Origin of the sequence: Reyranella sp. (assembly GCF_965279625.1) — a bacterium.
GTDB lineage: Bacteria > Pseudomonadota > Alphaproteobacteria > Reyranellales > Reyranellaceae > Reyranella.
The window spans coordinates 957,229-1,013,604 of sequence record NZ_OZ257251.1; the positions used below are offsets into that span (position 1 = coordinate 957,229).

Here is a 56,376-nt window from a genome sequence, read left to right on the forward strand (position 1 = left end):
CGCGTGGTGCTCGCCTGGGCGCTGCGCTGGCCGAAGCTCACCCTGCTGATCGCGCTCGCGAGCTTCCTGGGCAGCTTCGCATTGCCGAAATACATCGGCTTCGAGTTCGTCCCGCAGGCCGATCTCGGCGAGCAGGTCGTCAGCATCGAAACGCCGGTTGGATCGTCGCTGGAATATACCGAGGCCAAGCTGCGCCAGGTCGACGCGGCGATCCGCGAGTTTCCAGAGGTCGACTACACCTACGGCACGGTCAACACCGGCTATGCCAACGGCAAGAACCAGGCGAGCCTGTATCTCAAGCTGAAGCCGCTGAAGCAGCGCACGCGTTCACCCGAACAGCTCGCCCAACCGATCCGCGAGCGGCTGGCCAGCATTCCGGGCATCCTGGTCTCGATCAACATTCCCGGCGGGCCGGGCGGTGGCGTCCAGAAGCAGCTTCAGCTTTCGCTGCAGGGGCCGGACACCAACGTGCTCGATGCGATCTCGCAGGACGTGATGAAGCGCGCCGCCGGAATCCGCGGCCTGGTCGATCTCGACCGCAACCTCAAGGCCGCCAAGCCGATCCTGTCGGTCCGCCTGCGCCGCGACGCCGCTTCCGACCTCGGCCTGGGATCGGCCGCGGTCGCGCAGTCGCTGCGCCCCCTCTTCGCCGGTGATGAAACCAGCCTGTGGCGGGCGCCGGACGGTGAGAACTACATGGTGATGGTGCGCCTGCCGACCGACGACCGCACGGGCATCGCCGACCTGCACCGTGTGTGGTTCACCGCCGGCACCGAACCGAACGGCCTGCCGCGCATGGTCCATATCGCGCAGATCGCCGACGTCGTGACCGATGTCGGCGCCTCGCAGATCAACCGCCGCGACCTCAACCGCGAGGTCCAGATCACGGCCAACGTCTACGGGCGCTCCGCCGGCGAGGTCTCGAGCGACCTGCAGCAGGTCCTGACCCAGATCAAGCTGCCGGCCGGCTATCGCTTCGTGTTCGGCGGCTCGACCAAGGACATGGCGGAGAGTGCCGGCTATGCCGGCCAGGCGCTGCTGATGGCGGTCATCCTGATCTACCTGATCCTGGCGTCGCAGTTCGGCAGCTTCCTGCAGCCGATCGCCATCATGATGTCGTTGCCGATGTCGCTGATCGGCGTGTTCCTCGGCCTGTTGATCGCCGGCACCACGCTCAACATCTTCTCGGCGATCGGCTTCATCATGCTGATGGGTCTCGTCACCAAGAACGCCATCCTGCTGGTCGACTTCTTCAATCAGGCCCGGGAGCGCGGAACGCCGGTCAACGAGGCCCTGCTCGAGGCCGGTACGATCCGGCTGCGGCCCATCCTGATGACCACGCTCGCCATGGTGTTCGGCATGCTCCCGCTGGCGCTGGGGCTGGGCGAAGGCGCCACGCAGCGCGCGCCAATGGCGCACGCCGTGATTGGCGGCCTGATCAGCTCGACCCTGCTGACCCTCGTCGTCGTGCCGGTGATGTTGATCTATATCGACCGTCTGAGCCTCTGGGCAACCCGCCGCTTCAGCCGCTCGGCGGACGAAATGGCCCGCGAACACAAGCCTGCCGAGTAGAAACAGCGACAACGAATGGCCATCGTACTGGCACGATTCACGCTATGCTGTCCTTATGCCGGATGATGCCCCGACAGTTGGTCTGCGCATCGTCGACTCGCTCAGCGCGGTCGACGCCGCCCAGTGGGATGCCTGCGCGCTCGCTCCGGGCTCGGCGGGCAACCCGTTCCTCAGCTACGGCTTCCTGAAGGCGCTGGAAGACTCGAAATCGGTGGGCCGGCGCACCGGCTGGCAGCCCCAATACCTGCTCGCGGAGTCGGACGACGGGACGCTCCAGGGGGCCGCCCCGGTCTACATCAAGAGCCATTCCCAGGGCGAGTACGTGTTCGACCATGGCTGGGCCCAGGCCCTGGAACGAGCCGGCGGCCGCTACTATCCCAAGCTCCAGGTCGCCGTGCCGTTCACGCCTGTCCCCGGGCCGCGCCTGTTCGCCCGCCCCGGCCCGCTGGCCGGTGCCGTCCGCGACGCCTTGATCGACATGCTGGCCAAGGTGGCAGACGACAACAACATCAGCTCGGTCCACGCCACCTTCTGCACCGAAGAGGAGTGGAAGCGCTTCGGCGCGCACGGCTGGCTGTTGCGCCTGGGTCAGCAGTATCACTGGAGCAACGACGGATACCGGACCTTCGACGACTTCCTCGGCGCCCTGGCCTCCCGCAAGCGCAAGGCGATCCGCAAGGAGCGCGAGGCCGTGCGGCGCGAGGGCCTCGTCATCCATACGCTGACCGGCGACGACATCCGGTCTGAACACTGGGACGCCTTCTTCGCCTTCTACATGGATACCGGCGGCCGCAAATGGGGCACGCCCTATCTCACGCGCTCCTTCTTCGACATTCTGGGTGCGACCATGGCCGACAAGGTCGTGCTGGTGCTGGCGGAAGCCGATGGCCGGCCCGTCGGCGGCGCCCTCAATCTCCGGGGCGACGACACGCTCTACGGACGTTACTGGGGCTGCCTCGAGAGCCACGCCTTCCTGCATTTCGAGGCCTGCTACTACCAGGCCATCGACTTTGCGATCGCCCACGGGCTGGCGAGAGTGGAGGCTGGGGCGCAAGGCGACCACAAGATCCAGCGCGGCTATCTTCCGGTCCCGACCTACTCGGCCCACTGGATCGTCGATCCGAGCTTCCGCCGCGCCGTGGACGACTACCTCAAGCGTGAACGCACGGCGGTGCAGCAGGAAATCGAAGGGCTGATGCAGTATTCGCCGTTCCGGAAAGAGAACGAGGGCTGACGGCCTACTTGGCCATCAGCACCCCGAAGAAGAAAACGACGAAGAAGACAAGCTGCTCGGTCAGTCCGAGCGGCGCCTGCCATCCGATCTTGTCGACGATGAACAGGACCACCCAGAACACCGCGGTGGCGAGCACCGCGGCGCGAAAGGCGATCCAGAGAGGCTTGAACGCACTCACTATTCGGCGAGCACCGGTTCCTGGCTCGCGGGCGGCAAGGCCCCCCGCTCAGGCGGCAGGAAAGTGAAGACGAGCTTACCAGCGTCGCCCGGCGCATCGACGTCGACCCGCACCGTGCCGCCGTCGGAGAGCTTGCCGAACAGCACCTCCTCGGCCAGCGGCTTCTTCACGTATTCCTGGATCACCCGGCCGAGTGGGCGGGCACCGAACAGCCTGTCGTAGCCCTTCTCCGCCAACCAGCGGCGGGCGCCGTCGGTCAGCTCGATGAAGACCTTGCGGTCGGCGAGCTGAACCTCGAGTTCCGCGACGAACTTGTCCACCACCTTGCCCATCGACTCCGGGCCGAGGCTGGCGAACTTGATGATCGCATCGAGGCGGTTGCGGAACTCCGGGGCGAACATGCGATTGATCGCCTCGTTGTCCTCGTCGTGCCGCTGCTCCCGGCCGAAGCCCAGCGCGGGCTTGGCGATATCGGCTGCACCCGCATTGGTGGTCATGCACAGGATGACATTGCGGAAATCCACCGTCCGGCCGTTATGGTCGGTGAGCTTGCCGTAATCCATGACCTGCAGCAGGACGTTGAAGACGTCCGGATGGGCCTTCTCGATTTCGTCGAACAGCACGACGCAATGCGGATGCTGGTTCACCTTGTCGGTGAGCAGGCCGCCCTGGTCGAAGCCGACATAGCCCGGCGGGGCGCCGATCAGGCGCGAGACGCTGTGCCGCTCCATGTATTCCGACATGTCGAAGCGGATGACCTCGAGGCCGAGCAGTCGCGCAAGCTGGCGCGTCACCTCGGTCTTGCCGACGCCGGTCGGGCCGGCCAGCAGGTAGCTGCCGATGGGCTTCTCCGGCGACCGCAGGCCCGCGCGCGCGAGTTTGATCGACGCGGCGAGCTGGTCGATCGCATGGTCCTGGCCGAACACGACCGTCTTCAGGTCGCGGTCAATGGTGCGCAGCATCTCGGTGTCGTCCTTGGAGACCGACTTCGGCGGGATGCGGGCGATCTTGGCGACGACGTCCTCTATGTCGGCCACCTCGATGACGGTCTTGCGGTCCGCCGGCGCACGCAGCATCTGGGCCGCGCCAACTTCGTCGATCACGTCGATCGCCTTGTCGGGCAGCTTGCGGTCGTGAATGTAGCGCGCCGACAGCTCCACCGCCGCCTTGATGGCGTCGTCGGTGAAGCTCACGTGATGGTGCTTCTCGTAGACGGGCTTGAGGCCGCGCATGATCTCGACGGCATCGCTGATCGTCGGCTCCGGCACGTCGATCTTCTGGAAGCGACGAACCAGCGCGCGGTCCTTCTCGAAGTAGTTGCGATACTCCTTGTAGGTCGTCGAGCCGATGCAGCGCAGCTCTCCCGACTGGAGGGAAGGCTTCAGCAGGTTCGACGCATCCATCGAGCCGCCCGACGTCGCGCCGGCGCCGATGATCGTGTGGATCTCGTCGATGAAGAGGACGGAGTGCGGCTTCTTCTTGAGTTCGGTCAGCACAGCCTTCAGCCGCTCCTCGAAGTCGCCGCGATAACGCGTACCGGCCAGGAGGGCGCCCATGTCGAGCGAGTAGATGACCGCTTCCTTCAGGACCTCCGGCACCTCGCCGTCGACGATCTTGCGGGCGAGGCCTTCGGCGATCGCGGTCTTTCCGACGCCAGGCTCGCCGACGTAGAGCGGGTTGTTCTTGGTACGACGGCACAGGACCTGAATGGTCCGCTCGACCTCGTGCTCGCGGCCGATCAGCGGATCGACCCGTCCTTCCCTGGCCTTCTGGTTGAGATCGACGCAATAGGTGGCGAGCGCCTCGTTGCCCTGCTTGGCCGCGGCCTCGCCGCCGGCCTCCTCCTCCGAGCCGCTGACGCGACGCGTGCGCGCGCGGCCCGGCACCTTGGCCTTTCCATGACTGATGTAGTCGACGGCATCCAGCCGGGTCATGCCCTGGTTCTCGAGGAACGAGACGGCATGGCTGTCGCGCTCGGAGAACAAGGCGACCAGCACATTGGCGCCCGTCACCTCATTTCGCCCCGAAGACTGCACGTGGACGGCCGCGCGCTGGACGACGCGCTGGAAACCGGCGGTCGGCAGAGGCTCGCTGGCACTCTGGGTGATGATGCCCTTGAGCCGATTGTCGACGAAGGTTTCGAGGTCGTGCCTCAACCGGTCGATGTCGACCCCGCAGGCTTTGAGAACGGGCATCGCATCCTCGTCCTCCGTCATGGACAAGAGCAGATGCTCGAGCGTCGCATATTCATGACGGCGCTCGCCTGCGAGCCCGAAGGCGCGATGCAGGGACTTCTCGAGGTTCTTGGACAGCATGGACATCGAACCACCTCGACTGGAAAAACGAACTACTCTTGGTCGTCGTTACTCTTTCTCCAATGTGCACTGGAGAGGGTGCTGATTCTTACGCGCATAGTCGACCGTTTGGGTCACTTTGGTTTCAGCGATCTCATAGGTGTAGACCCCGCAGACCCCAACGCCCTTCTGATGGACGTGCAACATGACCTCGGTCGCCTCTTCGCGGTTCTTCTGGAAGATGTTCTGCAGAACGTCGACCACGAACTCCATCGGCGTGTAGTCGTCGTTCAGCATCAGAACCTTGTACATCGACGGCTTCTTGGTCCGCGTCCGCGTGAGCGTCAGCGCGCCGGTGCGGCCGTCGTCACCGCCTTCGCCGTCGTCCCGGCGCGGCGGCTGCTCAGGCGGCCCACCGGGCGGTCCTTGGGGGGGCTCGCCCGCACCGCCGAGCCGCCATTCGCCTGCGTTGCGCAGAAAGTCCATCGTTGTCGTCACGCTCCCAAACCAAGACACTCGTGAATTATATAGGTAGCGTTACGGATTCCGCTACCTCGGCCGGAGACCATCCTTTCCCACGACCAGCATCCAGCGATCGGCGCGGGCGCGGTGAAGCGGTGCGTTCCAGTCGCGCCGTAGCTCCGCGGGCTCGAGCTTGCGGGGCGGATTGACAGGGATGGGCACCTTGTCCCATGAGAACAGCTTGGCCGCGAATTTCACGTTCGCGAAGCCGTCCGTCGGATAATGATAGGCTTGGAAGCCCCACACGCCATTCCGGCACGAGGCGACGGTCCACCAGAAGTCGTTGTCGGGCAGCCGCATCCCGTCCCGCGGAGGACCAAAGGCGCGGCTCTCTTCCAGCAGTGCCAGGAGTTCACGGGTTTCGTCCGTGCTCAGGATGCGCTGACCGCCCTTCATGCTCCACGGCGCGAATATGTCCTTCGGGTTTGAAATGAGCATGTTGGTGATGCCGGTCGTGACAGTGCCCTGCCCCTCGAGCACGCCGATGTTCATGCCGGCCACGCCATCGGGCTGCAGGTAGATGTCGTAGGCGCGGACCTGCTCCTCCCAGAGGGCGTTGTAGATGAGCCTGAGACGGCTTCGGCCTCCCGGCACGCAGGCAGCACGGATATCGTCGGCCGCGACGAAGTCGAACCAATGGAAGCTGCGTACGACCGGCAACTCGACATTGCGATCCGGCCTCTGCGCCATGGCGGGCGCCGCCGACAGAGCGGTCAAGGCAGCCAACGCCAGCAAACAAGCCTTCATCACGCCTCCTTTTACGAAGGCTTGCATAATCCGAACCAACTAGGGCAGCAGAGCGGCATGACCAAAGTTGCATACCCCTACAAACTTTAGTAAAGTTCAAGCAACAGCTCATAACCTATTGGATGAGCACAAGAATCTGATTTCGCGTGTGGCGTATTCGCAATGATTTTTCCCCTCAGGCGAATTGCGGTCGGCTTTTCCTGGGTCGCCGTCAGCATTCTTTTTCTAGGTGCCTCGCTCGCGCCGTCCCCGGTTGACGCCCAAACTCAAGCGAAGTCGGTCAAGCGGGCCGCCCCGCCTGCCAAGGCCCGCGCCAAGGCCGCATCGCGCAATGCTTCCTCCTCGTGGGTGGCCAATCCCGGCGTCACAGGCAAGGAATCCTACCTGATCGTCGATGCCACGAGCGGCCGTGAACTCGCCTCCGATCGCGCCGATGAGCTCCGGCATCCCGCGTCCGTCACCAAGTTGATGACGATCTACCTCACCTTTTCGGCTCTGGATTCGGGTCGGCTGTCACTTGGCGACGCGCTCCCGGTCTCCGTGAATGCCCTGAATGCTCCCCCCACGAAGATGGGCATGACGCCGGGGGGCACCGTCAACGTGCGCGACGCCACGATGGCGCTGGTTACGCGCTCGGCCAACGATGCCGCCGTGCTGCTGGCCGAAGGCCTCGCCGGCAGCGAAGAGGCGTTCGCCCGCGTGATGACGCAGAAGGCGCGCCAGCTCGGCATGAGTTCGACGGTGTTCCGGAATGCCTCGGGCCTGCCCAACAGCGAGCAGGTCACGACCGCCCGCGATCTCGCCAAGCTCGCCAACGCGCTGATGCGCGACTATCCGCACTACTACGCGATCTTCTCGGTGCAGAGCTACTCCTACCGCGGCCGCACCCTCGAGAACCACAACCGCATGCTCGGCAACTACGAAGGCGCCGACGGATTGAAGACGGGGTATACCAACGCGTCCGGGTTCAACCTCGTGATGTCGGCAGTGCGCGACAACCGCCGCCTGATCGGTGTCGTCATGGGCGGCACCAGCGCCGCGCAGCGCGACCGGACGATGGCCGCTCTCATGGATCGCGGCTTCGCGCTCGCTGCGGCCATGCAACTCTCGCCCTGGACGTCCGTGCGCAAGCCGCCGTCGGCGCGCTACACCGCCGCCCAGTTCGATCCCGGCGCCGGCTTCGCGGAGGCCTACCGCCCGCCCGCCGCGGCGCAGGCGCAGACGCAGCAGGCACAGCAGCCGCAGGTGAGTCCGAAGTATGCGGGCTTCGTGGCCCCCGCGCCGGCAAAGCCCGCGACCACGGCAGCCTTTGCTGCAGTTCCTCCGCCCGCCTCTCCCGCGGGTTCGGACACGCCTGCTCTCGGAAGCTGGGTGATCCAGGTGGGCTCGTTCAGCGATCCGCAGGCCGCTCAGGCGGCCCTGGAGCGGGCGACCGCGGCCCTGCCCGACTCGCGCTCGGCCTCCGCGATCGTCGACGAAGTGCAGATGGCGAACCGCGTCTTCCATCGCGCACGACTGATCAACCTGTCCCAGGAACAGGCGACCGAAGGCTGCAAGCGGCTCGAAAAGCGTAAGGTCTATTGCTCGGCGCTCCAGGTCACTGCCTGGAATACGCCGGGTGCACGCTGAGCGCTCTCTTCAGCCGGTCCACGAACGATTTCTTGTGGCGGCTCTGCCAGACCGCCAGGTCCCACGTCTCCCGGCTGGGCTTTAGCCGCGACTGGATCGGCTCGAAAACCGACACCACGGTCATCTTCCCCAGCACCTTCACCCGCAGCGGCACGATCCGATAGCCCGGTCCTTCATAGGCCGCGAGGTGCGCGACGTCCCGGGCACTGAGCCCCCCCACGATCGCACCCGACACTTCGCCGGAAGGATCGGCAATGACGATCGGATAGGTCGCGCCTTGAACGCGGCGCCGGGCGTGTCCCGGCAGCCTTGCCGCCGTATACGCCTGCGGCGGCAACCGCCGCCCCAGGACCAGAGCCGTCACGTCACGATCGAGCAACGTGCCGTAGAAGAAGAAGCGCATCAGTGATGGCCGGACGAGGCGTCGTCCGGAAGCTCCACTCCACACGCCGCCAGGGCGGCCTTGAGATCCTTCATCAGCCGCTCGAGACCAGCGTCGTCGGCCGCCTCGCAGCGCGCGACCAGAACAGGCTGCGTGTTCGAGGCCCTCAGGAGCCACCAACCGTCCTTGGTGCTGACCCGAACGCCATCGATGTCGGAGAACGTGGCACCGTCCTTCTCCAGGCGCGCCTTGACCTTCTCGACAACGCCGAACTTCTGGTCGTCGGGGCAGTCGAAGCGCAGCTCGGGTGTATTGACCGGCTGGGGCAGCCCGTCCCGCATTTGCGCCAGGCTCTCCGTCGAATTCGCCACGATGTTGAGCAGACGCAGGCCGCAATAGAGCGCGTCGTCGAAACCGTAGAAAGTGTCAGCGAAGAACACGTGGCCGCTCATCTCGCCGGCGAGCGGTGAGCCGATCTCGGCCATCTTGCTCTTGATGAGCGAATGGCCGGTTTTGTACATCATAGGCTTGCCGCCGGCCTTGGCGATCTCGTCGAACAGGACCTGGCTCGCCTTCACGTCGGCGATGATGGTCGCGCCCGGATTGGTCTTGAGCACGTCGCGCGACCAAAGCACCAGCAGCTGGTCGCCCCAAAGGATGCGGCCCTTGCCGTCGACCGCGCCGATGCGGTCGCCGTCGCCGTCGAAGGCGATGCCGAGGTCGCAGCCATGCTTCTTCACCTCGGCAATCAACTGCTCGAGGTTCTTCGGCACGGTGGGGTCGGGATGGTGCGACGGGAAGGTTCCGTCGACCTTCTCGTTCAGCACGAAATGCTCGCCTTCCAGCTTGTCGACGACGGCGCGGATCGAGACGCCGACCGCGCCGTTGCCGGTATCCCAGGCGACCTTGAGCTTCTTGCCGGGCTTGACGTCCCGCAGGAGACGGGCGGCATAGTCGGCGAGGATGGCCACTTTCTCGACCTTGCCCGCCCCCGTTTCCCAGTCGCCCTTGCCCGCCATTTCGCCAAGCTTCTGGATGTCGGCGCCGAAGAACGACTTCTTGCCCATCATCATCTTGAAGCCGTTGTAGTCCGGCGGATTGTGCGATCCGGTGATCTGGATCCCGCCGTCGGCCTCGAGATGATACACGGCGAAATAGAGCATCGGCGTTGCGGCCAGACCGATGTCGACCACATCGATCCCGGCCGAGGTCAGACCTTCGATGCACGCGGCCGCAAGCTCGGGAGAACTCAGCCTTCCATCGTAGCCCAGCGCGACCCGCTTGCCGCCCTTCCGGCGGACGAGTGTACCCAACGTACGTCCGATCGCCCGCGCATCGGCAGCATGCACCGTTCCGCCCACAATGCCGCGAATGTCGTACTCACGCAGGATGCTCGGATCGAACTTGTGCGCCATTTGGCTCATACATGGACTCCGGAAAAGGATCTTGGGGAAATTCAGCCGTGTGCGACAGGCCGGCCGATACTGTCGTACGCGAAGCCGAGCGACCGCATCTCACCGGGATCGAAGATGTTGCGAAGGTCGACGATCCGGGGCTCGCGCATCGCTTCCTTGATGCGCCGCGGGTCCAGGCCGCGGAACTCGTGCCACTCGGTGATGACCACCAGAACATCGGCCCCCGTGGCTGCCTCGTAGGCGTTCTGGGTGAAGATCACATCCTTCATCAGGCGCGCCGCTTCGATCATACCCTCTGGGTCGAAGGCCACGATCTTGCCGCCGGCGGCCTGCAGAGCGGGCACGATGTCGAGGGACGGCGCGTCGCGCATGTCGTCGGTGTTTGCCTTGAATGTAAGCCCCAACACGCCGATCGTGAGACCCGCTACCGAGCCGCCGCAGAAGTCGATGACCTTCTGCGCCATCTTCTTCTTGCGGCTGTTATTCACCTGAATGACCTGCTCGACGAGCGTCTGAGGTGCATCGACCTCGCGCGCGGTGTAGGCCAGCGCGAGCGTATCCTTGGGGAAGCAGGAGCCGCCGAACCCCGGTCCCGGATGGAGGAACTTGCGGCCAATGCGGCCATCGAGCCCGATTCCGCGCGCCACGTCATGCACGTCGGCGCCGACTTTCTCGCAAAGGTCGGCGATTTCGTTGATGAAAGTGATCTTCGTCGCGAGAAAGGCATTCCCCGCGTACTTCGTGACCTCGGCCGTCTCGATATTGGTGAAGACCATCGGCGTCTGGATCAGGTTGAGCGGACGGTAGACCGTCGACATGACATCGCGCGCCCGCTGGCTCTCGACCCCGATCACGACACGGTCGGGCTTCATGAAGTCTTCGATCGCCGCGCCCTCGCGGAGGAACTCTGGGTTGGAGGCAACGTCGAACTCTGCCGCAGGTTGAGACTCGCGGATGATGCGGGCGACTTCGCGGCCCGTCCCCACCGGCACCGTCGACTTGTTCACGATCACCGTATAGCCGCGTATCGCCTGCGCGATCTCCGCTGCAGCGGCATAAACGTAGGACAGATCGGCATGGCCATCGCCGCGGCGCGTCGGCGTGCCCACGGCGATGAACACGGCATCGGCATCGCCGACCGCGTCACCGAGCTGCGTGCTGAAGCTCAGCCGGCCGGATCGCGCATTGTCTGCGACCAGCTTGTCCAGCCCCGGCTCGAAGATCGGGATTTCGCCTTTGCGCAGCCGCTCGATCTTGCCGGCATCCTTGTCGACACAAATCACGTCATGGCCGAATTGCGCAAAGCACGCTCCGGATACCAACCCGACATAGCCGGAACCGATCATGGCAATTCGCATATGTTCAGCCTTTCACAAGACGATCCAAGAGAGCCCGCGTTTCCACGGCGGTATCGGCGCGGTGCAGGGCCACGGCGACATTGGCCTCGAGGAAACCGAGACGGCTGCCGCAATCGTAACGCTTCCCAGCATATCGCAGCGCGTGGAAAGGTTTGTGACCGATCATTTTGGCCATGGCGTCCGTCAGCTGGATTTCCCCGCCGGCGCCGGTCTCGTGCCGATCGAGGTGGTCGAACACTTCAGGCAGCAGCACGTACCGGCCAATCAAGGCGAGGGTCGAAGGTGCTTCTTCCGGCTTGGGCTTTTCCACCATCCCGGTGATTTCCGACAGGTTGCCCTGCTCGTTCTTCACGGCCGCGATACCGTAACTCTTGGTCTGCTCGCGCGGCACGTCCATCACGGCCACGACGCTGCCGCCCGTCTTCTCGTGCGCCTGCACGAGCTGGCCGATGCAGCTCGGCGTGTCGAGCGTCAGCTCGTCCGGCAGCAGGACGGCAAACGGCTCGTTGCCTATCCAGTGGCGGGCGCACCAGACGGCGTGGCCGAGACCGAGCGGCTTCTGCTGGCGCGTGAAGATGGCATTGCCCGGCTTGATCGTGGCGTCCTGCGTCTGCTTCAGCTCGGGGGCCTTCTTGCGTTGCTCGAGCGTCGCTTCGAGCTCGAACGCGTGATCGAAATGATCCTCCAGGGCGCCCTTGTTGCGCCCGGATACGAAGACGAACTCCTCGATACCCGCGGCGAGGCACTCCTCGACGGCGTACTGGATGAGAGGCCGGTCGACGACGGTCAGCATCTCCTTGGGCATCGCTTTGGTCGCGGGCAGGAATCTCGTTCCAAGGCCGGCGACCGGCAGGACGGCTTTACGAACACGCTGCGCCATGCTGATCGACCTCATTCAACGGCGGGATTGTATATTAAAATCAATGATTTGACAGGATCGTGGCAAGCCCACGCCGCTTGATGCCATGTCGGCGCTCTCACTGGCAAGGTCAACCGCCAAGCAACACATCCTTGGCACGGTTGATCCGCGCGGCGAGGTCGGCCGTCCCGCCGACATCCGGGTGCATCCGCTGGATGAGGCGTCGATGGGCCGCGCGTATGTCTTCCACGGTGGCGCCCTCCGCCAGGCCGAGGACCGCCAGCGCATCGTCGCGCGTCATGTCGGCCCCTGCGCCGCGCGGCGGCGGTGCGTGCTGGGCGCTGCGCCAGTCCGCACCGAGGCGGCGGTCGAGATACGCTTCGAGGACCCTGAGCGAATCGGCGTCGGTTGCACACTCCCTCCGTAGATCGAGAAGCTCGGCATCCGTGAGCACGTCGAGCGTACGTCCAGCGAACCGCCCCGCAAGCACCGAGCCGCCGACGTCGCCGCTCGCATGATCGATCCAAGCCTGCAGGAACGCGGTTTTGACCTCCGTGCGATGGCTTGCGCCCGGTGAACTGAAACCTCCCGACGGGCGTTGCCGCACGGCGCGGGCGATCAAGGCGGTGATGACAACGCCCGCGAGGCCGAGCAGCTCCGGCATGAGTCCAGGCAGGAAGCGCAGGCCGAAAATCAGCAGGCCGCCCGCGCCGATACCCCCCAGAACCACCATCACGACACGCAGGACGCGCGCCATCGAGGAGGGATTTGCCCTCAGGAACCAGGCGATGACCAAGGCGAAGGCGGCAAATGCGAGGAGCGCCAGAAGGAGCGCAGCTGGCATGCTACTGCTGGGTCGTTGGCGCCCGCGGCGCCGGCGTTTGCGGCTGGGTCTGGGACTGGGATTCCGCTCGTTCACGCTGGATCTGGCGCCAGCGCTCGACGTTCCGGTTGTGCTCTGGCAGCGTCAGCGCGAAGGCGTGGCCGCCCTGGCCGTCGGCGACGAAGAACAGCGAGCGATCGCGCGCCGGGTTGGTCGCCGCGACGATCGAGGCCCGTCCCGGGTTGCAGATCGGCCCGCGCGGCAGGCCCACGATCGCGTAGGTATTGAACGGCGTGTTCGACTGCAGGTCCGCCCGCGTCAGGTCTCGGCCGAGCGGCGCCTTGCCTTCCGTCAGGCCGTAGATGGTTGTGGGATCGCTCTCGAGCTTCATGCGGCGGCGCAGCCGGTTGATGAACACCGCGGCCACCTTGGTGCGCTCCGACGGCACCGCCGTCTCCTTCTCGATCATCGACGCCAGGATGAGCGCCTCGCGCTTGTTGGCAAGCGGCAGGCCGGCGGCGCGCTTGCGCCAAGCCTCGTCGAGCGTCTTCTCCATCGCCTCCTTCATGCGCAGAAGCAGCCCGTCCCGGGTATCGTCGCGCGAATAGAAGTAGGTTTCAGGCAGGAGATCACCCTCCTTCACGTCGAGCGTGATGTCTCCGGTGAGCGCTTCAGTCTTGCGCACCAGGTCCAGCACTTCGGGGGTCGTCATGCCCTCGGGAATCGTGAGGCGACGCTGCACGACCTTCCCCGACTGCAGGAGCTCCACGAGCGCCTGCATCGAGGTATGGGCCGGCACCTCGTATTCACCTGCCTTGATGGGCTTGGGCGACGGATCGATCATCAGCGCCACGCGGAACAGGCGCGGGTGGGCGATGACCCCCTCCTCCTGCAACAGCTTGGACATGGTGGTCGGTCCGGCGCCGCGCGGGATCACGATGTTCTTGGTCGTGGCGAGCGGTCCCTCCGCCGTGAGAATGGCGTGGCCCAGATAGACCGAGCCGCCCATCACGGTGGCGAACAGGGCGATGAAGAAGAGAACCCAGCGGAAGTAGCTGAGCATGACTCAGCTCCTCAGGATGAAGTCAGACAGGCCCGACAATCAAGGACGCGTTGGTCCCGCCAAAGCCGAACGAGTTGCTCAGCGCATGGCGAACCTTACGCTGCTTGGCCTGCTTGGGAACCAGATCGATGTCGCAGCCGTCGTCGGGCTCGTCGAGGTTGAGCGTCGGCGGTACGGCCTGATCGATCAGGGACTTGATCGCGTAGATCGCCTCGATCGCGCCGGCAGCGCCCAGCAAATGTCCGGTCGCCGACTTGGTCGACGACATGGAGATACTATAGGCATCCTGGCCGAAGGTACGCTTCACGGCGCCGAGCTCGATCACGTCGGCCATCGTCGATGTGCCGTGTGCATTCACATAGTCGATCTGGTCGGTGCCGAGATTCGCGCGCTTCAGCGCCGCCTTCATGGCACGCACCGCACCGTCGCCGTCCTCGGACGGAGCCGTGATGTGATAGGCGTCCCCGGACAGGCCATAGCCCAAAATCTCGGCGTAGATCTTGGCGCCACGCTTCTTGGCATGCTCGTACTCTTCGAGAACGAGGCAGCCGGCGCCCTCGCCCATCACGAAGCCGTCGCGCCGCTTGTCCCACGGGCGCGAGGCCTGTGTCGGCGTGTCGTTGAAGTCGGTCGACAGCGCCTTGCAGGCATTGAATCCCGCAATGCCGATGCGGCAGATGGCGGCTTCGGCGCCGCCGGCCACCATGACGTCGGCATCCTCGAACTGGATCAGCCGCGCAGCGTCGCCGATGGCATGGGCGCCGGTGGCGCAGGCCGTGACCACGGCGTGGTTCGGCCCGCGGAAACCGTACTTGATCGAGACCTGCCCCGAGACGAGGTTGATCAGCGCCGAGGGAATGAAGAAGGGGCTGACGCGACGCGGGCCCCGCTCTTTCAGGATCAGGGACGTCTCGTAGATCGTCTGAAGACCGCCGATGCCGGAGCCGATCATGACGCCGGTCCGGTTGAGACCTTCCTCGTCCTGCGGCATCCAGCCGGAATCCTCGACCGCCTGCTGGGCGGCCGCGATGCCGAAGATGATGAACTTGTCGAGCTTCCGCTGCTCCTTGGGGGCAAGGTAATCGTCCACGTTGAAGTGGCCGTTTGCCTTGTCGCCCTGGGGCACCTCGCCCGCGATCTTGGTCGCGAGGTCCGAGGTATCGAAAGCCTGGATCGACCGGATGCCGGACTCCGCCGCCATCAGGCGACGCCAGTTCGTGTCGACGCCGTCACCCAACGGCGTCACCATTCCCATGCCGGTTACGACAACACGCCTCATCTTCCGCCCTTCCTCTTTCAGGAACCGGTGAAGATCAGGACTTCGCGGTGCCTTTGATGAAGCCGATGGCGTCGCCGACGGTCTGGATCTTCTCCGCCGCGTCGTCGGGAATTTCGATACCGAATTCTTCCTCGAACGCCATCACGAGCTCGACCGTATCGAGGCTGTCCGCGCCCAGATCGTCGATGAACTTGGCCTCTTCCTTGACCTGCGCGGCCTCGACGCCGAGGTGCTCGACGACGATCTTCTTAACGCGCTCGGCAATATCGCTCATTGTCTTGTCCTTCCCGTGTATCCAACAAATTCCGGTCGCCAGGGGGTTGGCGAATGCCGGGCTCTTAACATAGCTCCCGTGCCATTGGCTAGGTCCGAAAAGCCCACAGAATCAGGCACTTGTAAGCCTGTCCGTCAGATCATCGCCATCCCGCCGTTGATGTGGAGCGTCTGACCGGTGACGTAGGCCGCCTCGTCGCTGGCGAGATAGACCACACCGGCCGCGATCTCGTCGGGCGTGCCCAGGCGGTCGGCGGGGACACGCGCCAGAATGGTCTTCTTCTGATCGTCGGTCAGCACGTCGGTCATCGGTGTGGCAATGAAACCGGGCGCCAGGCAGTTCACCGTGATTCCACGCGACGCCAGCTCCTGCGCCAGCGACTTCGACATGCCGATCAGGCCGGCCTTGGCCGCCGCATAATTCGCCTGCCCCGGATTGCCCGTGACCCCCACGATCGAGGTAATGCTGATGACCCGGCCGAAGCGCCGCTTCATCATCCCGCGCATCACCGCACGGGTCAGGCGAAAAGTCCCGGTGAGGTTCACCTGCAGGACCTTCTCCCATTCCTCGTCCTTCATGCGCATCGAGATATTGTCGCGCGTGATCCCGGCATTGTTCACGAGGATGTCGAGCTTGCCGCCCATCGCGGCTTCAGCCTCCTTGGCGAGCCGGTCGATGTCGGCCGGGTCGTCCATCCTCGCTGCCACGACATGGGCTCGCTCACCGAGCGAGGCCTTGAGCTGCTCCAGCGCCTCGGCGCGCGTGCCCGACAGGGTGACCGTCGCCCCCTGCTTGTGGAGCGCGCGTGCGATGGAGCCGCCGATGCCACCGGACGCGCCGGTGACGAGAGCTGCCTTGCCGGTCAGATCGAACATGGCACTCTCTCCTTAGGCCGTCTTGAGGAAGGTTTCGATGTCGGACGGCGTATTCAGTGCCAGGCCGGTCATGTCCTTGTCGATGCGCTTGACGAGGCCTGACAGGACCTTGCCGGTGCCGCACTCCGCCAGGACATCGACGCCCTTGCTCTTCATATACTGCACGCTCTCGCGCCAACGCACGAGGCCGGTCACCTGTTCCACGAGGCGCTGCTTGATCGCCCCCGGGTCGCTGAGTTCCGAGGCCAGCACGTTGGACACCAGCGGCACGCGCGGCGGCATCAGCACCACTTCTTCCAGCGCGACCTTCATCGCATCAGCGGCCGGCTGCATCAGAGGGCAATGGAAAGGCGCACTCACCGGCAGCATCATGCCGCGCTTGCAGCCGCGCAACTTTGCGGCCTCGATGGCGCGCTCGACCGCTTCCTTGTGACCGCTCACGACGATCTGGCCGCCGCCATTGTCGTTGGCGACCGCGACCACCTCTCCCTGAGCTGCTTCCTTGCAGGCTTCCTGGGCCGCCTCCAGTTCGATCCCGAGCAACGCGGCCATGGCGCCGACGCCCACGGGCACGGCCTTCTGCATCGACTGCCCACGCAGTTTCAGCAGGCGCGCGGCATCCGCGAGCTTCAGGGCGCCGGCCGCCGCAAGCGCCGAATATTCGCCGAGCGAGTGGCCCGCGACATACGTGGCAAGCGAGGAAAGCGGCTTGCCGCCGTCCCGCTCCAGGATCCGGGCGACCGCAACGCTCACCGCCATCAGGGCGGGCTGGGCGTTCTCGGTCAGGACGAGATCGCTCTCCGGGCCTTCCCGCATCAATTTCGAGAGGTTCTGCTTCAGCGCCTCGTCGACCTCGCCGAACACCTCCCTGGCGGTGGCGAAGGCACCGGCAAGATCTGCCCCCATGCCGACAGCCTGCGATCCCTGCCCCGGAAAGACAAAAGCCCGACTCATGCGCGTTTTCCCATGATTTTCATCGCGATTGCGGGCAGTCATACCGGGGCGCGGGACGCAGTCAAGCCGCACGGGGAATACTTGCTTTCGGGCTGCTTGCCTGTATAACCGCGCCTCTTCGGGGCCTGAATCGGCCTCGATCTCCTTGCCGCCCCGGTGCATTCCGCGTGGGGCGGCTAGATCCGGGCGGTTCTTCGGAACTTCGGGTCGCTAACAGCCATAAGGAGCCGAATCTACATGGCACTCTACGAGAATGTCTTCATTGCGCGTCAGGACGTTGCGACGACGCAGGTGGAGGCTCTGACCACCCAGTTCTCCGAACTGGTCACCAGCATGGGCGGCACCGTCTCCAAGAAGGAGTATTGGGGCCTGCGCTCGCTGACATACCGCATCAAGAAGAACCGCAAGGGTCACTACACCCTGCTCAACATCGACGCCCCTGCGGCGGCGGTGAAGGAGCTGGAGCGCACGATGTCGATCAACGAAGACATCATCCGCTACATGACCGTGCGCGTCGACGAGCTCGAGGAAGCGCCGTCGGCCATCATGGTGCGCAGCGCCGAGAAGTCCGACCGTCCGGGTGGCGATCGTGGCGACCGCTGGGGCGATCGCCCGCCGCGTCGCGAGCGTTCGCGCTTCGGCGACGAGGGCGGTGCCGCCCCGGTGGCCTCTGAAACGGGAGAAGAAGCATGAGCGCACAGCGTCGTCCGTTCACCCGCCGCCGCAAGAGCTGCCCGTTCTCCGGCGCCAACGCCCCGAAGATCGACTACAAGGACGTGCGCCTTCTGCAGCGGTTCATTTCCGAACGCGGCAAGATCGTACCGAGCCGTATCTCGGCAGTGTCGTCCAAGAAGCAGCGCGAACTCGCCCAGGCGATCAAGCGCGCCCGCTTCCTGGCCCTCCTGCCCTACCTCATCGCCTAGTCGGGAGACGCAATCATGCCGATGAACGTCATCCTGCTCGAGCGCGTGCCGAAGCTCGGCCAGATGGGCGATGTTGTGAAGGTGAAGCCCGGCTTCGCCCGCAACTACCTTCTGCCGCAGAAGAAGGCGCTGCGCGCGACCAAGGACAACATCACCTACTTCGAATCGCAGCGTAAGGTTCTCGAGGCGCAGAACCTCGAGCGCCGCTCGGAAGCCGAAGCGGTCGGCGCCAAGATGAGCGACCTCAAGGTCATCATCATCCGCCAGGCCTCCGAGGCGCTGCAGCTCTACGGTTCGGTCACCTCGCGCGACATCGCCGACGGCGCTGCCGCACAGGGCGTCAAGATCGAGCGCAGCCAGGTCGAACTGGACAAGCCGATCAAGGCGCTGGGCGAGCACAAGATCAAGATCCACCTCCATCCGGAAGTCGTGGTCGAGATTTCGGTGCTGGTTGCCCGGTCCGCCGACGAGGCCGAGTTCCTCGCCAAGGGCGGCAGGCTGGTCGCGGAGACCGAGCGTGCGGCCATGGAAGCGGCGGAAGCCGCGCAGCGTGCGGCCGATCAGGCCGCCGCGCTGTTCGAGGCCAAGTCGGCCGAGGCCGCCGAGGGCGAAGGCGAGACTGCCGAGGCTGCGGCCGAGGAAACGCCGGCCGACCAGAAGTAATACGCGTGCCGACAGGCACCGCGGTCCTCTTCGAACGCATGTCATCGCCTCGCGATGGCATGCGTTTTCTTTTGGTGCTTCCGTGATCTGGCGGCTGGGCGCCCTCGCCGTGGCAGCCGTCGTTGCCCTGCCCCTGCTCGGCATCGCCTCCAGTCTTGTCAGCGACCAGGGCGAGCTCTGGCGTCACCTTGCCGAGACGCAGCTTCGCGACATCGTCAGCAACACGATCGTCCTGCTGATCGGCGTTGGCCTCGGTACCGTCGTGATCGGCACCGGCACGGCCTGGCTGGTGACGATGTACCGGTTTCCCGGAAGCCGGATGCTGCACTGGGCGCTGCTGTTGCCGCTCGTCATGCCGACCTACATCATCGGCTATGCCTACGCCGACCTGCTGACATTCGCCGGCCCGCTGCAGTCCTCGCTACGCAGCGCGATGGGGTGGAACCGAGGCGACTACTGGTTTCCAGAGTTCGGCTCCCCCCAGGGTGTCGCCCTGCTCTTCACGCTGGTCCTCTACCCGTACGTCTATCTGGCCGCACGCGCGGCGTTCCTCGCCCAGTCGCAGTCGCTGCTTGAGGCAAGCCGCATCCTCGGCAATGGACCCTGGCGCACGTTCCTGCGCATCGGCCTGCCGCTGGCCCGCCCCGCGATCGCCGCGGGCGCGGCCCTCGCGCTGCTGGAGACCCTCGCTGACTTCGGCACCGTCCAGTATTACGGCATCCACACCTTCACCACGGCGATCTACCGGACCTGGTACGGCATGGGAAACCGCGAGGGCGCGGCGCAGCTCTCCATGGTTCTCATCCTGATCGCGGTCGTTCTCGTTGCCCTGGAACGCCGGTCGCGCGGCGGCGCCCACTTCGCCATCGCTTCGAACCTGCGCTACGTCGCCGAGCCGGTGCAACTCCCCCTGCTCGCGGGTCTCGCCGCTTTCATGGCCTGCGCTCTGCCGATCCTGCTCGGCTTCGGGGTGCCAACGGCACATCTCGCGCAACTCGCCCTGTCCTCCGGCGTGCTGCTGACCGATCGCCGCTTCATCGGCGATGCCTTCAACAGCCTGATCCTGGCGACGGTGGCGGCTGCGATCATCGTCGGTCTCGCCGTGTTCCTGAGCTACGCCGGGCGCCTCGTCCGCCGTCGACTGCTCCACCGCACCATCGCTTTCGCATCGCTCGGCTACGCCATTCCCGGCGCCGTGATCGCCGTTGGGGTGCTGCTGCCGCTGGCATTCGCCGATCACGGCCTCGACCTGCTCTCGCGGCACTTGCTTGGTGTCCCGACGGGCCTGCTGCTGAGCGGCACGGCCTTTGCCCTCGTCGTCGCCTATACGGTTCGCTTCCTCGCCGTCGGGCTGGCCAACGTCGCGCCCGGACTTGCCGCGATCGATCCGGCCATGGACGCGAGCGCGCGCATCCTCGGCGCCAGGCCACGCGACGTGCTGTGGCGAATCCATCTACCCATGCTGCGGGCGCCGGTCCTGACGGCCGGGATCGTCGCATTCGTGGAAGTGCTGAAGGAACTGCCGGCGACCCTGCTGATTCGGCCCTTCAACTTCGACACGTTGGCCGTCGGGGTCTACCGCTTCGCATCCGACGAGCGCCTTGCCCAGGCGGCCGTCGGATCCATTCTCATCGTCACCGTGTCGCTTGCACCGGTGATCCTGCTGAGTCGCACGGTGGCGGCGTCGGGGCGTCTTACTTCCAGCCGGCCCGGTCCATGATCTTCAGCGCCTCGGCGTTGTTCTGTGCGAACACGCGGGCGTTGAGCTGATCCTCCTTGAAGGTGCCGAGCGCCTTCAGCTCCGGCGAGAGTTCCACCGAGGCCACGACCGGATACTCTGAATTGCCGTCGGCGAAGTACTTCTGCGCCTGCGGCGAGACCAGATACTCGAGGAACTTGACCGCCGCCTGCTTGTTCGGTGCATGCTTGGCGACGCCGCCGGCGCTCAGGTTCACGTGCGTGCCGCGATTGGCCTGGTTCGGGAAGATGACGCCCAGCTTGGCCGCGAGATCGCGGTCCTCCGGCTTGTTCGAGCGCACCAGGTTCACGAAGTAATAGGTGTTCACGACGGCGACATCGCCCTCGCCCGCGGCGGCGGCCTTGATCTGGTCGGTGTCGCCGCCGCGCGGCGGACGCGCCAGGTTGGCGGCGACGCCCTTGGCCCACGTTTCCGTCTTCTCCGGACCATCCGCTGCCAGCACCGAGCCGGTGAGCGACTGATTGTAGATGTTGCCCGACGAGCGGATCAGGATTTTGCCCTTCCACTTCGGGTCGGCGAGGTCCTCGTAGGTCTGCGGCGCCGCCGCGGCCTGCACCTTCTCCTTGTTGAACACGAAGATGCGGGCGCGCTTGGAGAAGCCGAACCAGGTATTGTCGGGATCGCGCAGATGCGCGGGGATCGCCTTGGCCAGGACGGGCGAGTCGGTCGCCTGCAGCAGCCCCATCTCGCGGGCACGCTCGATACGACCGGCATCGACGGTGATGAACACGTCACACGGGCTCTTGTCACCTTCCGTGCGCAGACGCTGGATCAGCGGATCCGGTTCGGCATCGACGCGGTTGATCTTCACACCCGTGAGGTCGGCGAAATTGCCGTACAGCGCCTCATCGGTCTTGTAGTGACGGGCGGAATAGAGGTTGAGCGTGCCGCCCTGCGCCCAGGCGCGACGGGCAATGAGCACGCCGGAACCAAACGCCAGGCCAGTCGTCACGAGCGCACGTCTCTTCACGTCTTCCTCCGCTGCGAGTGAGTATCAATGGCCCGATATCACCGCCTATGAATATTGGCAATTCAAATGCGATTTATTCACATTTACCTTGCCAAATTTTGCGCGTTCAACCCTTTGCGTCGAAAATGCGGATCGGACTAACATTTGGCCAACGACAACTTGGAGTAATCCGTCGTGCTGCTGGCGCAGGTCCTTGCCCGGGTGGTGAGCGAAGGCCAACTGACGATCGTTGATGAAGCTGGCCGGTCGCATCAGATCATTGGAGCCAAAGCCGGTCCCGCGGTGACCATGCGGGTCCATGACCGGTGGACCGGAATCCGTCTAGCGTTCCGGCCCCGACTCGCCTTGGGCGAGGCCTATATGGAGGGTCGCCTGACCATAGAACAAGGCGACCTCTACGATCTGCTCGACCTCCTGGGTCGCAACATCAACGCCGTCGATTCGACGGCCATGATGCGTTGGTCCTACTCACTCCAGCGAGGGCTGCGGCTGCTGGAGCAGTACAATCCCATCGGCAAGGCGCAGAAGAACGTCGCCCACCACTACGATCTGAAGGGCGAACTCTACGATCTCTTCCTCGATTGCGACCGTCAGTATTCCTGCGCCTACTTCAAGACGGGCAACGAGTCGCTCGAGACGGCCCAAGCAGACAAGAAGTTGCATATTGCGACCAAGCTGCTGCTGAAACCCGGTCAGAAGGTGCTCGACATCGGATCGGGCTGGGGCGGCATGGGCTTGTTCCTCGCCCGCTCCTTCGATGTCGACGTCACGGGCGTCACGCTCTCGCGCGAACAGCATGGCGTGTCCAACCGACGCGCCCAGGAGTCAGGCATCTCCGACCGGGTCCACTTCAAGCTGATCGACTATCGCGAGGAACCCGGCCGCTACGACCGTATCGTCTCGGTCGGAATGTTTGAGCATGTTGGCTCGGCCCATTACCTCGAATACTTCCGGAAGATACGGGACCTCCTGGCCGATGACGGCGTGATGCTGCTGCATTCGATCGGTCGCATGGAGCCCCCCGGAGGCACCAACACCTGGCTTCGCAAATACATCTTCCCCGGTGGCTATTCGCCCGCTTTGTCGGAGGTTCTTGCGGCGATCGAGAGGTCCGGCCTGTGGGTCACCGACATCGAAGTGCTGCGGCTGCATTATGCAGAGACCCTGCGTCACTGGCGGCGCCGCTTCCTCGCCAACCGGGAGAAAATCAAGGAAATCGCCGGCTACGACGATCGCTTCTGCCGCATGTGGGAATTCTATCTCGCGGGCTGCGAGGTCGCGTTCCGCTACATGCAGCAGATGGTGTTTCAGATCCAGATCAGCCGGCGCCAGGATGCGGTGCCGCTCATTCGTGACTATATGCTCACCGAAGAACGTCTGAAGAACGTCACAGGGTCCATGGCGGCTGAATAGGAAGTATCCTCGCTAAACTCTGGATAAGCCTGCGCACCGATTCTTTGCACTGTGATCCCCCTCCCATCTTGGGCAAAGACAATGTCATGGAGCCGCTGAAAGACACCTCGAACGTCACGCGCCTGCCCGGCGCCGAAGATGCACGCCTGCGCGAGCCGCCGCACAATTTCGAGGCCGAGCAGGCCTTGCTCGGTGCGATCCTGATCAACAACGCCGCCTACCAGCGCGTCGCGGAGTTCCTGCGTCCCGAGCATTTTGCCGATCCGCTCCACGGCAAGCTTTTCGATTCGCTGTCGCGCCTGATCGAGCGCGGCCAGGTCGTGAGCGCCGTCACGCTCAAGACCTATGTCGAGCAGGATCCCGCGATGAAGGAGGCCGGCGGCGCCGCCTATCTCGCAAGATTGGCAGCAGCCTCCGTGCACGTGATCGATGCCGCCGCGTTCGGCCGCGCCGTTCACGATCTTTACCTGCGCCGGCAGCTCATCGACCTCGGCGAGAATGTCGTGAACGGGGCCTTCTCGGGCGACGTCGACGAAACCGCGCTGCAGCAGATCGAGGTCGCCGAAAAGAAACTCTACGACCTTGCGACGACGGGCCAGACCGAGGGCGGCTTCAAACCGTTCCGCATGGCCCTGACCGAGGCCATGACGGCGGCAGAAGCCGCCTATGTGCGCGAGGGCAAGCTCACCGGCGTGGCCACCGGCCTGTTCAATCTCGACCAGTTGCTGGGCGGCCTGCACAGATCCGACCTTCTGATCCTTGCCGGCCGCCCCTCGATGGGAAAGACCGCACTGGCAACCAACATCGCGTTCAACGCCGCGAAGGCTTACCGGGAGGAGATCGTCGACGGTCACCCGAAAGCCGTGGACGGCGCGGTGGTGGGTTTCTTCTCGCTCGAAATGTCGGCCGAACAGCTCGCCACCCGCATGCTTTCTGAGCAGGCCGAAATCTCCTCGGAGAAGATCCGCCGCGGCGAGGTGCTCAGCCACGAATTCGACAGGGTCATCAACGTCAGCCACGAACTCGAGCATCTCAACTTCTTCATCGACGACACGCCCGCTTTGTCGATCGCTGCCCTGCGCACCCGAGCGCGCCGGCTGAAGCGGACGCACGGTCTCGGCCTGATCATCGTCGACTACCTCCAGCTCCTGAACCCGTCGGGCAAGAGCCGGCAGGAAAACCGCGTGCAGGAGGTTTCGGAGATCACCCGAGGCCTGAAGACGCTCGCCAAGGAACTCGACGTGCCGGTGATCGCGCTCTCGCAGCTGTCGCGCGCCGTGGAGCAACGCGAGGACAAACGGCCCCAGCTCTCCGACCTTCGCGAATCCGGATCGATCGAACAGGACGCGGACGTCGTGATGTTCGTCTATCGCGAGGAATATTACCTGACCCGCGGCGAGCCCGCTCGCCGCGCCGAGGAGAGCGACCAGAAGTTCAACGAGCGCCACGACGACTGGAAGCAGCGCTGCGAACAGACCTACGGCAAGGCCGAGGTCATCGTGGCAAAACAGCGACACGGACCTACAGGCATCGTGCGCCTGTCGTTCGAAGGACAGTTCACGAAGTTCGGCAACCTCGATGGCGTTGCTGACGAGCCCGTGTCAGCGTTCTAAGGTCACCGCGTGTCAATTCCCGAAGATCATGACCCGGCGAGCCGCGCCGGCGCGGTCCTTTCCATCGACCTGGGCGCGATCGCCGCCAACTGGCGCGGGCTGCGCGATGCCGGCCGCGCCACCGGCCGGCCGGTCGACTGCGCCGCCGTCCTGAAGGCCGATGCTTACGGTACGGGGGCGACCGTGGTCGGTCCCCTGCTGGCGGCCGAAGGCTGCCGGCAGTTCTTCGTGGCGCATATCGACGAGGGCATAGCGCTCCGCCGCGTGCTGCCGGAACTGCCGATCTACGTGCTGAACGGTCTGCTTCCCGGAACCGAGGGCGATTTCGTGGAGCACCGCCTCGTCCCCGTGCTCAATCACCTGGCACAGCTGAATGCCTGGCGGGCTGCCGCCCAGCGCTTCAACCGGGCCCTCGACGCCGTGGTGCACCTCGACACCGGCATGCACCGGCTTGGCTTCGGCGCAGAGGACGCGCAGGTGCTGATCAACGAACGCGGCCGGCTGCGCGGCCTGCGGCTCGCCTTGATCATGAGCCATCTGGTTGCGTCGGAAGAACCCTCGAACCCGGTGAACGGCGAACAGCTCTCGCGCTTCCGCACCTTCGTGCGCGCCATGCCCGGAGCACCGACTTCGCTGGCCAACTCCTCGGGCATCTTCCTGGGGCCGGATTATCATTTCGACCTGCTTCGTCCCGGCGCGGCTCTCTACGGCATCAATCCCCTGCCGGGGCAGGCCAACCCGATGCTCGACGTCGTGACGCTGCAGGCCCGGATCCTCCAGACGCGCCAGATCGATGCCTTCCAGACCGTGGGGTATGGCGGCGCCTGGCGCTCGGCACGGCCGAGCCGGATCGCCACCATCGCGCTGGGGTATGCGGACGGCTATTTCCGCAACCTCGGCAACCGTGCCCATGTGCATCTCGCCGGCCACAACGTACCCGTGATCGGCCGCATCTCGATGGACCTCGTGACCATAGACGTGACCGATGTGCCGGAGGCCGATTGCCTGCCGGGCGCCACGGTCGAGGTGCTGGGGCCGCATCTCACGCCGGATACCCTGGCAGAGCATGCGCGGACGAATGCCTACGAGGTCATGACTGCTTTGGGCACGCGCTATCATCGTGCCTATGTCGACCGCTTCGCCGAGGCGCCGGCCGACGAAACGGGAGAACCGGCGTGACGATTCCCCTGTTCACGGTCCTGGGCCGCATGACGCTCGCCTTCCTGGAGGCGATCGGCAGCGTCTCGGCATTTGCCTTCAAGGCGGTCCGTCAGGGTCTGCAGCCGCCCTATTACCGCCGGCAGATCCTCCGGCAGATCATGGAGATCGGCTACTACTCGCTGCCCGTGGTCGGCCTGACCGCGATCTTCACGGGCATGGTGCTGGCGCTGCAGAGCTACACGGGCTTCGCGCGCTTCTCCGCCGAAAGCGCCATTCCCAACGTCGTCGTGGTCTCGCTGACCCGTGAACTGGGACCCGTTCTCGCCGCCCTGATGGTCGCCGGCCGCGTCGGCGCCGCGATGGCGGCCGAGATCGGTACCATGCGCGTCACCGAGCAGATCGACGCGCTGACGACTCTCTCCACCGATCCTTTCAAGTATCTCGTCGCCCCCCGCCTGATCGCAGGCATCCTCACCCTGCCGTTCCTGGTGCTGGTCGCCGATATCATCGGCGTGTTCGGCGGCTTCCTGATCGGCGTCTACAAGCTCGACTTCAACGATGCCGCCTACCTGCGCAATACCCTCGACTTCCTGCAGTTCCAGGACGTCTTCTCGGGCTTGGTCAAGGCGGCGGTGTTCGGCTTCCTGATCACGCTGATGGGCTGCTATCACGGCTACAGGTCGCGCGGCGGCGCCCAGGGTGTCGGCAAGGCGACCACCAGCGCGGTGGTCTCCGCCTCGATGCTGATCCTGACCTTCAACTACTTCATCACCGAAGCCTTCTTCGCGCGTTGATCGGCTCCCCCCGCATGGCCTCCCCCAAGATATCGTTGCGCGGCGTCACCAAGGCTTTCGGGCCCAAGAAGGTGCTGCAGGGCATCGAGCTGGACGTGGCGCCGGGCGAATCGATGGTCGTGATCGGCGGGTCGGGCACGGGCAAGTCGGTGCTGCTGAAATGCATTCTCGGCCTGCTGAAACCCGACCAAGGCTCGATCAAGGTCGACGGAGAGGAGACGAGCGACCTGTCCGATCGCGACCGTGCGCGGGTCATGCGCAAGTTCGGCATGCTGTTCCAGGGCGGTGCATTGTTCGATTCGCTCCGCGTCTGGGAGAACGTGGCTTTCGGGCCGATCCAGAGCGACGGCATGGCCCCCGACCAGGCCCGTGAAGTCGCCGTCGCCAAGTTGGGCGCCGTCGGCCTCGGCCCTGAAATCGGTGACCTCTTCCCCTCGGAATTGTCGGGCGGCATGCAGAAGCGCGTGGCGCTCGCCCGCGCCATCGCGCGCGAACCCGAGATCATCTTTTTCGACGAACCGACGACCGGCCTCGATCCGATCATGGCGGACGTGATCAATGATCTGATCGTGAAATCCGTCAGCAGTCTGGGCGCCACGGCGATCTCGATCACCCACGACATGGCGAGCGCCCGCAAGATCGGTCACCGCATCGGCATGCTGCACGAGGGCAAGCTGATCTGGCAGGGGCCCGTCGCCGACATCGACCGCTCGGGGAACGCCCATGTGGACCAGTTCATCCACGGCCGGGCCGATGGTCCGATCCGGATGCAGGTCCGGAAGCTCTGACCGTGGCGCGGCCGTTCAAGCGCTACGCCTGCCAGTCCTGCGGCGCCGTCACGTCGAAGTGGAGCGGGCGCTGTGAATCCTGCGGCGAGTGGAACACGATCGTCGAGGAAGCCGCTCCCGCGCCGGGACCGGCCGGCGGCGCGATGGCCCGCCTCGGAAAAGGACGCCTGCTCGACTTCACCGGCCTTACCGGCTCGACACCACAGCCGCCGCGGCTGAAGAGCGGTATCAACGAGTTCGATCGCGTGTGCGGTGGCGGCCTGGTCGTCGGCTCCGCGCTTCTGATCGGCGGCGATCCGGGTATCGGCAAGTCGACCCTGCTGCTGCAGATGGCGGCGGCGCTCGCCAGGCAGCACACCGCCTGCGCCTATATTTCCGGCGAGGAGGCCGTCGACCAGGTCCGCCTGCGGGCCGAACGGCTGGGGCTGGCCGACGCCCCCGTCCAATTGGTAGCCGCGACCTCGGTGCGCGACATCGTGGCGTCGCTGGAGCAGCCGGACGCGCCGAAGGTGGCGGTCATCGATTCGATCCAGACGATGTGGCTCGACACTGTCGATTCGACGCCCGGTACCGTCACCCAGGTCCGCGCCTCGGCGCAGGCCCTCGTCGAACTCGCCAAGCGGCGCGGCATCGCCGTGCTGCTGGTCGGCCACGTGACCAAGGACGGCGCCATTGCGGGTCCCCGCGTCCTTGAGCACATGGTCGACACGGTCCTTTATTTCGAAGGCGAGCGCGGCCATCAGTTCCGCATCCTGCGCACCGTCAAGAACCGCTTCGGCCCGACCGACGAAATCGGCGTCTTCGAGATGTCCGATCGCGGACTTTCCGATGTCGCCAATCCCTCGGCCCTGTTCCTCGCGGACCGCCGCGGTCACGTCTCGGGGACCTGCGTCTTCGCCGGCATCGAAGGCACCCGCCCTTTGCTGGTGGAGATCCAGGCGCTGGTCAGCCCCTCGTCCCTCGCCACACCGCGGCGCGCGGTGGTTGGCTGGGATTCGAACCGCCTTGCCATGGTCCTGGCCGTTCTGGAGGCCCGCTGCGGCGTCACGGTCGGCGCCAACGACGTCTACCTGAACGTCGCCGGCGGCCTCAGGATCGGCGAACCGGCCGCCGACCTCGCCGTGGCGGCGGCGGTCATCTCCTCGCTCGCCGACGAGCAGGTGCCGGGCGATATGGTGGTGTTCGGCGAGATCGGCCTCGGCGGCGAAGTCCGGCCCGTCGGCCAGCGCGAGGCCCGCTTGCGGGAGGCGGCAAAACTCGGCTTCCGGAGTGCCCTCGTCCCGCAGGTTCGCAGCGGCTCGGGGCCCGCTCCCCGGGCGCCGGAGGGCATCGCCATTGACGAAATTGAGCATCTGTCGGACCTTGTGGCGCGTTTCCAACCGGCTGATCGGCCTCTAAAACGTGGCCGGCGCGAGGGAGCCCCCGAAGGACCGGGGGACCGCCGGCGCGACCGGGATCAACACTGAGGGCACGGAGAGCACGGGGGCGATGGAGCAGCTGGGAATTACCGTTTTCGACGTCGCCGTGATCGCCGTCGCTGTGTTCGGAGCGCTCATAGGCATGTCCACGGGCTTCGCCCATGCCATCCTGTTCATCGCCTCCTGGATCGGCGCCGGCTGGATCGCCTGGCGCTTCTCGAACGTCGTCGAGCCGGAGGTCCTGAAGGTCGTCGGCAGCGCAGAACTGTCCTATTTCATCTCCCTGCTCGTCGTCTTCGTCGGAGCGTTGATCGTGCTGATCATGCTCACCAGCGTGGTTTCCCGGTCCATCCGGACCGGCCCGCTCGGACGGCCCGACAGAATCCTCGGGGCCGGCTTCGGCGTGCTGTGCGCCTGGGTCGCGATGGGAACGGCCTTTCTGTTCTACGGCTATCTCGGACCGCGCCAGCTGCCGCCCGCGGTTGAGGGGGCGGCCAGTTTTCCGATGATCCGCGAGATGGCGACCTTCGTGGAGCCGAACCTTCCCAGCGGTTTCCGCAACCGCCTGCAACGACCGGGCATGGAAAGCGGCGTCATTCCGGGGTCGTCGACAGCGGCGCCGCGCTCCGCGCCTCCCACCGTCACTCCGTCGGATGCCACTCCTGCCGCACCCGCGGCACCGGCCGCGCCTGGGGAAACCAAACCGCCGCAGTGAGTCATACTTGATAGCGTCGCGGCGACACCCCAGCTATAACCCCGCCGTGCATACCCCCCTGAAACGCTCCGAAGACGACCTCGACAAGTTTCACGAGGAATGTGCGCTGTTCGGCATCTACGGGACAGCCGATGCCGCCGCGCACACCGCGCTGGGCCTTCACGCCCTGCAGCACCGTGGGCAGGAAGCCTCGGGAATCGTGACTTTCGACGGCCGGGTTTTTCACAACCATCGCGCCGCCGGCCTGGTCGGAGACATCTTCGGCACCCAGGCGGTCATGGAAAAGCTCGTCGGATATTCGGCGATCGGACACAATCGCTACGCCACGACGGGCGGGTCCTCGGACCGCAACATCCAGCCGATCTTCGCCGATTTCGACTTTGGCGGTCTGGCGCTCGCGCATAACGGCAATCTCACCAACGCGTACCTTCTGCGCAAGGAACTGGTCCGGATCGGCTGCCTGTTCCAGTCGACGACCGACACCGAGGTGATCAACCACCTGATCGCCCGCTCCAATTATTCGACCGTGGTCGACCGGCTGATCGATGCGCTGGGCCGCGTGAAGGGCGCCTATTCTCTGCTGCTGCTGACGAACGAGGCGCTGCTGGGCGTGCGCGATCCGATGGGCGTGCGTCCCCTGGTGATCGGCCGTCTCGACGATGCCTGGATCCTGACCTCGGAAAGCTGCGCCCTCGACATCATCGGCGCCCGCTTCGTGCGCGACGTCGAGCCGGGAGAGATCGTCATCGTCGATGGCAACGGGCTCAGGTCCATCAAACCGTTCGTGAAGCAGAAGCGCCGCTTCTGCGTGTTCGAGCATATCTACTTCGCGCGTCCCGATTCGAAGGTCGAAGGCATCGGCGTCTACGACGCCCGCAAGCGCATCGGCATGGAACTGGCCAAGGAAAGCCCCGTGCCGGCCGACGTCGTCGTGCCCGTGCCGGATTCCGGCGTGCCCGCCGCAATCGGCTATGCCGCGCAGTCGGGCCTGCCGTTCGAGCTTGGCATCATCCGCAACCACTATGTCGGACGCACCTTCATCGAGCCTGCGGACCATATCCGCCATCTCGGCGTGCGCCTGAAGCACAACGCCAACCGCGCCCATATCGAGGGCAAGCGCGTCATCCTGGTCGACGATTCGATCGTGCGCGGCACCACCTCGATGAAGATCGTCGAGATGGTGCGTAACGCCGGCGCCAAGGAAGTGCATATGCGCATCGCGGCGCCGCCGACCACCGATCCCTGCTTCTACGGCATCGACACGCCGGACAAGGACAAGCTGCTGGCCTCGCGCTACGACGTCGCCGGCATGGCGAAGTTCATCGGCGTCGATTCTCTGGCCTTCGTCTCGATCGACGGTCTCTATCGCGCGATGGGCCTGCCGGGCCGGGATGCGGCCCAGCCGGCTTTCTGCGACGCCTGCTTCACCGGCGACTATCCGATCGCGCTCGACGACGTCGTCGGCGTCGAGGATCGCCAGCTCTCCCTTCTCGTCGAATCGGCCTGAGTTCAGGATCATGACCGAAGCCGCCGTCGGCCGCCTCGCCGGGCGTGTTGCGCTGATCACCGGTGCCTCGCGCGGCCTCGGGGCCGCGGCTGCCCTCGCCTACGCGGCCGAGGGCGCGCACTGTGTGCTGGTCGCCCGGACCGTGGGCGGCCTCGAAGAGGTCGACGACCGCATCAAGGCGATCGGTGGTTCGGCCACCCTGGTGCCGCTGGACATTACAGACGGCCCCGGGATTGACCGGCTGGGCCAGGCCCTGTTCGACCGCTTCGGCCGCCTCGACGTGCTTCTGGGCAATGCCGCCATCCTGGGCACGCTCTCGCCGATGGGCCATTTCGATCCCAAGGTGTTCGAGCAGGTGATGGCGGTGAACGTGACCGCCAACTGGCGCCTGATCCGCTCGATGGACCCGCTGCTGCGCCGCTCCGATGCCGGCCGTGCCATCTTCGTGACCTCGGGCGCTTCACGCCGGATCATCCCCTATTGGGGGGCCTATGCCACGAGCAAGGCCGCGCTCGACATGATGGTCGGCATCTACGCGGCCGAGGTCGCGCACACCCAGGTGAAGGCCAATCTTTTCAATCCGGGGCCGATGCGCACCTTCATGCGCCGCGAGGCCTTTCCGGGCGAGGACGAAGCGCAGCAGATCCCGCCCGAAGCGCACGGCGAATCGCTCATCCAGCTCGCGATGCCCGCCTGCACCATGAACGGCGAATGGGTCGCCGGCGACGCGGCCCTCGAGCAGCGCCCAAGCCTCAGCTGAGGGCGCCGCTCGCGTCTTCGAAGAGGTGACGGCGCTGGGCCGTCACCGCCTCTCCTACTCCGCGGCCATGTCCATCGCGGCCAGCACCTTCGGCGGCGACATCGGGAGGCTGTAGAAGCGCCGCCCGAGCGCGTCGTAGATCGCGTTCGAGACCGCCGCGAGCGGCGGCACCAGCGGCACTTCGCCGACGCCGCGCACGCCCTGCGGATGCTTCGGGTTCGGGATCTCGAGGATCACTGAGTCGAGCATCGGCAGGTCCGAACTCACCGGCATGCGGTAATCGAGGAAGCTCGGATTATCGAGCTTGCCGTCCTTGTTGAAGATGTACTCCTCGCTCAGCGCCCAGCCGATGCCTTGGGCGGCACCGCCCTGGATCTGGCCCTCGACATAGCTGGGATGGATGGCGCGGCCGACATCCTGGACAGCCGTGTAGCGCAGCACGCGCACGATACCGAGGTCGGGATCGACCTCGACATCGCAGACGTGCGTGGCAAAGCCGCCTTCGGCGCCGGTCGTGTTGAGCTGCTGGCCGGCCCCAATGGGCCCGCCGGTGGCGCTCGCCTGGGCCGCGATCTGCCCGAGGCTGAGAGGCTCGAACTTGCCGGCATTGTCGCCGGCCGGCCGGGCCTCGCCATTCTCCCAGACGACCGCGTCGGGATCGATCTTCCATATCTTGGCCGCGCGCTCGCGCAGCTGGGTAATCACCCGCTCCGTCGACTGCGTCACGACCATGGCCGAGGCGTAGGTCACGCGGCTGCCGCCGGTCAGGTTGCTGAAGCCGATGACACTGGTGTCGCCGATCAGCACCGAGACCTTCTTGTAGTCGATGCCGAGGATCTCGGCGGTGATGTTGGCCGTCGAGGCGCGCGAACCGCCGATGTCGGGATGGCCGGTGATCACCACCACCGTGCCGTCCTCGTTGATGTTGACCTGCGCGCTCGATTCGCCGCCGGCATTGAACCAGAAGCCCGAGGCCACGCCGCGGCCGTACAGCATGCCCTTCTTGGACTTGGGCAGCGGCGTCGTGTAGTGCGCGTGCTTCCTCGCTTCCTCGATCGTCTCGACGAAGCCGATGCGCGGATAGACCGGACCATGCGCGGCCTTGGTGCCCTGCTTCGCTGCGTTTTTCAGACGGAAATCCAGCGGATCCATCTTCAGCGCCTCGGCCATCTCGTCCATGACGCACTCGACGCCATAGGCGCCGATCGGCGCGCCGGGTGCGCGATAGGCCGCGACCTTGGAGCGGTTGGACACCACGTCGTAGCCGAACGAGTGCACGTTCGGGATGTCGTAGGGCGCGAAGGCGCAGCCCGCCGCGCCGCGGATGGGCGAGCCCGGCAACGCGCCGGCCTGCAGGCAGAAGGTGCCCTGCGCGGCCACCAGCTTGCCGTCCTTGGTCGCGCCCAGCTTGACCGTGCTGTAGGACCCCGAGGTCGGGCCCGAGGCATGGAACACCTCGGCACGGCTCATCGTCATCTTCACGGGACGGCCGGATTTCTTCGCGAGAATCAGCGCCAGCGGCTCAAGGTAGATGATCGTCTTGCCGCCAAAGCCGCCGCCGATCTCGGCGGGAATCGCGCGGATGTCGTTTTGCGGCAGCCCCGTCAGGTAGGCGCACATGGCGCGGACCATGAACTGGCCCTGGCTGGAGCTCCAGATCGTGGCCTTGCCGTCGGAGACGCTGACCAGGCAGGCATGCGGCTCGATATAGCCCTGGTGCACCGGCTGGGTGCGGAAGCTGCGCTCGATGACGACATCGGCCTTGGCGAAGCCCTCACCGATATCGCCAAGCTTGTGCTCGAGCGTGCCGGCGATGTTCGACGGCTTGTCCTTGAACTTGATGAAGTCGTGCAGGATCGGCGCGTCGGGCTTCATCGCCTCCTCGACGTCGATCACGAAGGGCAGGACCTCGTACTCGACCTCGATCAGCTTGCAGGCCTCGGCCGCGATCTTCTCGGTGGTCGCCGCGACCGCCGCGACCGGATGGCCGGCGAACAGCGCCTTCTCCCGCGCCATGACGTTGCGGCACATCCAGCGCATGTCCTGGATGCCCAGCATGACCGACTTATCGAGCGGGAAGTTGACGACGTCCTTGGCCGTCATCACGGCCTTCACGCCGGGATGGGCTTCCGCCTTGCTGGTGTCGATCGACTTGATGCGCGCATGCGGGTGCGGGCTGCGCAGGACCTTGCCCCAGATCATGCCGGGCATGGTCGTGTCGGCGGCATAGGCCGCACGTCCGGTCACCTTGTCGGCGCCGTCGGGACGAATCGTGCGCTTACCGATCCACTTGTTGTCGTTGGCGGTGTCTGTGGTGTTCCCGTTCGTGCTCATCGTGCGGCCCTCATGTCGGCAGCGGTGTCCATCACGGCGCGGATGATCTTGTCGTAGCCGGTGCAGCGGCACAGGTTGCCGGCCAGCCAGAAGCGGACTTCATGCTCTGTCGGATCCGGGTTCTTCTCGAGCAGGGCCTTGGCCGCCATCAGGACGCCCGGCGTGCAGATGCCGCACTGGAGTGCGGCCGACTCGAGGAACTTCTGCTGCAGCGGGTGCAGCTCCTCGCCGGCCATGCCTTCGATGGTGCCGATCTTCTGCCCCTCGGCCTCGGCCGCCAGCATCAGGCAGGAACACACGATCCGTCCGTTGAGGGTGATCGTGCAGGCGCCGCAGTCGCCGGTGCCGCAGCCTTCCTTGGCGCCGGTGAGCCCAAGCGGCCCGCGCAGCACATCGAGCATGCTCTGGTCGGCGTCACAGAGGAATTCCTGCGGCTCGCCGTTGATCGTGGTGGAGACGTGAAGCTTTGCCATGGTCCTAGTTTCCTCCCGCGCGTTCGGCGGCAATCAGTGCGGTGCGCTTCAGCAGGACGCCGGCCACCTTGGTGCGATAGGCGATGGTGCCGCGCTTGTCGTCGATGGGACGGCAGGCGGCGCTGCAGGCGGCGGCGGCCTTCGCCAGTGCGGCTTCGTCCAGCTTGGAGCCGATGAGCGCTTTCGCCGCCTCCTCGACCAGCAGGACCGTCGGTGCGACGGCGCCGAGGCCGACGCGCGCGGCGGTGCAGGTTCCCTTGTCCAGGGTCAGGCTGACGCCACAGCCCACGACGGCGATGTCCATCTCGGTGCGCGGGATCATGCGCAGATAGGCATCGCTCGAGCCCTTCGACCGCGGCGGCAGGGTGAAGGAAACGACGATCTCGCCCGGCTCGAGGTTGAGCCGGCCCGGCCCCTTGGGCACCTTCTCGACGGCGAGCTCACGACGCCCGTTCGGTCCCTGGATCGTGACGATGGCGCCGGCCGCGACCATGGCCGGAACGCTGTCGCCGGCGGGCGAGCCGTTGCACAGATTGCCGCCCGGCGTTGCACGCCCCTGGACCTGGGTGGAGCCGATCAGGTTGGTGGCCTCGACCACGCCCGGCCAGACCTTGCTGACCTTGGGGTGTTCGCGCAGAACCGCGCCCGAGACGGCAGCGCCGATCCGGAAGCCGCCCTCCTTGGTTTCCTCGATGGCGGTCAGCTCGCCGATCTTCTTGATGTCGACGATCGTGCCCGGGGTCACGACCCCGTTCCTCATCTGGACCAGGAGGTCGGTGCCGCCTGCCAGGATCCGGCCGGCGCCGGCGGCCGCTGCGAACGCCCGAACCGCTTCGTCGAGCGTACTAGGCGCTACGTACTGAATATCCATGGTTCTGCCCTTTCATCCCGTCGGCGGCCGCGGCGCAGCTCGTTATTTCGACTTTGTTGGAATGAAGCCTAGGGCAGCAGGTCGGTACGGGGCAAGGCGCCTCTCCGCCATCGGCCGCGATGCGGCCGGTGGCATAGGCAGCTTCCTGTGATCGCTCTTTCTTCAACGCTCCCGGACATTGCCAAGGGCAATGTCCTGACGCTCCCCGGGCTGAGCTGCGCTCAGCCCTACCGCTGCGGCTTGCGACGGCCCTCGAAGGGGTTCTTCGGCTTGCGCATGCTGAGCCGGATCGGCACGCCCGGCATGTCGAAATCGTCACGCAGGCGGTTCGTCAGGAAGCGCAGATAGTCGTTGCCGAGCTCCTGCGGCTGGCTGACCGACAGGATGAAAGTTGGCGGCCGGCGCTTGATCTGGGTCATGAAGCGCAGGCGGATGCGGCGGCCGTTGCTGGCGAGCGGTGGCGGATGCAGCGTCTCCATCTCGCGCAGCCAGCGATTGAGCTTGGGTGTCGTGACCCGCTTGTTCCAGATCTCGTAGGTTTCGAAGACCTTGGGCAGAAGGCGCTCGACGCCACGTCCGGTGAGCGCCGAGAAGCCGACGATGGCCACGTCCTTCACCTGCGAGAACGACATCTCCAGCCGGTCGCGCAACTTGCGCCACTGTTTCGACGACTGCGACTGGTCGTCGGCCAGCAGGTCGGTCTTGTTGACCGCGATCACCAGCGCGCGCCCCTCCTCGATCACCCAGCCGGCGATGTTGAGGTCCTGCTTTTCGGCCATGTCAGCGGCGTCGAGCACGACCACAACCACGTCGGCGAGCCGGATCGTGTCCAGCGAATCGGCCACCGAGGCGGCCTCGAGCTTGGCGTCGATGCGGCTGCGGCGGCGCATGCCGGCGGTATCGACCAGGCGCACCGCACGGCCCCGCCATTCCCATTCGACTCTAATGGAGTCGCGTGTGATGCCGGCTTCGGGTCCGGTCAGGACCCGCTCCTCGCCGACCAGACGGTTGAGAAGCGTCGACTTGCCCACGTTCGGCCGGCCGACGATGGCCAGCAGCAGCGGTCGGCCCTCCGGCACGTCGTCGAGATCGGGATCGCTCGCGTCGGCCTCGCCGGCTTCGTCTTCTTCCGGCATCGGCTCGATGTGCCGGCTCAGCGCCTCGTGTAGGTCGCTCAGCCCCTCGCCATGCTCGGCCGACACCGGGATCGGTTCGCCCAGGCCCAGCCCGTGCGCCTCGGCAAGGCCCTGCGCCCCGGCACGGCCTTCGCACTTGTTGGCGACCAGGATCACCTTGGCCGATCGCTTGCGCAGCCAGCTGGCGAAGCTCTGGTCGAGCGGCAGGATTCCGGAGCGGGCATCGATCAGGAACAGGACGACATCCGATCCGTCGATCGCCCGCTCGGTGAAGCGCCGCATGCGTGCCTCCAGGGCCTCGCCGCCCGCGGTTTCCCACCCTGCCGTGTCGAGCAGCATGAAGGCGAGATCGCCGAGCTGTGCCGGCTGCTCGCGCACGTCGCGGGTCACTCCGGGTGTGTCGTCGACGATGGCGCGCCGACGGCCAGCCAGACGGTTGAACAGCGTCGACTTGCCGACGTTGGGACGACCGACGATGGCGACCCGACGCAGCCCCTGGGAGGGTGAGCGTTCTTCAGCGGAGGGCAATGAGTCGCCCGGAGTCTGTGAGGACGTAGATGGTCTGGTTGGCGATCACGGGGCCGAGGCGCACGCGGTCGCGCACGTCGATCTTGCCCATGATCTCACCGGTGTAGGGAGAGACAACTACCAGATCGCCCAAAGAACTGGTCAACAGAAGGCGATCGCCCGCCAGCACCGGGCCGCCCCACAGGACCGGCACGTGCTTCTTGGTATCCTCAAACTGCGTGAGCGGCGTGACCCAGCGGATCTTGCCGGTATCCCGGACCATGGCCACCACGTCGGCGTTGCCGGTGACGATGAAGAGGAAGCGGCCCGCCGGCCACGGCGTCTGGCTGCCGCCAATGTTGCGGTCCCACTGGCGCTGGCCGGAACGCAGGTCGATGCCGGCGATCTGACCGGCCGAGCCCATGGCGATGACGAGACCGCGGTCGATCACGGGACGGCCGCGAATGTCGGCGAGATTGCCGAAGGCGCGCACGTCGGCGCGCGCACCGATCAGCGTTTCGTTCCAGATCGGCCGGCCGTTGTCGATACGCAGCGCGGCAAGCTCGCCCGACGTGAACGGCGCCACGATCGTGTCGCCGGAGCCCGCCGGGCTGTTGCCGCCGACGTAGCCCGACGTCTCCTGCAAACCGGCGAACTGCCAGAGGTCGGAACCATCGGCCGCAGCCAGTGTGTGCAGCCTGTTGTCGATGGCGATGACGAAGACCCGGTCTCCGAAGACCAGCGGGGCCCCGCGGACCGGCGCGCTGACAGTCGAATGCCAGTCCTCCTTGCCGGTGGCCGGATCGAGCGAATAGACCGTCGCAAAGCCGGTGGTCACGAAAAGCCGCCCGCCGTAATAGGCCAGCCCACCGCCGAACTCATCGGAGTCGCGCGCCTTCTCCGGCGCCAGCGAGACGCGCCAAAGAAGCGCGCCGGTATCGGCGTTGAAGGCGGAAACCGTGCCCTGCGCATCCTTGGCAAACACCTTGCCCTCGGCGACGACCGGCGGCGTGGTCAGGATACGAGTCGAGCTGCTGCCGGTCCCGACATCGGCCGTCCAGATGATCTGCGGAGACGCACCGATTGCCAGATTGTGCATGGCGTTGTTGGCGAAGCCGCCGGACTGCGGCCAGGATTCGTTGACCGTCGGCGGCGGCAGCACGACCGGAATGTTCGCGGCGTCGCTGTCCGGTTCGAGGTCCTTCCGGTCGCCTAGTACCGAAATGCGCTCGCCGGGAAGCGCCGTCTTCTTTTTATCGAGAATATCGCAACCGGAAAGGGAGACCACCAGGAGAACGGCGGCGAGAAGGAATCGGGGATCGAACACGCGCACTACGCTCAACATCGGACTATTTCGCCTCCGCGCCGCCGTAGAGATTCAGCATCGCCGAAACGCGCTGGGATGCGCCCTGCGGCACGGCCGGATCCTTGGCGATCTCGTTCCACAGTTCCTTCGCACGCTTGGTGTCGCCCTTGCGAGCGGCCAGCATGGCCTGCAACTCGCGAACGCTCAGCCGGAACGGACGATCGGGGCCAGCCAGCGGCTCGAGCCGGGCCACCATCTCTTCCGCCTTGGGGGTGTCGATGCTCTTGAAGGCGGCGATGACGAGAGCCAGGTCGCTGAGCTCGCTCGCCGACAGGCTGGGCGCCACGGTCGCGAGCGCCGTCACCTGCTCCTCCAGGGTCGGACGGAGCTGCGCTGCCGTCAGGGCCGCCAGAGAACGATAAGGTTGAACGGCATTGGATGCCTGCTTTTCCAACTCGGCGCGGGCCGCCGCCGGATCCGTCGCGATCTGGGCCAGTGCCGCCGAATAGGTGGCACTGGCGGCGGCGCGCTGCGCCTGATCATACTGGCGCCAGCCCACGAAGCCCGTGACGGCGACCACCAGCACGACGGCGAACGCCACCACCAGGGTCCCGTAGCGACTCCACCACTCCTTCATCTCGTCCTTGCGGACGGCCTCGTCTATTTCGTGGAACGCGGCGGAGTCGGACACAAAGTGCTCCCGGAATATCGCGGAATATCAACAGCTTCAGCGGCGGTTCATACCCCCCCACCCCGGCTTTGGCAAACAAGCGGATGGGGTTGCAACGCGCTTTACCCTCATCGGCGGTTCTGCAAGAATTCATCCAACTGACATGTTCGAAATCGCGACGGCATGAGCAACCTGTACCGTTTGGCCGATCAGCGGGCCCGGCGCCGAATTGTGTCGTTCGACAAACGGGAACTGTCGCGACTTCTCGCTTTGTACAGCATGCGTGTGGCATCCGGAGAGTGGCGCGACTATGCCATCGACTTCCGGCCCGGCATGGCGATCTTCTCGATCTTTCGCCACACCGCTGAGCAGCCGCTGTTCGCCATCGCCAAGGTCCCGGGCGGCGGCGGCGGCAGTTACGTAGTGTACAATGGCCCGCGCAAGCTCGCGCACGGGGAGACGCTCGAAGACGTGCTGAGCGTCTTCGAGCGCAAGCTCAAGCTTCTGCTCGGCTGACCTTATTTCTTTGGCGTGGTGGCCGCGCCGATGCCAGCGCCAACCGCCGTGCCGACCAGAACAGGCGCGACCAGCGGCCAACCCGCGATCGCGCCGATCGCCAGACCGGTACCCGCACCGATGCCGCCGCCGGTCACCGCACGTTCGCCCCAGGTATCGCCGCAGGCGGAAACGGACAGAGCGAGCGGAAGCACGAGAAGGGAAACAGCGATTTTCATTTCAGACCTCGAAAAAAATGAGGGGAGCCGCGAAAGCAGCCGTCTACATTCAATTATTGTGGCCTTACAAAGCCTTATTAGCCGATCTTTCGCGATTTCCCGCGAAGTGTCAATTACCTGATATAACCATCTGATATTTATAGCTTTTTTTCTTGATTTTGTGCCGACATGTGCCGACCGCGCTGACCCGAGGAGAGGATCCGATGAAGACGACCGCCCGGTACCGTCACCGCCTGCCGCAGGACAATGGCGGCCTCTTCCTGACCGACGGCGGTATAGAGACCTGCCTCATCTTCGACGACGGGCTGGAACTGCCCCTCTTCGCCGCCTTTCCCCTGATGCGCTCCGCCGAGGGCCGCCGAGCGCTGAAGCACTATTACGAACGCTTCACAGGGATCGCACGGCGGAACGCCCTGGGATTCGTGCTCGAGAGCCCGACCTGGCGGGCAAGCGCCGACTGGGGCGCGAGGCTCGGCTTCTCGGTCGCGGAGATTTCCGCAGCCAACAGAGACGCGATCGCTCTGATGCGGGAGCTGCGGGACGCTCATGAGACCCCGGCGTCGCCTATGGTGGTGAGCGGCTGTATCGGGCCGCGCGGTGACGGCTACATGCCGGGCGAGATCATGTCGGAGGAGACGGCGGAAGCCTACCACACGCTTCAGGTCGAGGCCTTCGCTGACGCCGGAGCCGACATGGTCAGCGCCATCACCATGACCAATACGAGCGAGGCGATCGGCATCGCCCGAGCCGCGCGCCGGGCCGGGATGCCGGTGGCGGTTTCGTTCACGGTGGAGACCGACGGTCGCCTTCCGACAGGGCAAGCCCTGGGCGAGGCCATCACCCTCGTCGACGAGGCGACCACGAACGCACCCGCCTACTACATGATCAATTGCGCCCATCCCTCCCACTTCGAGGGCGCGATCGACCCGGAGCGAAGCTGGACGCGGCGCTTGCGCGGCCTGCGTGCGAACGCGTCGCGTCGCAGCCATCAGGAGCTGAACGACTCCCCCGATCTCGACGCCGGCGATCCAGACGAACTCGGGAAACAGTATCGTGGCCTCGTGCAGGCCCATCCGCAGATCAACGTGCTGGGCGGCTGCTGCGGCACCGACCACCGGCATGTCGAGTGCATTGCACTGGCCTGCAAGCCGGTGAGCGCGACGCGCGCCGTCTAGGCGAGCGTCTCGTACTGATCGGGCTTGAAGCCGACCAGCAGCTTGCCGCCCGCTTCCAGCACCGGCCGCTTGATCATCGATGGCTGGGCGATCATCAGCGCGATCGCCTTAGCCTCCGTGAGCCCTTCCTTGTCCTCGGCAGGCAGCTTGCGGAAGGTCGTGCCGGCACGGTTCAGCAGCGTCTCCCAGCCGACGTTACGGGTCCACGCTTCGAGACGACCGCGCTCGATTCCCACCGTCTTGTAGTCATGAAAATCGTAGGCGATGCCCTTGCCGTCCAGCCAGGTACGCGCCTTCTTCATCGTATCGCAGTTCTTGATGCCGTAGATCGTGGTCATGCCCCCACAATTCCGAAGTCACGGCTGGACGTCCAGCCCCTTGTAGAGGGCGGCACTGTAGATGCCGTGCGCCCGCACGTTCTTGATGCTCTTCCTGGCGACCAGAAAGAGCCGTGAATGCGCGGCCGGGATCATCAGCGCTTCATCATGCATGCGGCGCTGGATTTCCTTGAAGTACTTCGCCCGGTCGGCGTCGTTGGTGGCCGTTCGCCCGGCATCGAGGATGCGGTCGGTCTCGGCATCGTTCCACATCATGCGATTGGGCACCGGCCGGTTCTTCGAGTGGTAGTAGAGGTACATCTGGTCGCCGGCCGACGTATAGGGCACCGACAGCGTCCAGATGTCATAGTCCTGCTGGGCGATCTTCTGGAAGAAGACCGTGGGATCCCAGGTCTGGATCTTGATGTCGATCCCGACCGCCCGGGCGGCGCCCTGCAGAACTTCCGACAGTTTGGGATTCTGCCCCACTGTGTAGGAATACATCAGCAGTTCGAGCTTCTTGCCGTCCTTGTAGCGGAAACCGTCGGGACCCGCCGTCCAGCCTGCCTCGTCGAGCAGCCTCTTCGACTTGTCCGGGTCGCGCCTGGTCAGCACGTCGAGCGTCGCCGGCTCGAAGTCGAGCGCCTTTGGATGGACGAGCGATCTCGCCGTCTCGGCCTGACCAAAAAAGATCGCTTTGTTGATCTCTTCCCGGTCGACGAGGTGGGCAAGCGCCTGGCGGACCCGCTTGTCCTGCAGGTTCTCGCGCGTGCTCTTCAGGCCCCAGTAGTACATCGCGAAGTCGGCGGTCGGTTCGTACACGGCGAGATTCGGCGCCTTCTTGAAACTCTCGATCGCCTGCAGCGGATTCCAGTGGCAGAAGTCGGCCTGCCCCGAGAGCATCGTGGCGATGCGTGTCGTTTCCTCAGGCACGATCCGCCAGATCATCTTCGCGTATCTGACCGGGCCCTTGTTGGCGTAGACGCCGGTCGGCCCCCATTGGTAGGCGTCGTGACGCTTCAGTACGAGCTCCTTGCGCGGCTGCCAGCTTTCCCAGCACAGCGGCCCGGTGCCGTCGAAGCCCTTTACCCCAAAGTCGGGGCCGAGCGCGTCGACATTGTCCTTGTTGATGATGGTCGCGGCGAAGTTGGCAAGGTCGACCAGCAGCTCAGAATGTGGTCGCTTCAGCTTGTAGACGAGCGTGTAGGGATCCGGCGCGGTCAGACTGTCGATCTCGCCCAGCCGCCAGTAGAAGGGCCAGCGGGCCGAGGGGTCCGCCAGGCGCGTGAAGGAATAGATCACGTCGGCCGCCGTGAATTTCTTGCCGCTGCAGAAGGTGACGTCGTCACGCAACGTGAACGTGTAGGTGAGCCGGTCGTCGGAGATCGTCCACGACTTGGCCAGCAACGGATGGACACTCTTAAGGTCCCAGTCGAGCGCGACCAGCGTGTCGCCCATCATGAACATGGGATGCCCCATGCCGCTCGACGTATTGCTGTGAGGGTCGTACTTCGGCGCGTCCTGCGAGCGGATGTTCACGAAGATTTGCGCGGAGGCCGGCGTCGCGAGAGCGCACCAAGCCATCGCGAGCGCCAGCACGGCGCCCGTTGCTTCCTTGATCATGTCGCTTCCTCCCGCCGGTGTATCCCCGGCTATTGCAGGGAGCCTATCCGGAGTTGCAGGAACCGCCAAGCGGCTCGACGCCCGCCGCAGAGTTTGCTTAAAGTCTGCCCATGCCCATCGAGTACACAATCGATCACGACAAGCGCCTCGTCCAAGCTCGGGTGGTGGGCGTCATCGCCCTGAAGGACATCGAGGCCTTCACCGACGCGGTCGTGGCACAGAACGCCCTCACCTATCGCAAGCTGTTCGACGGCAGCCGGGGCGACGGGACCTACGACGATCACGATGTGATGATGCTCGCCGCACGGGCCGCCGCCTACGCGACCCTGGCCAGGCGCGGCTCCCTGGCGCTCGTGCCAAGGCCCGGAGTCGGCGCCGAACTCGCCAAGCGCTACATCAATCTCGGGAAGTTCGAGGGCCAGGCACAGATTTTCGATACCTCCGACGAGGCTCTGACCTGGCTCGATACCCAGCCGAAAAGCGAACCCTGATCAGGACGCGGTGGCGTTCGACTGCGCCAGCCGGCGCAGAGAGGCTGGCACCTGATCGTCCTCGGCCGGCTGATATACGACGCTGAACAGGGTGCGCGCCTTGGCCAGCGCTTCGCCGAAGCCCTTCTGTTCGCTTTCGAAGGAATCGAAGCCGCAGCGCAGCATGAAGGCGATCTGGTCCTGCAGGACGCCGCCCGTCGCCCTCAGTTCGCCGCGATAGCCCATCCGGCCTCGCAGCAGTCGGGCCTGACTGTAGGCCCGGCCGTCACTGAACTTCGGAAAGTCGAGGATGATCAGGCGCAGGCGACCGACATGCGGCGCGAGGTCTTCCACCGGATCGGTATTGGCCAGAGACACGGCCGGCCATTCGGGCCGGGCCTGCCAATCGGCGAAGGGCAGAGCGACGTAGGACGCAGGCAGACCCGCTTCGCTATAGAGCGCCATAGACATTCTCCTTGAAGGGCTGGGCGCCGATGCGCCGGTAGGTATCGACGAAGCGTTCGGCCGGTTGGCGGGCGTCGAGATAGGTCGCCACGATCGCGTCGACGGTTTCGACCACCTTGTCTGCCGTCACGGCGGGACCGAGGATCGAGCCGATCGCGGTCCTGCCGAAATCGACGTCGCCGCCAAGGCTGATCTGGTAGAGTTCGACGCCGTTCTTGTCGACGCCGAGGATGCCGATATGGCCGACATGGTGATGGCCACAGGCGTTGATGCATCCAGAAATCTTGATCTTCAGGTCGCCGATGTCGTGCTGGCGGGCGAGGCTCGCGAAATGGCTAGAAATGCGCTGCGCCACCGGGATCGAACGTGCATTGGCCAGCGCGCAATAGTCGAGCCCCGGGCAGGCAATGATGTCGGTGATCTTGCCGACATTGGCCTCAGCAAATCCCAGTGCCGCCAGCGAACGATAGACCTGCGGGAGGTCTTCCACGGCGACGTGGGGGAAGATCAGGTTCTGCTCATGGCTTACGCGAACCTCGGCCTGGCTGTAGGCCTCGGCGATGTCGGCAACACCGTCCATCTGGGCGGCGCTCGCGTCGCCCGGCGGCGCGCCGGCGGGCTTCAGCGAGGCCGTCACGATCGCATAGCCGGGCACGCGATGCGGCGCGACGTTCGACTTGAGCCACAGCGCGAAGTCCGGCTCGTCGAGACGCTGCGCCTCGACCTCGCCTGACACGGTGGGTCGCGGCGGCAGAACCGGCGGCGCGAACTGGCGGGCGATCGCCTCGATGCTCGCGGCCGGCAGCTTGAGAGCGCCATCGCGAGTCGCGGCATACTCGGCCTCGACTTCCTCGCGCATCTTCTCGACGCCGACCTCATGCACCAGGATCTTGATGCGGGCCTTGTAGAGATTGTCGCGCCGGCCATAGCGATTATAGACCCGCAGCGTCGATTCGAGATAGGCCAGCAGCTCTTCCTTCGGCAGGAACTCGCGCAGCGTCTTGCCGATCATCGGCGTGCGCCCGAGGCCACCGCCCACGATCACCTCGAAGCCGACCTTGCCCTGCTCGTTACGCCACAAGCGCAAGCCGATGTCGTGCACGCGCACCGCCGCACGGTCGTTCGGCGAACCTGTGATGGCGATCTTGAACTTGCGCGGCAGGAAGGTGAATTCGGGATGGAGCGTCGACCACTGGCGCACGATCTCGGCCCAGATGCGCGGATCCTCGATCTCGTCGATCGCGGCGCCGGCATAGTGGTCGGCGGTCACGTTGCGGATGCAGTTGCCCGACGTCTGCATCGCATGCATGTCGACTTCGGCGAGAGCCGCCAACGCGTCCGGCGCATCCTCGAGCTTGATCCAGTTGAGCTGCAGGTTCTGGCGCGTCGTGAAATGGCCGTAGCCGCGATCGTACTTGCGCGAGATGTCGGCCAGCTTGCGCAGCTGGCGGGAAGACACCGTGCCGTAGGGAATGGCGATCCGCAGCATGTAGGCGTGAAGCTGCAGGTAGAGGCCGTTGTGCAGGCGCAGCGGCTTGAACTGCTCCTCGGTCAACTCACCCGCCAGCCGGCGTCGCACCTGGTCGCGGAACTGCTCGACGCGCTCGGAAACCAGGGTCCGGTCGTAATCGTCGTACCTGTAGAAATGGGTATCAGGCATAACGCACCGCATCGGCCGCAATGGCCTCGAAGGTGAGGCCCGAGGCACGGATCTTCTCGCGAAGAGACAGCGGCTCGATCGTCCCCTCGTCATGCTCGACCACCGCGACGAGGAACGGATCGACCACGCTGAAGGCCTCGACCCGGGCACGCTCCAGCAGGATCTCGGCACCGCGCCTGTCGCGCGCGATCGCCGCGTGCTCGAGGCGATCGGTCCATTGGCCGGCCTCGTCGAGCCAGACCACCATGCCGTCGACCAGCCGGTTCGCCGAGGCGACCTGGAGGTCGCCACTCAGATTCTTGGCCATCAGGACACCTTTGCAAGCGGCGGGTTTTCGGACAGGGCGGCATAGGCCGCGACGTCGCCCACGATGATGAGGCTGGGGCCGGCCGCGACGCCCTTGGCGTGGGAAGCGGCGAGCCGCGCGAGGTCACCCAGCCGGCCGGTCGAGACCCGTTGACCGGGCCGCGTGCCGTTCTCGACGATCGCAACTGGCGTCGAGGGAGCGGCACCGGCGGCGAGCAGGCGATCGCGCAGGGCTGACGCTTCGGAAGCGCCCATGTAGATCGCGAGCGTATGGCCTTCGACGGCGAGCAAGGCCCAGGCGGGCTGCTTGCCGTCCTTGGCGCCGTGCCCGCTGACGAAGGTCACGGCCGACGCATGGCGGCGATGGGTGAGCGGGATACCGGCCGAGGCCGCGCAGCCCAGTGCCGCGGTGATGCCGGGCACGACAGTCCAGGGGAGCCCAGCCGCCCGAAGCGCATCGACCTCCTCGCCGCCGCGACCGAAGACGAACGGGTCGCCGGCCTTCAGCCGCACCACTGTCTGGCCGGCACGCACGCGCCGGACGAGCTCGGCGTCGATGTCGGCCTGCGCCCAGCTCGGACGACCCTTGCGCTTGCCGACAGAGACGATTTCGGCGTCGCGTCGGGCCCGCGCCAGCACGGCCGGCGGCACGAGATCGTCGTGCAGGATGGCGTCGGCCTCCTGGAGGAGCTGCGCCGCCTTCAGGGTCAGAAGATCGGGATCCCCCGGTCCTGCCCCCACGATATGGGCGATGCCGTAAGGCGTCAGTCGGCGCCGCGCCGCGTCGAGCTCGCCGAGCGCCACGCGTCGCGCCCCGGCCTCGTCGCCTGCCAGGGCAAGGCGTGCGGCCGGTCCCTCGACGAGCCGCCTCAAGAAGGCGCGGCGCCGCGCAGGGTCGGTGATCAGTGCATTGACCTGGGCCCGGAACGTCGCGGCGAGGCCCGCCAGCACGCCCAGCCGCTCGGGCAGCGCCGCCTCGATCCGCCCCCGCAGCACGGTCGCCAGCGTTGGCGAAGCGCCGCCGGTCGAAATCGCCACGACCACGCCGTCGCGATCGACGATGGCGGGCATGATGAAATCGCAAAGCGCAGGCCGGTCCGCCACGTTCACCGGCACCCCGGCCGCCTTCGCCACGCGGTGGACCGCTGCGTCCGCCGCCTCATCGTCGGTGGCGACGAAGACTGCCACGGCGCCCTGGAAATCCCGCGCCGTGACGGAACCGGCCTTGAGCCTGCGAACGTCGGCGCCCGCAGAGCGCGCCAGATTGGCGCGCAGATCCGCCTTCGCGCCCTCGCCCACGATCGCGACCTTGCGGCCGGCCAGATCGAATAAGAGCGGCAGGTGCCTCACGACACGGCCACGCGCAGCACGATGTTGAGGGCAAGCATGCCGGCGGCCTGCGAGATCGACAGGACCCACAAAGCAGCCTCGGAACGGGGAATGAACTTGGACATGCGGTTACCGCCTTTGATCTGGCGATATCTCGCACATAAGCCATGAGTTGAATTTCCGAAGGTTCTTCGGGAGGAAGCATTTCCTGCCGTTCAAGGCCCTCAGAAGGAAATTTTTATCGCCCTTGAAGCCGCCCCTTCCCTCCCCAAATCACCCTCGTTCCCCGCGCCCATCCGGGGCGGGAACGTCAACATCGCTCAAGAGAGGATGATCAAAATGCGTACTGTCGACTATTCTCCGTTCTATCGCGCCACCGTCGGTTTCGATCGCGTCTTCGACCTGCTCGACTCGGTGGCCAGCCAGTCCGGCGCCAACGGCTACCCCCCGTACAATATCGAGAAGGCCGGCGATAACGCCTACCGGATCGTGATGGCGGTTGCGGGGTTCGCGGAAGCCGAGCTGAACGTGACCCAGAAGGAGAACGAGCTCCTCGTCAGCGGCCAGGCCGCGCCGACCGAGGGTCAGGAAGAGAAGCAGTATCTCTATCGTGGCATTGCCGGCCGCAACTTCGAGCGCCGCTTCCAGCTCGCCGACCATGTGAAGGTCACGGGCGCGAAGCTCGCCAACGGCCTGCTTACGATCGAACTGCAGCGTGAGATCCCGGAAGAGAAGAAGCCCCGCGCGATCCCCGTCCAGGCCAGCAACGGTCAGGCAGCTCTCACCCACTAAGTAGGTAGCAGCCTACTGTCTCGAAGGGGCGTCGCGGGAAACCGCGGCGCCCTTTTTCGTAGCGTCTCTCCCTCCCCCGTGAGACGGGGGAGGTGAAGGTTTGTAGGCAAACTTCGAGTTACTTTGCGTACTTGCCGGTGAGCTGGGGCGTGTGCGGGCCCTCGCCGCCTTTTTCCTTGTGCTGGAGACGGGTGGTGCGGGCCCAGGTTCGCTTCAGCTCGTCCTTCACGCTGAACTTCAGCGTGCCGATCTTCTCGACCGTCAGCTCGATCTTGTCCCCGTCCATGAAGGAGTTGAGGCCGCGATGGTTGGTGCCGGTGGCGACGATGTCGCCGGGCTCCAGCGTGTGGATCGAGCTCACCCACTCGATGATGCGCGGGATGTGGTGCGCCATGTCGGAAGTGTTGAACTTCTGCATCACCGTGCCGTTGTTGGTCAGCGTGATGTCGAGGTTCTGCGGATCGGCGATCTCGTCGGCGGTGACGATGCACGGGCCGATCGGGGCGAAGGTGTCGCGCGACTTCATCTGGAAGAACACGTTGCCGGGCGGCGGCAGGCCGCGGGCCGAACCGTCGATGAAGCAGGTGTAACCGAAGATGTGCTTGAAGGCGTCGGCCTGTGCCACCCGCGTGGCGCGCTTGCCGATGACCAGCGCCATCTCCGCCTCGCCCTCGAAGATCGTGGCCGGCGCATCCGGCAGCACCATCGTGTCGCCGTCACCGATCACCGCGGTCGCGGCCTTGTGGAAGGCATTGATGGCGGGCTTCTCAGGCAGCGTACCGTCTTCCATGTAATTCACGGCCATGCAGACGATGTTGCCGGGCTTCGGCACCGGCGGCCGCAGCTTCACGCCGGACACCGGCACGCCCTTGCCGTCGGCGGCGGCCTTCTCGACCTTGGCCTTGTAGGCATCCCACTTGGCGATGAGGCCAAGGATCAGGTCCCGTGAATCCAGATGCGGAATGTCCTTCACGGCGTCGGTCACGTCGACGACCTGGTCGCCCTTGATGACGCCCAGGCGGTAGTCATTGAAATAGCAAAGCTTCACTTCTTCTCTCCCTCTTCGAGCACTTTCCTGGCGACGTTGGCAGCCGACATCGCGGTCGGCCAGCCGGAATAGAATGCGAGATGCGTGATGAGCTCGATCAGCTCGTCTTTGGTAACTCCGTTGTTGATGGCACGGGCGAAGTGTCCTGTCTGCTGCTCCGTGCGGTTCATCGCGACCAGCGCTGCACACGTGATGAGACTGCGGTCGCGCTTCGACAGACCCGGCCTCTCCCAGACGTCTCCGAACAACACATCGTCCGTGAGCTCGATCAACTTGGGGGCGAAGGACCGCAACGCGTCACGCGGATTGGGAGCCGGCGAGCGGGGCATGGAATCTCTCCTTTTCAGCACGGGAAGACAGGGCTAGTTTTCAGCACGGGAAGACAGGGCTAGCGTTCCTGCAAAGAGCGGAGGAAACAATGGCCATCATCAAGGCTGCGGAATTTGCGTGGCCCCGCATGGAAGCGCCCGATCTCGACGAAATGGAGGAGTTCCTCATCCACTTCGGATTGACCCGCGCCGAGCGCACACCAACTGCCCTCTACATGCGCGGCACCGACGATCACCCTCACCTGCATGTCACGCACAAGGGGGGCACGAAGTTCATCGGCTTCGCCTACCACGCCGCCGACGAGGAGGACCTGAAACGCCTCGCCCGGCTGCCGGGCGCCTCGGGCATCGAGACACTGGACGAACCGGGCGGCGGCAAGCGCGTGCGTCTCACCGAGCCCAACGGGTACCAGATCGAGGTCGTGTCGGGACAGCAGCGCGTCGAGCCGATCAGGGTCGCGCGCGACGAGCACAACACCGCCCGCGAACCCGGCCGCCGCGTCGGGCGGGTGATGCGGCTCGGCAAGTCGCCCACATCGATCCAGCGCATCGGCCACGGCGTCCTCTCCTCGCCCAATGTCACGGAGACCGTGGCGTGGTTCCGTGAGACGCTGGGCATGATCCGCTCCGACGACGTCTATGTCGGGAGCGAAGACAACATCATCGGCTCGTTCAACCGCCTCGACCGTGGCGATGCCTATGTCGATCACCACGTCTTCTTCTGTAATCACAATCCAAAGGCCGGCCTGAACCACGTTTCGTACGAGGTGCAGGACATCGACTGCGTCTTCCAGGATCACGAGTACATCAAGCGCCTGGGCAAGTACGACCATATGTGGGGCATCGGTCGCCACCTGCTGGGCAGCCAGGTCTACGACTACTGGTGCGATCCCTGGGGCCGCGTGCACGAGCGCTGGGCCGACACCGACCGCCTGAACGCAGCCAATGGCGGCAACCTGCTCAGCGCCGAGGAAGGCTTCCAGTCGCAATGGGGCGACCGGCCGCCGGACCGTTTCCTGGGTCACGCCAGCCCCTAGGGACGTTACTTCGTCTTGAACTTGTCCGGCAGGCGCTCCTCGTTGCCGAGCGCCACCTTGCGCACGCCCTCGCTGTCGGGGCTGGGCGGGAAGCCTTCGGAGGCACGCGGTGCCGGCGTCTCGACGACGGTGTTGGACAGGCGACCGACGCCGGTGACCTCGATGTCGATCGTGTCGCCGACCTCTAGCGGACGGGAGTTGGCCGGCGTGCCGGTCAGCAGGATGTCGCCCGGCAGGAAGGTGATGTGCCGGGCGAGATCGGCGATCAGGTAGCCGCAGTCGAATATCTGCTCGCTGACGGCACCCTCCTGGACCATCTTGCCGTTCTTGTAGCTGCGCAGCGTCGACCGTCGCACGTCCACACCCGACACCAGGCCCGGCCCGATCGGACAGAACCCGTCCATGCCCTTGACCCTCAGCATCGAGCCGGCGTCGGTGTCACGGAAGTCATGGCAGCCGAAATCGTTGGCCGGCGCGAAGCCGGCGATGCAGTCCCAGGCCTCCTCGCGGCTCACGTTCTTGGTGACCTTGGAGAAGACGACGGCCATCTCGCCTTCGTAGTTCACGTACTTGTAGCCCTTGGGCTTCACCAGCTCACCCTTGTGAGCATTGAGCGCCGTCAGCGGCTTCTGGAAGTACGTCGGCGTGTTGGGCGGCGTGTGCGTGTTGTTGAACTCGTAGTAGCGCGAGATGTAGTTCACATGGACGCACAGGATCTTGGTCGGAGTGCACGGCGGCAGGTGCACCACGTCCTTCTCGTCGGCGGTCCGGCCGTCGGCAAAGACGATCTTGCCATCCTTGAACTCGACCCAATAAGCGCTGCCGTCCTTGATGACGTGGCGGACTTCCTTGCGCGGTCCCTCGAGAACACTCATTTCACCTAACTCCCCTCACTGAACATCGAACCAGACATGGACATTGCCGGTACCGGCCGCGTTCTCGTATTCCGAGAGCTGCGTGCCGCGGGCACGGCAATCCCTGCCGCCCAGCGCCCCCATCATCTGCGCGTAGTGCGCGCCGTGACCTTCGTATTTGGCTGCTTCCAGCTCCGGGAACCGGTCGAGCACGGTGTCGTGTCGCCCCTGCTTCCAGAGTTCCAGTACCTCCATATCGAGCGCGCGATTCTTCGGCTCCGACACGTTGTCGGGATGCCAGACGCGCGGATTGGGCGGCACATGGTCGAGGTCGTAGAACTTGTGGCTCATCGCGCCCGAGGCCAGCAGCACGACCCTCGCATCCGAACGACGGATCGCCTCGCCGACCACGTCGCCCATCTGCAGGAAATGCTTCAGCTTGGCAGTCTGGCAGGTGCCAACGCTCAGGACCTTTTCACCACGACCGAGATAATGGATCACGTTGAGGGTCGGGTAATGCAGCGGCAGCGACTCCTCGACGACATTGCGCGCCGCGACCTTCTTCTCCGCAGCCACCCTCTCGACCTCGGCGGCGAGCGCCGGCGCGCCGGCATGGTCATAGGGAAAGCGCGTCATCGCGAACGGCAATTCATCGGAGGTGTAGGCGCCTTTGTAGTGCGCCGCTCCCGCCACGAGGTGGAGGGAAGTCGTGACCCAGTGCGTATCGAACAGTACGAACGTATCGGGCCTCACCTCGTCGATCTTCGCGCGGACGCGGTCGAAGCCTTCGATCAGGTCCGAATCGCGGCCGTTACCACGCTGGACACGTATCTCCCTGGGTTGCACCAGACCGGGATGGTGCGAAACGACGGCCGCGCCGACGATCTGGCCCATATGGACTACGCCCCTTTCGCCGCCTGGATGGCCCGCCAGACATTCTCCGCCGTGGCCGGCATGACCATGTCGCGGACACCGAGCGGCGCCAGCGCGTCGATCACGGCATTCATGACCACGGGCATGGCGCCCACCGTGCCCGCCTCGCCCGCGCCCTTGGCGCCCAGCGGATTGTACTTGGTCGGAACGGGGTTGGACTTGACCTCCATGCTGCACATCATGTCGGCGCGCGGCATCGTGTAGTCGAGGAAGCTCGCCGTCAGGAGCTGGCCGCTCTCGCGATCCCAGATCACCTGCTCACCCAGGATCTGGCCAACGCCCTGCGCAACGCCGCCATGGATCTGGCCCTTGAGGCCGATCGGGTTCATCACCGTGCCGACATCGTCGACCACGGCATAACGCTCGAGCTTCACCTCGCCGGTATCGGGATCGACCTCGACCTCGCAGACGTGGCAGCCGTTGGGATAAGTGTCTTTCTCGCCGAGATAGGTGGCGTTCTCATAGAGACCACCCTCGAAGCCGGTCTTCGGCCATTTGGTCGGATTGAAGGCGGCCATCGCGACGGCCTTCAGCGCCACGGTCTTGTCGGTGCCCTTGATCTTGAAGACGCCCTCGGCGAACTCGATGTCCTGCTCGCCTGCCTCCAGAAGATGGCCAGCCAGCCGCTTGCCCTTCTCGATCACCTTCTCCGCCGCCATGAACAGCGCCGAGCCGCCCAGCACCGTAGAGCGCGAGCCGTTGGTGCCCATGCCGAAGGCGACGCGGTCGGTATCGCCGTCGATGAACTGCACGTCGTGAGGATCGATGCCCAGTCGCTCGTTCAGGATCTGCTTGAACATCGTCTCGTGGCCCTGGCCCTGCGCCTTGGTGCCCATCAGCAGCGTCGCCGTACCGGCCGGGTTGAATCGGATCTCGGCATATTCGGGCTGGGCCGTGCCGGCGGCCTGCTCAATGGCGTTGATGATCCCGAGTCCGCGGAGCTTGCCGCGCTTCTTCGACTCTTCGGCACGCGCGGCATAACCCGCCACGTCGGCGAGCTTCAGCGCCATGTCCATGTTCTTCTCGAATTCGCCGCAGTCGTAGAACGGGCCGACGGGGCTTTGATACGGCAGTGCCGATTCCGCCAAAATATTCTTGCGCCTGAGTTCCACCCGGTCCACGCCGAGCTCGCGCGCCGCATCGTCGATCAATCGTTCGATCAGATAGATCGCTTCAGGTCGTCCGGCGCCACGATACGGAGCCGTCGGATTGGTGTTGGACAGTACGCCCACCACGTTGATGTACGCCTTGGGGATCAGGTAGACGCCCAATACCGTGCCGATCATGCCGAAGGGTGACAGCAGGTTGCGGTCCGAACCGACATAGGCGCCGATATTCGCCAGCATGTTGAGGCGCAGCGCCACGAACTTGTTGTCGGCGTCGAGCGCCAGCTCGATCTCGCCGACATTATCGCGGCCATGCTCGTCGGCCATCACGGCCTCGGAGCGCTCGCAGCACCACTTGACCGGCCGCAGCAGCTTGCGCGCCGCCCAGAGCGTCAGGCGATGCTCGACATACTGCCAGCCCTTGGTGCCGAAGCCGCCCCCGACGTCACCTGTGATCACCCGCATCTTGCTCTCGGGCACCTTGAAGACGTTCTGCGCCAGCATGTTGCGCACGCGATGGGGATACTGCACGTCCGCGTAGAGCGTCATGCGGTCCTCGCCCTGGTCGTAGACGCCAAGCGTACCGCGCGGCTCCATGTACTGGGCGTGCACGCGCGTGATGACATAGCGGCGCTTGATGACCTTGGCGGCGCCCTTGATCGCCTCTTCGGTCGCGGCCTTGTTGCCGCGCTCGATGAAGTTGGAAATGTTGTCCGGGCAATCGTCCCAGACGGCGGGTGCACCGGGCTTCACCGTATCCTCGGTCAGCGTCACCGAGGGGATCGGCTCATAATCGATCTCGACCAGCTCGGCAGCGTCCTTGGCTTCGGCCAGTGTGTCGGCAATCACCATCGCCACTGGATCGCCGACATAGCGCACGCGATCGACAACCAACGCCGGCCGCTGCGGGGCGTACATCGGCTTACCGTCGGGTCGCTTCCTCGGCATGTTGGCCTTGGGCATGCCGAGCCCGTCGGCAATCACGTCGTGGCCGGTGAGGACCGCGACCACGCCCGGCGCCCCGGACGCGGCCTTCGTATCGATGGACCGGATCTTCGCGTGGGCGTGCGGCGAGCGCACGAACACGGCGTGGGCCTGCCCCGGGAGGTTCACGTCGTTGACGAAGCGGCCCTGTCCGCGCAGCAGGCGCGGGTCCTCGAAACGCAATACCGGCTGGCCGATTCCATACTTGCTCATGAACTCTCTCCCGCGAACGCTCGATCTGACTCTAGGACTGGCTGACGACGTGGGCGAGCGGACCCCAGCGCGCCATGTCGGCTTCCACCCGCGCCCGGAACTCAGCCGGACTGGTGACGCGCGTGTCGTTGCCCAGCTCTTCCAGCTTCGACTTCACCTCCGGTCGCGCCATCGCCCGCTCGAACGCCTCGTAGAGGCGATCACGGATCGCGGGGGGCAAGCCTGCCGGCGCGGTGAAGCCCAGCCACGACACGACGTCGTAGTCTGGCAGCACCGTCTCGGCGATGGTCGGCACGTCCGGAAAGCCCGGATGCCGCTCCTTCGACGTGACGGCGAGAGCGCGCAGCTTGCCGGTTTTCATCAGCGGCTGCGCACTCGAGAATGTCAGGACACACATGTCGAGCCGGCCGCTGGCCAAGTCGTTGTAGGATTGGCCGGTGCCGCCCTTGTAGGGAACATGGGTCATCTTGATGCCGGTCTTTTCCAGGATCAGCTCCATCGCCATGTGCAAGGTCGAGCCGACGCCCGACGTACCGTAGGTGAGCTTGCCCGGTTCACGCGTGGCTTCGTCGAAATAGGCCTGCACCGTCTCGAAGCGCGACCCCGGCGCCACGGTAAGCACGAAGGGGAAGCGCGTGACGATCGAGATGAAATCGAAGTCCTTCAGGATATCGTAGGTCAAGGTCTTGTCGGTGGCCGATACGACCGCCTGCCCGCCCGTCATCAGGTAGAGCGTATAGCCGTCGGGCTTCATGCGTGCGATCTGGGCGGCCGCCAGCCGCTCGGCCGCGCCGGGGCGCGGCTCGATGACGATCTGCTGCCCCAGGATCTCGGTCAGCGGGACGCTGAGATGGCGGGCGATGGTGTCGGGATTGGAGCCGGCGTCATAGCCGTGCATCAGCCGAATGGTCTGCGACGGGTAGGCCTGCGCACGCGCAATCGCGGGAGCGCCCGCCGCCGCCGCCGCGGCAGACATCAGCAGAGTCCTGCGTCTCATGTTTCCTCCTCCTGTTTTTCATTGTTCGGGCCGTCGTTATCCCAACGGTCCCATGAACGTCTGACCCGCATAGGTGTCAGACATCGGCTCGATTGCCTCCGGCCAGTCCTTGCCGACCTTGCGGCGCAGCTCGGCAGGGCGTGGTTTGCCGTCCCAGCCAATGCGCTCCATGTAGTAGTGCAGCATGATGCAGTGGCCGGCCGGATCGAGAATGTGCGCGGCGTAGTCGACGCCGGGATAGAGTTCCGGCGGAATGGCGTCGGTGAACTGAACGCCATTCTTCTTCAGGAAACCCACCGCGTCGCGGAGCTGCTGGTAGCTGCCGACCTCGACACCCATCGAGGCACAGCTCGTGTCCGGGTTCAGTCCCAATTCGCCGCGCAGCGCCTTGGGGAACAGCGACAGCGAATGGTGTTCGCTGCCATTGCGCAGGAAGACGCAGCGATGGCCTTTCCAGGTCACGACTTCAGTGCGGATGAAGCCCATCGTCTGGGTGTAGAAGGCTTCCGACGCGCCGACATCGGCCACGAACAGGCTCATTGGCCCAATGCTCGTGACCTTGAACGGCCTCGGCAGGCGCGTGCCGGCAACAATGTATTCCTCGCCCGTCCGATCCTGGATGACGTTGCCCGCGTTGATGTCGATGCCCTTGGCGACCGCATCGCGCACCTCCTGCTCCTCGGAGATCTGCGGCAGCTCGGGCGTCTCGCGGAAGGCGCGGTAGTACATCGACTCCGGCTTGGAGCGGCCGTCCCAGCCGATCTG

At 65.4% G+C, this 56,376-nt stretch carries 56 protein-coding genes (2 of these 56 cut by a window edge); 21 read left to right on the top strand and 35 right to left on the bottom strand.

Translation table 11 applies throughout. The annotated features are described in order from the left end of the window. Positions 1-1,572 carry the 3' portion of an efflux RND transporter permease subunit gene (locus ACQY78_RS04600; RefSeq protein ID WP_428683190.1) on the top strand. The gene continues 1,542 nt to the left of window position 1, outside the view, so the window shows 1,572 of its 3,114 coding nt (coding positions 1,543-3,114); its start codon lies off the left edge, out of view; it ends in the stop codon at positions 1,570-1,572. A gap of 55 nt (positions 1,573-1,627) precedes the next feature. Then, on the top strand, positions 1,628-2,806 hold the full coding sequence (locus tag ACQY78_RS04605) for a GNAT family N-acetyltransferase (protein WP_428683192.1): 1,179 nt from the start codon (positions 1,628-1,630) through the stop codon (positions 2,804-2,806). A gap of 4 nt (positions 2,807-2,810) precedes the next feature. On the opposite strand, the gene ACQY78_RS04610 is transcribed toward ACQY78_RS04605, so the two are convergent. The 4 genes from ACQY78_RS04610 to ACQY78_RS04625 form a co-directional block, all read right to left on the bottom strand. Then, entirely contained in the window at positions 2,811-2,984 is a 174-nt protein-coding gene (locus ACQY78_RS04610; RefSeq protein WP_428683194.1) for a hypothetical protein, read from the bottom strand. After that, positions 2,984-5,305: an ATP-dependent Clp protease ATP-binding subunit ClpA gene (gene clpA, locus ACQY78_RS04615; protein WP_428683196.1), complete on the bottom strand. Its 2,322-nt coding sequence runs from the start codon at positions 5,303-5,305 to the stop codon at positions 2,984-2,986. The genes ACQY78_RS04610 and clpA overlap by 1 nt, the downstream gene beginning before the upstream one ends. Positions 5,306-5,347: 42 nt before the next feature. Beyond that, entirely contained in the window at positions 5,348-5,764 is a 417-nt protein-coding gene (clpS, locus tag ACQY78_RS04620; RefSeq protein ID WP_428683198.1) for an ATP-dependent Clp protease adapter ClpS, read from the bottom strand. 63 nt (positions 5,765-5,827) lie between these two features. Further along, positions 5,828-6,547: a hypothetical protein gene (locus ACQY78_RS04625; RefSeq protein WP_428683200.1), complete on the bottom strand. Its 720-nt coding sequence runs from the start codon at positions 6,545-6,547 to the stop codon at positions 5,828-5,830. 162 nt (positions 6,548-6,709) lie between these two features. Between ACQY78_RS04625 and ACQY78_RS04630 the strand changes: the two genes are divergently transcribed. Further along, positions 6,710-8,176 (top strand): serine hydrolase, encoded by a 1,467-nt coding sequence (locus tag ACQY78_RS04630; protein WP_428683202.1) that lies wholly within the window; start codon positions 6,710-6,712, stop codon positions 8,174-8,176. Here ACQY78_RS04630 and ACQY78_RS04635 read toward each other — a convergent pair. From ACQY78_RS04635 to fabD, 10 genes are all read right to left on the bottom strand, one after another. Beyond that, on the bottom strand, positions 8,145-8,579 hold the full coding sequence (locus ACQY78_RS04635) for a gamma-glutamylcyclotransferase family protein (protein ID WP_428683204.1): 435 nt from the start codon (positions 8,577-8,579) through the stop codon (positions 8,145-8,147). The two genes, ACQY78_RS04630 and ACQY78_RS04635, sit on opposite strands and share 32 nt — an antisense overlap. Continuing rightward, on the bottom strand, positions 8,579-9,982 hold the full coding sequence (gene pgmG, locus ACQY78_RS04640; protein ID WP_428683206.1) for a phosphoglucomutase/phosphomannomutase PgmG: 1,404 nt from the start codon (positions 9,980-9,982) through the stop codon (positions 8,579-8,581). The genes ACQY78_RS04635 and pgmG overlap by 1 nt, the downstream gene beginning before the upstream one ends. A gap of 32 nt (positions 9,983-10,014) precedes the next feature. After that, positions 10,015-11,331 carry a UDP-glucose dehydrogenase family protein gene (locus ACQY78_RS04645; RefSeq protein ID WP_428683208.1) on the bottom strand — a complete coding sequence of 439 codons (1,317 nt, stop codon included), beginning with the start codon at positions 11,329-11,331 and terminating at the stop codon, positions 10,015-10,017. 4 nt (positions 11,332-11,335) lie between these two features. Beyond that, a complete protein-coding gene (gene galU, locus ACQY78_RS04650; protein WP_428683210.1) occupies positions 11,336-12,211 on the bottom strand; it encodes a UTP--glucose-1-phosphate uridylyltransferase GalU in 876 nt (291 codons plus the stop codon). Between the two features lie 109 nt (positions 12,212-12,320). Continuing rightward, a complete protein-coding gene (locus ACQY78_RS04655; protein ID WP_428683212.1) occupies positions 12,321-13,034 on the bottom strand; it encodes a DnaJ domain-containing protein in 714 nt (237 codons plus the stop codon). Between the two features lies 1 nt (position 13,035). After that, entirely contained in the window at positions 13,036-14,076 is a 1,041-nt protein-coding gene (mltG, locus tag ACQY78_RS04660; RefSeq protein WP_428683214.1) for an endolytic transglycosylase MltG, read from the bottom strand. 22 nt (positions 14,077-14,098) lie between these two features. Continuing rightward, positions 14,099-15,355, bottom strand: a complete 1,257-nt coding sequence (gene fabF / locus ACQY78_RS04665; RefSeq protein WP_428683216.1) for a beta-ketoacyl-ACP synthase II — start codon at positions 15,353-15,355, stop codon at positions 14,099-14,101. Between the two features lie 34 nt (positions 15,356-15,389). Next, entirely contained in the window at positions 15,390-15,629 is a 240-nt protein-coding gene (locus tag ACQY78_RS04670; RefSeq protein WP_295135853.1) for an acyl carrier protein, read from the bottom strand. Positions 15,630-15,763: 134 nt separating this feature from the next. Continuing rightward, positions 15,764-16,504, bottom strand: a complete 741-nt coding sequence (fabG, locus tag ACQY78_RS04675; protein ID WP_428683218.1) for a 3-oxoacyl-[acyl-carrier-protein] reductase — start codon at positions 16,502-16,504, stop codon at positions 15,764-15,766. Positions 16,505-16,516: 12 nt separating this feature from the next. Next, positions 16,517-17,458, bottom strand: coding sequence for an ACP S-malonyltransferase (gene fabD / locus ACQY78_RS04680; protein WP_428683220.1), 942 nt, complete (start codon positions 17,456-17,458; stop codon positions 16,517-16,519). A 237-nt stretch (positions 17,459-17,695) separates the two neighbouring features. On the opposite strand from fabD, the gene rpsF reads away from it, so the two are divergent. From rpsF to ACQY78_RS04700, 4 genes are all read left to right on the top strand, one after another. Beyond that, positions 17,696-18,151 (top strand): 30S ribosomal protein S6, encoded by a 456-nt coding sequence (gene rpsF / locus ACQY78_RS04685; protein WP_428683222.1) that lies wholly within the window; start codon positions 17,696-17,698, stop codon positions 18,149-18,151. Continuing rightward, complete coding sequence (gene rpsR / locus ACQY78_RS04690) at positions 18,148-18,381, top strand: 30S ribosomal protein S18 (protein ID WP_295135841.1); 234 nt, start codon at positions 18,148-18,150, stop codon at positions 18,379-18,381. The genes rpsF and rpsR overlap by 4 nt, the downstream gene beginning before the upstream one ends. 21 nt (positions 18,382-18,402) lie before the next feature. Continuing rightward, positions 18,403-19,044, top strand: coding sequence for a 50S ribosomal protein L9 (gene rplI / locus ACQY78_RS04695; RefSeq protein ID WP_428686324.1), 642 nt, complete (start codon positions 18,403-18,405; stop codon positions 19,042-19,044). Positions 19,045-19,126: 82 nt separating this feature from the next. Then, positions 19,127-20,764: an ABC transporter permease gene (locus tag ACQY78_RS04700; RefSeq protein WP_428683225.1), complete on the top strand. Its 1,638-nt coding sequence runs from the start codon at positions 19,127-19,129 to the stop codon at positions 20,762-20,764. Here ACQY78_RS04700 and ACQY78_RS04705 read toward each other — a convergent pair. Then, positions 20,739-21,773, bottom strand: coding sequence for a Fe(3+) ABC transporter substrate-binding protein (locus ACQY78_RS04705; RefSeq protein ID WP_428683227.1), 1,035 nt, complete (start codon positions 21,771-21,773; stop codon positions 20,739-20,741). The two genes, ACQY78_RS04700 and ACQY78_RS04705, sit on opposite strands and share 26 nt — an antisense overlap. Positions 21,774-22,133: 360 nt before the next feature. On the opposite strand from ACQY78_RS04705, the gene ACQY78_RS04710 reads away from it, so the two are divergent. From ACQY78_RS04710 to ACQY78_RS04750, 9 genes are all read left to right on the top strand, one after another. Next, on the top strand, positions 22,134-23,186 hold the full coding sequence (locus ACQY78_RS04710; protein WP_428683229.1) for a class I SAM-dependent methyltransferase: 1,053 nt from the start codon (positions 22,134-22,136) through the stop codon (positions 23,184-23,186). A gap of 86 nt (positions 23,187-23,272) precedes the next feature. Continuing rightward, positions 23,273-24,799, top strand: a complete 1,527-nt coding sequence (locus ACQY78_RS04715) for a replicative DNA helicase (protein WP_428683231.1) — start codon at positions 23,273-23,275, stop codon at positions 24,797-24,799. A gap of 9 nt (positions 24,800-24,808) precedes the next feature. Then, the gene (gene alr / locus ACQY78_RS04720) at positions 24,809-25,978 is read left to right on the top strand and encodes an alanine racemase (protein ID WP_428683233.1); all 1,170 of its coding nucleotides are present in this window, start codon (positions 24,809-24,811) and stop codon (positions 25,976-25,978) included. Then, positions 25,975-26,754 carry an MlaE family ABC transporter permease gene (locus ACQY78_RS04725; protein ID WP_428683235.1) on the top strand — a complete coding sequence of 260 codons (780 nt, stop codon included), beginning with the start codon at positions 25,975-25,977 and terminating at the stop codon, positions 26,752-26,754. Before alr ends, ACQY78_RS04725 begins: the two co-directional genes overlap by 4 nt. A gap of 14 nt (positions 26,755-26,768) precedes the next feature. Then, entirely contained in the window at positions 26,769-27,542 is a 774-nt protein-coding gene (locus tag ACQY78_RS04730) for an ABC transporter ATP-binding protein (RefSeq protein ID WP_428683237.1), read from the top strand. 2 nt (positions 27,543-27,544) lie between these two features. After that, positions 27,545-29,008: a DNA repair protein RadA gene (gene radA, locus ACQY78_RS04735; protein ID WP_428683239.1), complete on the top strand. Its 1,464-nt coding sequence runs from the start codon at positions 27,545-27,547 to the stop codon at positions 29,006-29,008. Positions 29,009-29,030: 22 nt separating this feature from the next. Beyond that, complete coding sequence (locus ACQY78_RS04740) at positions 29,031-29,675, top strand: CvpA family protein (protein WP_428683241.1); 645 nt, start codon at positions 29,031-29,033, stop codon at positions 29,673-29,675. Positions 29,676-29,721: 46 nt separating this feature from the next. Further along, complete coding sequence (gene purF, locus ACQY78_RS04745) at positions 29,722-31,182, top strand: amidophosphoribosyltransferase (RefSeq protein ID WP_428683243.1); 1,461 nt, start codon at positions 29,722-29,724, stop codon at positions 31,180-31,182. A gap of 10 nt (positions 31,183-31,192) precedes the next feature. Further along, the gene (locus ACQY78_RS04750) at positions 31,193-31,942 is read left to right on the top strand and encodes an SDR family NAD(P)-dependent oxidoreductase (protein WP_428683245.1); all 750 of its coding nucleotides are present in this window, start codon (positions 31,193-31,195) and stop codon (positions 31,940-31,942) included. A gap of 54 nt (positions 31,943-31,996) precedes the next feature. Here ACQY78_RS04750 and ACQY78_RS04755 read toward each other — a convergent pair whose 3' ends face one another. From ACQY78_RS04755 to ACQY78_RS04780, 6 genes are all read right to left on the bottom strand, one after another. Then, positions 31,997-34,276 carry a xanthine dehydrogenase family protein molybdopterin-binding subunit gene (locus ACQY78_RS04755; RefSeq protein ID WP_428683247.1) on the bottom strand — a complete coding sequence of 760 codons (2,280 nt, stop codon included), beginning with the start codon at positions 34,274-34,276 and terminating at the stop codon, positions 31,997-31,999. Beyond that, positions 34,273-34,749: a (2Fe-2S)-binding protein gene (locus ACQY78_RS04760; RefSeq protein WP_428683249.1), complete on the bottom strand. Its 477-nt coding sequence runs from the start codon at positions 34,747-34,749 to the stop codon at positions 34,273-34,275. Before ACQY78_RS04760 ends, ACQY78_RS04755 begins: the two co-directional genes overlap by 4 nt. Before the next feature lie 4 nt (positions 34,750-34,753). Further along, a complete protein-coding gene (locus tag ACQY78_RS04765) occupies positions 34,754-35,614 on the bottom strand; it encodes an FAD binding domain-containing protein (protein ID WP_428686325.1) in 861 nt (286 codons plus the stop codon). A 233-nt stretch (positions 35,615-35,847) separates the two neighbouring features. Continuing rightward, positions 35,848-37,284 carry a ribosome biogenesis GTPase Der gene (gene der / locus ACQY78_RS04770; protein WP_428683251.1) on the bottom strand — a complete coding sequence of 479 codons (1,437 nt, stop codon included), beginning with the start codon at positions 37,282-37,284 and terminating at the stop codon, positions 35,848-35,850. Beyond that, the gene (locus ACQY78_RS04775; protein WP_428683253.1) at positions 37,271-38,590 is read right to left on the bottom strand and encodes a PQQ-binding-like beta-propeller repeat protein; all 1,320 of its coding nucleotides are present in this window, start codon (positions 38,588-38,590) and stop codon (positions 37,271-37,273) included. The genes der and ACQY78_RS04775 overlap by 14 nt, the downstream gene beginning before the upstream one ends. A gap of 22 nt (positions 38,591-38,612) precedes the next feature. Then, positions 38,613-39,260, bottom strand: a complete 648-nt coding sequence (locus ACQY78_RS04780; protein WP_428683255.1) for a tetratricopeptide repeat protein — start codon at positions 39,258-39,260, stop codon at positions 38,613-38,615. A 162-nt stretch (positions 39,261-39,422) separates the two neighbouring features. Here ACQY78_RS04780 and ACQY78_RS04785 point away from each other — a divergent pair, with 162 nt between their 5' ends. Continuing rightward, on the top strand, positions 39,423-39,755 hold the full coding sequence (locus ACQY78_RS04785; protein WP_428683257.1) for a DUF2794 domain-containing protein: 333 nt from the start codon (positions 39,423-39,425) through the stop codon (positions 39,753-39,755). A gap of 2 nt (positions 39,756-39,757) precedes the next feature. Here ACQY78_RS04785 and ACQY78_RS04790 read toward each other — a convergent pair whose 3' ends face one another. Continuing rightward, entirely contained in the window at positions 39,758-39,973 is a 216-nt protein-coding gene (locus tag ACQY78_RS04790; protein ID WP_428683259.1) for a hypothetical protein, read from the bottom strand. A gap of 203 nt (positions 39,974-40,176) precedes the next feature. On the opposite strand from ACQY78_RS04790, the gene ACQY78_RS04795 reads away from it, so the two are divergent. Then, the gene (locus tag ACQY78_RS04795) at positions 40,177-41,148 is read left to right on the top strand and encodes a homocysteine S-methyltransferase family protein (RefSeq protein ID WP_428683261.1); all 972 of its coding nucleotides are present in this window, start codon (positions 40,177-40,179) and stop codon (positions 41,146-41,148) included. Here ACQY78_RS04795 and ACQY78_RS04800 read toward each other — a convergent pair. Together ACQY78_RS04800 and ACQY78_RS04805 are read right to left on the bottom strand one after the other, a co-directional pair. Next, entirely contained in the window at positions 41,145-41,486 is a 342-nt protein-coding gene (locus ACQY78_RS04800; protein ID WP_428683263.1) for an ArsC family reductase, read from the bottom strand. The genes ACQY78_RS04795 and ACQY78_RS04800 overlap by 4 nt on opposite strands. An 18-nt stretch (positions 41,487-41,504) precedes the next feature. Beyond that, positions 41,505-43,088 carry an ABC transporter substrate-binding protein gene (locus ACQY78_RS04805; RefSeq protein ID WP_428683265.1) on the bottom strand — a complete coding sequence of 528 codons (1,584 nt, stop codon included), beginning with the start codon at positions 43,086-43,088 and terminating at the stop codon, positions 41,505-41,507. Positions 43,089-43,198: 110 nt separating this feature from the next. On the opposite strand from ACQY78_RS04805, the gene ACQY78_RS04810 reads away from it, so the two are divergent. Next, positions 43,199-43,579 (top strand): hypothetical protein, encoded by a 381-nt coding sequence (locus ACQY78_RS04810; RefSeq protein WP_428683267.1) that lies wholly within the window; start codon positions 43,199-43,201, stop codon positions 43,577-43,579. Here the strand turns inward: ACQY78_RS04810 and ACQY78_RS04815 are convergent, their stop codons facing one another. From ACQY78_RS04815 to cysG, 4 genes are read right to left on the bottom strand one after another with little or no spacing between them, the layout of a single operon-like run. Further along, positions 43,580-44,023 carry a DUF934 domain-containing protein gene (locus tag ACQY78_RS04815; protein WP_428683269.1) on the bottom strand — a complete coding sequence of 148 codons (444 nt, stop codon included), beginning with the start codon at positions 44,021-44,023 and terminating at the stop codon, positions 43,580-43,582. It abuts the gene before it with no gap. After that, a complete protein-coding gene (locus tag ACQY78_RS04820; protein ID WP_428683271.1) occupies positions 44,010-45,683 on the bottom strand; it encodes a nitrite/sulfite reductase in 1,674 nt (557 codons plus the stop codon). Before ACQY78_RS04820 ends, ACQY78_RS04815 begins: the two co-directional genes overlap by 14 nt. Continuing rightward, positions 45,676-45,990 (bottom strand): DUF2849 domain-containing protein, encoded by a 315-nt coding sequence (locus ACQY78_RS04825; RefSeq protein ID WP_428683273.1) that lies wholly within the window; start codon positions 45,988-45,990, stop codon positions 45,676-45,678. The genes ACQY78_RS04820 and ACQY78_RS04825 overlap by 8 nt, the downstream gene beginning before the upstream one ends. Then, positions 45,990-47,339 carry a siroheme synthase CysG gene (gene cysG, locus ACQY78_RS04830; RefSeq protein WP_428683275.1) on the bottom strand — a complete coding sequence of 450 codons (1,350 nt, stop codon included), beginning with the start codon at positions 47,337-47,339 and terminating at the stop codon, positions 45,990-45,992. Before cysG ends, ACQY78_RS04825 begins: the two co-directional genes overlap by 1 nt. A gap of 318 nt (positions 47,340-47,657) precedes the next feature. Here cysG and ACQY78_RS04835 point away from each other — a divergent pair, with 318 nt between their 5' ends. Next, complete coding sequence (locus ACQY78_RS04835; RefSeq protein WP_428683277.1) at positions 47,658-48,110, top strand: Hsp20 family protein; 453 nt, start codon at positions 47,658-47,660, stop codon at positions 48,108-48,110. A gap of 118 nt (positions 48,111-48,228) precedes the next feature. On the opposite strand, the gene ACQY78_RS04840 is transcribed toward ACQY78_RS04835, so the two are convergent. Further along, entirely contained in the window at positions 48,229-49,158 is a 930-nt protein-coding gene (locus ACQY78_RS04840; protein WP_428683279.1) for a fumarylacetoacetate hydrolase family protein, read from the bottom strand. Further along, complete coding sequence (locus ACQY78_RS04845; protein ID WP_428683281.1) at positions 49,155-49,487, bottom strand: carboxymuconolactone decarboxylase family protein; 333 nt, start codon at positions 49,485-49,487, stop codon at positions 49,155-49,157. Before ACQY78_RS04845 ends, ACQY78_RS04840 begins: the two co-directional genes overlap by 4 nt. A gap of 89 nt (positions 49,488-49,576) precedes the next feature. Between ACQY78_RS04845 and ACQY78_RS04850 the strand changes: the two genes are divergently transcribed. Then, positions 49,577-50,524: a hypothetical protein gene (locus tag ACQY78_RS04850; protein ID WP_428683283.1), complete on the top strand. Its 948-nt coding sequence runs from the start codon at positions 49,577-49,579 to the stop codon at positions 50,522-50,524. Between the two features lie 5 nt (positions 50,525-50,529). On the opposite strand, the gene ACQY78_RS04855 is transcribed toward ACQY78_RS04850, so the two are convergent. The 5 genes in view from ACQY78_RS04855 to ACQY78_RS04875 are tightly spaced (at most 36 nt apart) and all read right to left on the bottom strand, a layout consistent with a single transcriptional unit that may run on beyond the window. Next, a complete protein-coding gene (locus ACQY78_RS04855; protein WP_428683285.1) occupies positions 50,530-51,399 on the bottom strand; it encodes a fumarylacetoacetate hydrolase family protein in 870 nt (289 codons plus the stop codon). A gap of 15 nt (positions 51,400-51,414) precedes the next feature. Further along, positions 51,415-52,272 carry a hypothetical protein gene (locus ACQY78_RS04860; RefSeq protein WP_428683287.1) on the bottom strand — a complete coding sequence of 286 codons (858 nt, stop codon included), beginning with the start codon at positions 52,270-52,272 and terminating at the stop codon, positions 51,415-51,417. 5 nt (positions 52,273-52,277) lie between these two features. Continuing rightward, positions 52,278-54,614 carry a xanthine dehydrogenase family protein molybdopterin-binding subunit gene (locus ACQY78_RS04865; RefSeq protein WP_428683289.1) on the bottom strand — a complete coding sequence of 779 codons (2,337 nt, stop codon included), beginning with the start codon at positions 54,612-54,614 and terminating at the stop codon, positions 52,278-52,280. A 31-nt stretch (positions 54,615-54,645) separates the two neighbouring features. After that, entirely contained in the window at positions 54,646-55,611 is a 966-nt protein-coding gene (locus ACQY78_RS04870) for a Bug family tripartite tricarboxylate transporter substrate binding protein (protein ID WP_428683291.1), read from the bottom strand. A gap of 36 nt (positions 55,612-55,647) precedes the next feature. After that, positions 55,648-56,376, bottom strand: the 3' portion of a protein-coding gene (locus ACQY78_RS04875; RefSeq protein WP_428683293.1) for a VOC family protein. The gene runs 501 nt beyond the window's last position; 729 of the gene's 1,230 nt are visible here — the last part of the coding sequence; the start codon falls outside the window, past its right edge; its stop codon occupies positions 55,648-55,650.

Excerpts from the sequence above, each read along its gene's own strand:
- ACQY78_RS04605 (WP_428683192.1), top strand. The coding sequence starts at position 1,628 with ATGCCGGATGATGCCCCGACAGTTGGTCTGCGCATCGTCGACTCGCTC.
- clpA (WP_428683196.1), bottom strand. The coding sequence starts at position 5,305 with ATGTCCATGCTGTCCAAGAACCTCGAGAAGTCCCTGCATCGCGCCTTC.
- clpS (WP_428683198.1), bottom strand. The coding sequence starts at position 5,764 with ATGGACTTTCTGCGCAACGCAGGCGAATGGCGGCTCGGCGGTGCGGGC.
- ACQY78_RS04625 (WP_428683200.1), bottom strand. The coding sequence starts at position 6,547 with ATGAAGGCTTGTTTGCTGGCGTTGGCTGCCTTGACCGCTCTGTCGGCG.
- ACQY78_RS04630 (WP_428683202.1), top strand. The coding sequence starts at position 6,710 with ATGATTTTTCCCCTCAGGCGAATTGCGGTCGGCTTTTCCTGGGTCGCC.
- ACQY78_RS04635 (WP_428683204.1), bottom strand. The coding sequence starts at position 8,579 with ATGCGCTTCTTCTTCTACGGCACGTTGCTCGATCGTGACGTGACGGCT.
- pgmG (WP_428683206.1), bottom strand. The coding sequence starts at position 9,982 with ATGAGCCAAATGGCGCACAAGTTCGATCCGAGCATCCTGCGTGAGTAC.
- ACQY78_RS04645 (WP_428683208.1), bottom strand. The coding sequence starts at position 11,331 with ATGCGAATTGCCATGATCGGTTCCGGCTATGTCGGGTTGGTATCCGGA.
- galU (WP_428683210.1), bottom strand. The coding sequence starts at position 12,211 with ATGGCGCAGCGTGTTCGTAAAGCCGTCCTGCCGGTCGCCGGCCTTGGA.
- ACQY78_RS04655 (WP_428683212.1), bottom strand. The coding sequence starts at position 13,034 with ATGCCAGCTGCGCTCCTTCTGGCGCTCCTCGCATTTGCCGCCTTCGCC.
- mltG (WP_428683214.1), bottom strand. The coding sequence starts at position 14,076 with ATGCTCAGCTACTTCCGCTGGGTTCTCTTCTTCATCGCCCTGTTCGCC.
- fabF (WP_428683216.1), bottom strand. The coding sequence starts at position 15,355 with ATGAGGCGTGTTGTCGTAACCGGCATGGGAATGGTGACGCCGTTGGGT.
- ACQY78_RS04670 (WP_295135853.1), bottom strand. The coding sequence starts at position 15,629 with ATGAGCGATATTGCCGAGCGCGTTAAGAAGATCGTCGTCGAGCACCTC.
- fabG (WP_428683218.1), bottom strand. The coding sequence starts at position 16,504 with ATGTTCGATCTGACCGGCAAGGCAGCTCTCGTCACCGGCGCGTCCGGT.
- fabD (WP_428683220.1), bottom strand. The coding sequence starts at position 17,458 with ATGAGTCGGGCTTTTGTCTTTCCGGGGCAGGGATCGCAGGCTGTCGGC.
- rpsF (WP_428683222.1), top strand. The coding sequence starts at position 17,696 with ATGGCACTCTACGAGAATGTCTTCATTGCGCGTCAGGACGTTGCGACG.
- rpsR (WP_295135841.1), top strand. The coding sequence starts at position 18,148 with ATGAGCGCACAGCGTCGTCCGTTCACCCGCCGCCGCAAGAGCTGCCCG.
- rplI (WP_428686324.1), top strand. The coding sequence starts at position 18,403 with ATGAACGTCATCCTGCTCGAGCGCGTGCCGAAGCTCGGCCAGATGGGC.
- ACQY78_RS04710 (WP_428683229.1), top strand. The coding sequence starts at position 22,134 with ATGGAGGGTCGCCTGACCATAGAACAAGGCGACCTCTACGATCTGCTC.
- ACQY78_RS04715 (WP_428683231.1), top strand. The coding sequence starts at position 23,273 with ATGGAGCCGCTGAAAGACACCTCGAACGTCACGCGCCTGCCCGGCGCC.
- ACQY78_RS04730 (WP_428683237.1), top strand. The coding sequence starts at position 26,769 with ATGGCCTCCCCCAAGATATCGTTGCGCGGCGTCACCAAGGCTTTCGGG.
- ACQY78_RS04740 (WP_428683241.1), top strand. The coding sequence starts at position 29,031 with ATGGAGCAGCTGGGAATTACCGTTTTCGACGTCGCCGTGATCGCCGTC.
- ACQY78_RS04750 (WP_428683245.1), top strand. The coding sequence starts at position 31,193 with ATGACCGAAGCCGCCGTCGGCCGCCTCGCCGGGCGTGTTGCGCTGATC.
- ACQY78_RS04755 (WP_428683247.1), bottom strand. The coding sequence starts at position 34,276 with ATGAGCACGAACGGGAACACCACAGACACCGCCAACGACAACAAGTGG.
- ACQY78_RS04760 (WP_428683249.1), bottom strand. The coding sequence starts at position 34,749 with ATGGCAAAGCTTCACGTCTCCACCACGATCAACGGCGAGCCGCAGGAA.
- ACQY78_RS04785 (WP_428683257.1), top strand. The coding sequence starts at position 39,423 with ATGAGCAACCTGTACCGTTTGGCCGATCAGCGGGCCCGGCGCCGAATT.
- ACQY78_RS04790 (WP_428683259.1), bottom strand. The coding sequence starts at position 39,973 with ATGAAAATCGCTGTTTCCCTTCTCGTGCTTCCGCTCGCTCTGTCCGTT.
- ACQY78_RS04795 (WP_428683261.1), top strand. The coding sequence starts at position 40,177 with ATGAAGACGACCGCCCGGTACCGTCACCGCCTGCCGCAGGACAATGGC.
- ACQY78_RS04800 (WP_428683263.1), bottom strand. The coding sequence starts at position 41,486 with ATGACCACGATCTACGGCATCAAGAACTGCGATACGATGAAGAAGGCG.
- ACQY78_RS04805 (WP_428683265.1), bottom strand. The coding sequence starts at position 43,088 with ATGATCAAGGAAGCAACGGGCGCCGTGCTGGCGCTCGCGATGGCTTGG.
- ACQY78_RS04810 (WP_428683267.1), top strand. The coding sequence starts at position 43,199 with ATGCCCATCGAGTACACAATCGATCACGACAAGCGCCTCGTCCAAGCT.
- ACQY78_RS04815 (WP_428683269.1), bottom strand. The coding sequence starts at position 44,023 with ATGGCGCTCTATAGCGAAGCGGGTCTGCCTGCGTCCTACGTCGCTCTG.
- ACQY78_RS04820 (WP_428683271.1), bottom strand. The coding sequence starts at position 45,683 with ATGCCTGATACCCATTTCTACAGGTACGACGATTACGACCGGACCCTG.
- ACQY78_RS04825 (WP_428683273.1), bottom strand. The coding sequence starts at position 45,990 with ATGGCCAAGAATCTGAGTGGCGACCTCCAGGTCGCCTCGGCGAACCGG.
- ACQY78_RS04835 (WP_428683277.1), top strand. The coding sequence starts at position 47,658 with ATGCGTACTGTCGACTATTCTCCGTTCTATCGCGCCACCGTCGGTTTC.
- ACQY78_RS04845 (WP_428683281.1), bottom strand. The coding sequence starts at position 49,487 with ATGCCCCGCTCGCCGGCTCCCAATCCGCGTGACGCGTTGCGGTCCTTC.
- ACQY78_RS04850 (WP_428683283.1), top strand. The coding sequence starts at position 49,577 with ATGGCCATCATCAAGGCTGCGGAATTTGCGTGGCCCCGCATGGAAGCG.
- ACQY78_RS04855 (WP_428683285.1), bottom strand. The coding sequence starts at position 51,399 with ATGAGTGTTCTCGAGGGACCGCGCAAGGAAGTCCGCCACGTCATCAAG.
- ACQY78_RS04860 (WP_428683287.1), bottom strand. The coding sequence starts at position 52,272 with ATGGGCCAGATCGTCGGCGCGGCCGTCGTTTCGCACCATCCCGGTCTG.
- ACQY78_RS04865 (WP_428683289.1), bottom strand. The coding sequence starts at position 54,614 with ATGAGCAAGTATGGAATCGGCCAGCCGGTATTGCGTTTCGAGGACCCG.
- ACQY78_RS04870 (WP_428683291.1), bottom strand. The coding sequence starts at position 55,611 with ATGAGACGCAGGACTCTGCTGATGTCTGCCGCGGCGGCGGCGGCGGGC.